This is a genomic window from Vulcanisaeta sp. JCM 16161, assembly GCF_001316285.1.
The window spans coordinates 167,264-224,156 of sequence record NZ_BBDO01000001.1; the positions used below are offsets into that span (position 1 = coordinate 167,264).

General features: G+C 44.9%; 54 protein-coding genes, 2 tRNA genes and 19 pseudogenes (1 of these 75 only partly in view). 42 read left to right on the top strand and 33 right to left on the bottom strand.

The annotated features are described in order from the left end of the window. Nucleotides 1-190: 190 nt before the first annotated feature. Complete coding sequence (locus tag JCM16161_RS01015; RefSeq protein ID WP_054854869.1) at nt 191-382, top strand: chromatin protein Cren7; 192 nt, start codon at nt 191-193, stop codon at nt 380-382. A 57-nt stretch (nt 383-439) separates the two neighbouring features. Here the strand turns inward: JCM16161_RS01015 and JCM16161_RS01020 are convergent. The 5 genes and pseudogenes from JCM16161_RS01020 to JCM16161_RS13670 all read right to left on the bottom strand — a co-directional run bounded on the left by JCM16161_RS01020 (nt 440) and on the right by JCM16161_RS13670 (nt 2,987). Next, a pseudogene (locus tag JCM16161_RS01020) lies at nt 440-1,659 on the bottom strand (DegT/DnrJ/EryC1/StrS family aminotransferase). Between the two features lie 38 nt (nt 1,660-1,697). Continuing rightward, nucleotides 1,698-1,973 (bottom strand): YkgJ family cysteine cluster protein, encoded by a 276-nt coding sequence (locus JCM16161_RS13655; RefSeq protein WP_243668373.1) that lies wholly within the window; start codon nt 1,971-1,973, stop codon nt 1,698-1,700. Then, complete coding sequence (locus tag JCM16161_RS13660; RefSeq protein ID WP_243668375.1) at nt 1,958-2,104, bottom strand: hypothetical protein; 147 nt, start codon at nt 2,102-2,104, stop codon at nt 1,958-1,960. The genes JCM16161_RS13655 and JCM16161_RS13660 overlap by 16 nt, the downstream gene beginning before the upstream one ends. 29 nt (nt 2,105-2,133) lie before the next feature. Continuing rightward, nucleotides 2,134-2,586 (bottom strand): hypothetical protein, encoded by a 453-nt coding sequence (locus JCM16161_RS13665; protein WP_243668377.1) that lies wholly within the window; start codon nt 2,584-2,586, stop codon nt 2,134-2,136. Beyond that, nucleotides 2,547-2,987 carry a hypothetical protein gene (locus JCM16161_RS13670; protein ID WP_243668379.1) on the bottom strand — a complete coding sequence of 147 codons (441 nt, stop codon included), beginning with the start codon at nt 2,985-2,987 and terminating at the stop codon, nt 2,547-2,549. Before JCM16161_RS13670 ends, JCM16161_RS13665 begins: the two co-directional genes overlap by 40 nt. A gap of 122 nt (nt 2,988-3,109) precedes the next feature. Between JCM16161_RS13670 and JCM16161_RS01035 the strand changes: the two genes are divergently transcribed. The 3 genes and pseudogenes from JCM16161_RS01035 to JCM16161_RS01045 all read left to right on the top strand — a co-directional run bounded on the left by JCM16161_RS01035 (nt 3,110) and on the right by JCM16161_RS01045 (nt 6,180). Next, the gene (locus JCM16161_RS01035) at nt 3,110-3,949 is read left to right on the top strand and encodes an ARMT1-like domain-containing protein (RefSeq protein WP_054854728.1); all 840 of its coding nucleotides are present in this window, start codon (nt 3,110-3,112) and stop codon (nt 3,947-3,949) included. Between the two features lie 213 nt (nt 3,950-4,162). After that, nucleotides 4,163-5,226 (top strand): annotated as a pseudogene (locus tag JCM16161_RS01040) (FAD-dependent oxidoreductase). 46 nt (nt 5,227-5,272) lie between these two features. Next, nucleotides 5,273-6,180, top strand: a pseudogene (locus JCM16161_RS01045) (fumarylacetoacetate hydrolase family protein). Between the two features lie 129 nt (nt 6,181-6,309). Here the strand turns inward: JCM16161_RS01045 and JCM16161_RS01050 are convergent. Next, nucleotides 6,310-6,420: transfer RNA gene (locus tag JCM16161_RS01050), tRNA-Ser, on the bottom strand. Between the two features lie 45 nt (nt 6,421-6,465). Beyond that, nucleotides 6,466-7,353 carry an NAD(P)-dependent oxidoreductase gene (locus JCM16161_RS01055; RefSeq protein WP_054854729.1) on the bottom strand — a complete coding sequence of 296 codons (888 nt, stop codon included), beginning with the start codon at nt 7,351-7,353 and terminating at the stop codon, nt 6,466-6,468. Nucleotides 7,354-7,919: 566 nt separating this feature from the next. On the opposite strand from JCM16161_RS01055, the gene JCM16161_RS01060 reads away from it, so the two are divergent. From JCM16161_RS01060 to JCM16161_RS01090, 8 genes and pseudogenes are all read left to right on the top strand, one after another. After that, nucleotides 7,920-8,171, top strand: a complete 252-nt coding sequence (locus tag JCM16161_RS01060; RefSeq protein ID WP_054854730.1) for a hypothetical protein — start codon at nt 7,920-7,922, stop codon at nt 8,169-8,171. Nucleotides 8,172-8,380: 209 nt separating this feature from the next. Then, nucleotides 8,381-9,466 (top strand): ATP-binding protein, encoded by a 1,086-nt coding sequence (locus JCM16161_RS01065; RefSeq protein WP_054854731.1) that lies wholly within the window; start codon nt 8,381-8,383, stop codon nt 9,464-9,466. Nucleotides 9,467-9,632: 166 nt separating this feature from the next. Next, nucleotides 9,633-10,097: a radical SAM protein gene (locus tag JCM16161_RS01070; RefSeq protein ID WP_243668382.1), complete on the top strand. Its 465-nt coding sequence runs from the start codon at nt 9,633-9,635 to the stop codon at nt 10,095-10,097. A gap of 41 nt (nt 10,098-10,138) precedes the next feature. After that, nucleotides 10,139-10,651, top strand: coding sequence for a hypothetical protein (locus JCM16161_RS01075; RefSeq protein ID WP_054854733.1), 513 nt, complete (start codon nt 10,139-10,141; stop codon nt 10,649-10,651). 272 nt (nt 10,652-10,923) lie between these two features. Further along, a pseudogene (locus tag JCM16161_RS01080) lies at nt 10,924-11,403 on the top strand (PaREP1 family protein). Between the two features lie 93 nt (nt 11,404-11,496). After that, nucleotides 11,497-12,522, top strand: a complete 1,026-nt coding sequence (locus JCM16161_RS01085; RefSeq protein WP_243668384.1) for a nitrite/sulfite reductase — start codon at nt 11,497-11,499, stop codon at nt 12,520-12,522. After that, nucleotides 12,516-12,917, top strand: coding sequence for a hypothetical protein (locus tag JCM16161_RS13675; protein ID WP_243668386.1), 402 nt, complete (start codon nt 12,516-12,518; stop codon nt 12,915-12,917). Before JCM16161_RS01085 ends, JCM16161_RS13675 begins: the two co-directional genes overlap by 7 nt. Before the next feature lie 73 nt (nt 12,918-12,990). Continuing rightward, nucleotides 12,991-13,827 (top strand): DMT family transporter, encoded by an 837-nt coding sequence (locus JCM16161_RS01090; protein ID WP_054854734.1) that lies wholly within the window; start codon nt 12,991-12,993, stop codon nt 13,825-13,827. 430 nt (nt 13,828-14,257) lie between these two features. On the opposite strand, the gene JCM16161_RS01095 is transcribed toward JCM16161_RS01090, so the two are convergent. The 8 genes and pseudogenes from JCM16161_RS01095 to JCM16161_RS01115 form a co-directional block, all read right to left on the bottom strand. Then, a complete protein-coding gene (locus JCM16161_RS01095; RefSeq protein WP_052885797.1) occupies nt 14,258-14,608 on the bottom strand; it encodes a 4Fe-4S binding protein in 351 nt (116 codons plus the stop codon). 149 nt (nt 14,609-14,757) lie between these two features. Further along, nucleotides 14,758-15,051, bottom strand: a complete 294-nt coding sequence (locus JCM16161_RS01100; protein WP_054854735.1) for a hypothetical protein — start codon at nt 15,049-15,051, stop codon at nt 14,758-14,760. A gap of 382 nt (nt 15,052-15,433) precedes the next feature. Next, nucleotides 15,434-16,468 carry a nitrate reductase subunit beta gene (narH, locus tag JCM16161_RS01105; protein WP_243668681.1) on the bottom strand — a complete coding sequence of 345 codons (1,035 nt, stop codon included), beginning with the start codon at nt 16,466-16,468 and terminating at the stop codon, nt 15,434-15,436. Nucleotides 16,469-16,653: 185 nt separating this feature from the next. Continuing rightward, nucleotides 16,654-16,776 (bottom strand): annotated as a pseudogene (locus tag JCM16161_RS13680) (respiratory nitrate reductase subunit beta); the annotation flags it as partial. 25 nt (nt 16,777-16,801) lie between these two features. After that, complete coding sequence (locus tag JCM16161_RS13685; RefSeq protein WP_243668388.1) at nt 16,802-17,185, bottom strand: hypothetical protein; 384 nt, start codon at nt 17,183-17,185, stop codon at nt 16,802-16,804. Between the two features lie 50 nt (nt 17,186-17,235). Then, nucleotides 17,236-18,846, bottom strand: coding sequence for a molybdopterin-dependent oxidoreductase (locus JCM16161_RS13690; RefSeq protein ID WP_243668683.1), 1,611 nt, complete (start codon nt 18,844-18,846; stop codon nt 17,236-17,238). A 26-nt stretch (nt 18,847-18,872) separates the two neighbouring features. Beyond that, the gene (gene narI, locus JCM16161_RS13695) at nt 18,873-21,071 is read right to left on the bottom strand and encodes a respiratory nitrate reductase subunit gamma (RefSeq protein ID WP_243668390.1); all 2,199 of its coding nucleotides are present in this window, start codon (nt 21,069-21,071) and stop codon (nt 18,873-18,875) included. Nucleotides 21,072-21,083: 12 nt separating this feature from the next. Further along, nucleotides 21,084-22,400 carry an MFS transporter gene (locus JCM16161_RS01115; RefSeq protein WP_054854870.1) on the bottom strand — a complete coding sequence of 439 codons (1,317 nt, stop codon included), beginning with the start codon at nt 22,398-22,400 and terminating at the stop codon, nt 21,084-21,086. Nucleotides 22,401-22,636: 236 nt separating this feature from the next. Between JCM16161_RS01115 and JCM16161_RS01120 the strand changes: the two genes are divergently transcribed. After that, a complete protein-coding gene (locus JCM16161_RS01120; RefSeq protein WP_054854736.1) occupies nt 22,637-22,987 on the top strand; it encodes a hemerythrin domain-containing protein in 351 nt (116 codons plus the stop codon). After that, on the top strand, nt 22,948-23,181 hold the full coding sequence (locus tag JCM16161_RS01125) for a hypothetical protein (protein WP_054854737.1): 234 nt from the start codon (nt 22,948-22,950) through the stop codon (nt 23,179-23,181). The genes JCM16161_RS01120 and JCM16161_RS01125 overlap by 40 nt, the downstream gene beginning before the upstream one ends. Nucleotides 23,182-23,904: 723 nt before the next feature. Here the strand turns inward: JCM16161_RS01125 and JCM16161_RS01135 are convergent. Both JCM16161_RS01135 and JCM16161_RS13700 read right to left on the bottom strand, forming a co-directional pair. Continuing rightward, on the bottom strand, nt 23,905-24,369 hold the full coding sequence (locus tag JCM16161_RS01135) for a PaREP1 family protein (RefSeq protein WP_054854739.1): 465 nt from the start codon (nt 24,367-24,369) through the stop codon (nt 23,905-23,907). 188 nt (nt 24,370-24,557) lie between these two features. Next, nucleotides 24,558-24,704, bottom strand: a pseudogene (locus JCM16161_RS13700) (PaREP1 family protein); the annotation flags it as partial. Between the two features lie 351 nt (nt 24,705-25,055). On the opposite strand from JCM16161_RS13700, the gene JCM16161_RS01145 reads away from it, so the two are divergent. Beyond that, the gene (locus JCM16161_RS01145; RefSeq protein ID WP_054854740.1) at nt 25,056-25,385 is read left to right on the top strand and encodes a DUF2250 domain-containing protein; all 330 of its coding nucleotides are present in this window, start codon (nt 25,056-25,058) and stop codon (nt 25,383-25,385) included. Here the strand turns inward: JCM16161_RS01145 and JCM16161_RS01150 are convergent. Further along, nucleotides 25,374-25,874: pseudogene (locus JCM16161_RS01150) on the bottom strand (PaREP1 family protein). The gene JCM16161_RS01145 and the pseudogene JCM16161_RS01150 sit on opposite strands and share 12 nt — an antisense overlap. 238 nt (nt 25,875-26,112) lie before the next feature. Here JCM16161_RS01150 and JCM16161_RS01155 point away from each other — a divergent pair. The 3 genes from JCM16161_RS01155 to JCM16161_RS01165 all read left to right on the top strand — a co-directional run bounded on the left by JCM16161_RS01155 (nt 26,113) and on the right by JCM16161_RS01165 (nt 27,539). Continuing rightward, a complete protein-coding gene (locus JCM16161_RS01155) occupies nt 26,113-26,412 on the top strand; it encodes a TrmO family methyltransferase (RefSeq protein ID WP_243668392.1) in 300 nt (99 codons plus the stop codon). 97 nt (nt 26,413-26,509) lie between these two features. Then, entirely contained in the window at nt 26,510-26,863 is a 354-nt protein-coding gene (locus JCM16161_RS01160; RefSeq protein ID WP_054854741.1) for a retroviral-like aspartic protease family protein, read from the top strand. A 118-nt stretch (nt 26,864-26,981) separates the two neighbouring features. Beyond that, nucleotides 26,982-27,539, top strand: coding sequence for a helix-turn-helix domain-containing protein (locus tag JCM16161_RS01165; RefSeq protein ID WP_243668394.1), 558 nt, complete (start codon nt 26,982-26,984; stop codon nt 27,537-27,539). Here the strand turns inward: JCM16161_RS01165 and JCM16161_RS01170 are convergent. Together JCM16161_RS01170 and JCM16161_RS01175 are read right to left on the bottom strand one after the other, a co-directional pair. After that, a complete protein-coding gene (locus tag JCM16161_RS01170) occupies nt 27,501-27,878 on the bottom strand; it encodes a DUF488 domain-containing protein (protein ID WP_054854743.1) in 378 nt (125 codons plus the stop codon). The genes JCM16161_RS01165 and JCM16161_RS01170 overlap by 39 nt on opposite strands. A 111-nt stretch (nt 27,879-27,989) precedes the next feature. Beyond that, nucleotides 27,990-30,197, bottom strand: a pseudogene (locus JCM16161_RS01175) (nitric-oxide reductase large subunit). A 240-nt stretch (nt 30,198-30,437) separates the two neighbouring features. Between JCM16161_RS01175 and JCM16161_RS01180 the strand changes: the two are divergent. After that, on the top strand, nt 30,438-30,893 hold the full coding sequence (locus JCM16161_RS01180) for a PaREP1 family protein (RefSeq protein WP_243668396.1): 456 nt from the start codon (nt 30,438-30,440) through the stop codon (nt 30,891-30,893). A gap of 32 nt (nt 30,894-30,925) precedes the next feature. Here JCM16161_RS01180 and JCM16161_RS01185 read toward each other — a convergent pair whose 3' ends face one another. After that, nucleotides 30,926-31,219, bottom strand: a complete 294-nt coding sequence (locus JCM16161_RS01185) for a hypothetical protein (RefSeq protein ID WP_054854744.1) — start codon at nt 31,217-31,219, stop codon at nt 30,926-30,928. A gap of 278 nt (nt 31,220-31,497) precedes the next feature. On the opposite strand from JCM16161_RS01185, the pseudogene JCM16161_RS01190 reads away from it, so the two are divergent. The 4 genes and pseudogenes from JCM16161_RS01190 to JCM16161_RS01200 form a co-directional block, all read left to right on the top strand. Continuing rightward, nucleotides 31,498-32,891, top strand: a pseudogene (locus tag JCM16161_RS01190) (2-oxoacid:acceptor oxidoreductase family protein); the annotation flags it as partial. Nucleotides 32,892-32,960: 69 nt separating this feature from the next. Further along, a complete protein-coding gene (locus JCM16161_RS13705) occupies nt 32,961-33,386 on the top strand; it encodes a hypothetical protein (RefSeq protein WP_243668685.1) in 426 nt (141 codons plus the stop codon). Next, nucleotides 33,376-34,326 carry a 2-oxoacid:ferredoxin oxidoreductase subunit beta gene (locus JCM16161_RS01195; RefSeq protein ID WP_054854745.1) on the top strand — a complete coding sequence of 317 codons (951 nt, stop codon included), beginning with the start codon at nt 33,376-33,378 and terminating at the stop codon, nt 34,324-34,326. Before JCM16161_RS13705 ends, JCM16161_RS01195 begins: the two co-directional genes overlap by 11 nt. A gap of 73 nt (nt 34,327-34,399) precedes the next feature. Then, nucleotides 34,400-35,164, top strand: a complete 765-nt coding sequence (locus JCM16161_RS01200; protein ID WP_054854746.1) for a recombinase RecA — start codon at nt 34,400-34,402, stop codon at nt 35,162-35,164. Nucleotides 35,165-35,179: 15 nt separating this feature from the next. On the opposite strand, the pseudogene JCM16161_RS01205 reads toward JCM16161_RS01200, so the two are convergent. From JCM16161_RS01205 to JCM16161_RS01210, 3 genes and pseudogenes are all read right to left on the bottom strand, one after another. After that, nucleotides 35,180-36,243: pseudogene (locus tag JCM16161_RS01205) on the bottom strand (inositol-3-phosphate synthase). 48 nt (nt 36,244-36,291) lie between these two features. After that, nucleotides 36,292-36,459, bottom strand: coding sequence for a hypothetical protein (locus JCM16161_RS13710; protein WP_243668397.1), 168 nt, complete (start codon nt 36,457-36,459; stop codon nt 36,292-36,294). Continuing rightward, complete coding sequence (locus tag JCM16161_RS01210; protein WP_243668399.1) at nt 36,447-36,779, bottom strand: hypothetical protein; 333 nt, start codon at nt 36,777-36,779, stop codon at nt 36,447-36,449. Before JCM16161_RS01210 ends, JCM16161_RS13710 begins: the two co-directional genes overlap by 13 nt. A 63-nt stretch (nt 36,780-36,842) precedes the next feature. On the opposite strand from JCM16161_RS01210, the gene tmk reads away from it, so the two are divergent. Both tmk and JCM16161_RS01220 read left to right on the top strand, forming a co-directional pair. After that, a complete protein-coding gene (tmk, locus tag JCM16161_RS01215) occupies nt 36,843-37,442 on the top strand; it encodes a dTMP kinase (protein WP_054854871.1) in 600 nt (199 codons plus the stop codon). Between the two features lie 39 nt (nt 37,443-37,481). Further along, nucleotides 37,482-38,452 (top strand): annotated as a pseudogene (locus JCM16161_RS01220) (molybdopterin biosynthesis protein MoeC). Here JCM16161_RS01220 and JCM16161_RS01225 read toward each other — a convergent pair. Continuing rightward, nucleotides 38,449-39,137, bottom strand: a pseudogene (locus JCM16161_RS01225) (nucleotidyltransferase family protein). The pseudogenes JCM16161_RS01220 and JCM16161_RS01225 overlap by 4 nt on opposite strands. Nucleotides 39,138-39,234: 97 nt before the next feature. Between JCM16161_RS01225 and JCM16161_RS01230 the strand changes: the two are divergent. The 6 genes and pseudogenes from JCM16161_RS01230 to JCM16161_RS01255 form a co-directional block, all read left to right on the top strand. Beyond that, nucleotides 39,235-39,902: pseudogene (locus tag JCM16161_RS01230) on the top strand (3,4-dihydroxy-2-butanone-4-phosphate synthase). Nucleotides 39,903-40,135: 233 nt separating this feature from the next. Further along, nucleotides 40,136-40,327 carry a chromatin protein Cren7 gene (locus tag JCM16161_RS01235; protein ID WP_054854872.1) on the top strand — a complete coding sequence of 64 codons (192 nt, stop codon included), beginning with the start codon at nt 40,136-40,138 and terminating at the stop codon, nt 40,325-40,327. Between the two features lie 654 nt (nt 40,328-40,981). Next, entirely contained in the window at nt 40,982-41,779 is a 798-nt protein-coding gene (locus tag JCM16161_RS13715; protein ID WP_243668401.1) for an MFS transporter, read from the top strand. 14 nt (nt 41,780-41,793) lie between these two features. Beyond that, a complete protein-coding gene (locus JCM16161_RS13720) occupies nt 41,794-42,180 on the top strand; it encodes a hypothetical protein (protein ID WP_243668404.1) in 387 nt (128 codons plus the stop codon). Between the two features lie 42 nt (nt 42,181-42,222). Then, nucleotides 42,223-42,921 carry a hypothetical protein gene (locus JCM16161_RS01250; protein WP_243668406.1) on the top strand — a complete coding sequence of 233 codons (699 nt, stop codon included), beginning with the start codon at nt 42,223-42,225 and terminating at the stop codon, nt 42,919-42,921. 64 nt (nt 42,922-42,985) lie between these two features. Continuing rightward, a pseudogene (locus JCM16161_RS01255) lies at nt 42,986-44,098 on the top strand (aldehyde ferredoxin oxidoreductase C-terminal domain-containing protein); the annotation flags it as partial. Between the two features lie 215 nt (nt 44,099-44,313). Here the strand turns inward: JCM16161_RS01255 and JCM16161_RS01260 are convergent. The 3 genes and pseudogenes from JCM16161_RS01260 to JCM16161_RS01270 all read right to left on the bottom strand — a co-directional run bounded on the left by JCM16161_RS01260 (nt 44,314) and on the right by JCM16161_RS01270 (nt 46,046). Next, nucleotides 44,314-44,390, bottom strand: a tRNA-Arg gene (locus JCM16161_RS01260). A gap of 65 nt (nt 44,391-44,455) precedes the next feature. Further along, nucleotides 44,456-44,938, bottom strand: a complete 483-nt coding sequence (locus tag JCM16161_RS01265) for a hypothetical protein (RefSeq protein ID WP_243668407.1) — start codon at nt 44,936-44,938, stop codon at nt 44,456-44,458. 45 nt (nt 44,939-44,983) lie between these two features. Next, nucleotides 44,984-46,046, bottom strand: a pseudogene (locus JCM16161_RS01270) (TIGR04084 family radical SAM/SPASM domain-containing protein). A 73-nt stretch (nt 46,047-46,119) separates the two neighbouring features. On the opposite strand from JCM16161_RS01270, the pseudogene JCM16161_RS01275 reads away from it, so the two are divergent. The 5 genes and pseudogenes from JCM16161_RS01275 (at nt 46,120) to JCM16161_RS01290 (ending at nt 49,617) form a co-directional block, all read left to right on the top strand. Then, nucleotides 46,120-47,300: pseudogene (locus JCM16161_RS01275) on the top strand (DUF1512 domain-containing protein). Nucleotides 47,301-47,338: 38 nt separating this feature from the next. After that, the gene (locus JCM16161_RS01280; RefSeq protein WP_054854751.1) at nt 47,339-47,665 is read left to right on the top strand and encodes a hypothetical protein; all 327 of its coding nucleotides are present in this window, start codon (nt 47,339-47,341) and stop codon (nt 47,663-47,665) included. 67 nt (nt 47,666-47,732) lie between these two features. Beyond that, a pseudogene (gene asnS / locus JCM16161_RS01285) lies at nt 47,733-49,020 on the top strand (asparagine--tRNA ligase). A gap of 19 nt (nt 49,021-49,039) precedes the next feature. Then, nucleotides 49,040-49,192, top strand: a complete 153-nt coding sequence (locus JCM16161_RS13725; RefSeq protein ID WP_243668409.1) for an AAA family ATPase — start codon at nt 49,040-49,042, stop codon at nt 49,190-49,192. Next, entirely contained in the window at nt 49,162-49,617 is a 456-nt protein-coding gene (locus JCM16161_RS01290) for a kinase (protein WP_243668411.1), read from the top strand. The genes JCM16161_RS13725 and JCM16161_RS01290 overlap by 31 nt, the downstream gene beginning before the upstream one ends. Here JCM16161_RS01290 and JCM16161_RS01295 read toward each other — a convergent pair. Genes JCM16161_RS01295 through JCM16161_RS13740 form a run of 4 tightly spaced genes read right to left on the bottom strand, consistent with a single transcriptional unit; the run spans nt 49,614 to nt 51,332 of the window. After that, nucleotides 49,614-50,015 (bottom strand): hypothetical protein, encoded by a 402-nt coding sequence (locus tag JCM16161_RS01295; protein WP_243668414.1) that lies wholly within the window; start codon nt 50,013-50,015, stop codon nt 49,614-49,616. The two genes, JCM16161_RS01290 and JCM16161_RS01295, sit on opposite strands and share 4 nt — an antisense overlap. Nucleotides 50,016-50,075: 60 nt before the next feature. Next, nucleotides 50,076-50,216 (bottom strand): hypothetical protein, encoded by a 141-nt coding sequence (locus JCM16161_RS13730; protein WP_243668416.1) that lies wholly within the window; start codon nt 50,214-50,216, stop codon nt 50,076-50,078. A gap of 17 nt (nt 50,217-50,233) precedes the next feature. After that, nucleotides 50,234-51,040: a hypothetical protein gene (locus JCM16161_RS13735; RefSeq protein ID WP_243668418.1), complete on the bottom strand. Its 807-nt coding sequence runs from the start codon at nt 51,038-51,040 to the stop codon at nt 50,234-50,236. Then, the gene (locus tag JCM16161_RS13740; protein WP_243668420.1) at nt 51,003-51,332 is read right to left on the bottom strand and encodes a hypothetical protein; all 330 of its coding nucleotides are present in this window, start codon (nt 51,330-51,332) and stop codon (nt 51,003-51,005) included. The genes JCM16161_RS13735 and JCM16161_RS13740 overlap by 38 nt, the downstream gene beginning before the upstream one ends. 235 nt (nt 51,333-51,567) lie before the next feature. On the opposite strand from JCM16161_RS13740, the gene JCM16161_RS01305 reads away from it, so the two are divergent. The 5 genes from JCM16161_RS01305 (at nt 51,568) to JCM16161_RS01320 (ending at nt 54,652) form a co-directional block, all read left to right on the top strand. Continuing rightward, the gene (locus JCM16161_RS01305; RefSeq protein WP_054854753.1) at nt 51,568-52,329 is read left to right on the top strand and encodes an adenosylcobinamide-GDP ribazoletransferase; all 762 of its coding nucleotides are present in this window, start codon (nt 51,568-51,570) and stop codon (nt 52,327-52,329) included. 44 nt (nt 52,330-52,373) lie between these two features. After that, nucleotides 52,374-53,066, top strand: coding sequence for a hypothetical protein (locus JCM16161_RS13745; RefSeq protein ID WP_243668422.1), 693 nt, complete (start codon nt 52,374-52,376; stop codon nt 53,064-53,066). 2 nt (nt 53,067-53,068) lie between these two features. Beyond that, nucleotides 53,069-53,833: a glycogen/starch/alpha-glucan phosphorylase gene (locus JCM16161_RS13750; protein WP_243668424.1), complete on the top strand. Its 765-nt coding sequence runs from the start codon at nt 53,069-53,071 to the stop codon at nt 53,831-53,833. A gap of 128 nt (nt 53,834-53,961) precedes the next feature. Next, nucleotides 53,962-54,168, top strand: coding sequence for a hypothetical protein (locus JCM16161_RS01315; RefSeq protein ID WP_054854754.1), 207 nt, complete (start codon nt 53,962-53,964; stop codon nt 54,166-54,168). A 37-nt stretch (nt 54,169-54,205) separates the two neighbouring features. After that, nucleotides 54,206-54,652: a hypothetical protein gene (locus JCM16161_RS01320; protein ID WP_054854755.1), complete on the top strand. Its 447-nt coding sequence runs from the start codon at nt 54,206-54,208 to the stop codon at nt 54,650-54,652. 1 nt (nt 54,653) lies between these two features. On the opposite strand, the pseudogene JCM16161_RS01325 reads toward JCM16161_RS01320, so the two are convergent. Further along, nucleotides 54,654-55,744: pseudogene (locus tag JCM16161_RS01325) on the bottom strand (DUF763 domain-containing protein). Between the two features lie 192 nt (nt 55,745-55,936). Here JCM16161_RS01325 and JCM16161_RS01330 point away from each other — a divergent pair. After that, a pseudogene (locus tag JCM16161_RS01330) lies at nt 55,937-56,893 on the top strand (acyl-CoA/acyl-ACP dehydrogenase); it runs 258 nt beyond the window's last position.

A 56,893-nucleotide genomic window follows, 5' to 3' on the forward strand; every position in this document is an offset into this window, starting at 1 on the left:
ACAGAAACCTTAACTCAGTAAAATCACTTAATAATTAATGATAAACGTATACGTTACAAAAATCAGCATTACATCAAACTTAAGTATAAATCCTTGTTTTTGTTTTTCATTTCTTTCTCATTTTATTCTCACGGCTTTTTCTAAAGCGATATATTTATAAATCTGCGTTATAGAAAAAGCAATGACCAATATGGTCTCGCTTGAGGACTTGGCTAAGAGGGAGTATGATGTTGAGGGTAGGAGGTTGAAGCCTACGAAGGTTTGGAAGGTTCAGCCTAAGGGTAGGAAGGGCTTTGTAATGGCGTTGTTCAAGACACCAGACGGAAAAACAGTCAGGAAAGTAATAGCCAAAGTAGACGAACAAGGAAACATAATAACCTAATAAATAGCAATGCGATAAAAATTCAAACTTAAAATTAAAATTCCATATATCTTATTATCATCTTCTATAGTAATTAAGAACTTTCTTAATTGCCTTCGCAGTATCAATAGCATCCTCACTGGTGTATAAGGGTCCAATTAGTATCGTCACTACCCTTTCGGCAGCCCACTCAGCGTTAGGTAGCGGTTTATACGTAATCTTCCTCCCATAGTAGGGGCAGGTCCATGGACAACCCTTACCATGACCTGCCATGTTAGTTATTATCGGCTCCTTATGGAGAGGTATTGGGTATGCCACGGTGGCTGCCTCGATACCCTCGGCCCTCAGCGCGTCGACAATCCTATCCCTAACGACCCTAAGTCTTTCCAGGTTTAGGAGTAGCTGGAATAAATGCCATGCATGCCTGATGTACGGTTTTGGGCGTGGAAATTGAATAAGATCATTCTCAACATCCTGTAACTCCTCCATAAGGACCTTCGCAAATGCCTCCTTACGCTTAATTATCTCCTCAATCCTCCTCAATTGCGAATAACCAAGCGCGGCCTGGAACTCCGTCATCCTATAATTATAGCCCAACAGCTCATAATAATACTTCCCAGTTTCGCCGTGACTCCTCAATAACCTAGCCCTGTTAGCTATCTCGGCATCGCTCGTAACCACCGCACCACCCTCGCCAGTGGTTATTGTTTTCGTGGGGTAAAAGCTCAATGTACCAACATGCCCTATCGAACCCGCCATCCTACCCCTATAAATGGCTCCCAGGGCCTGGGCCGTATCCTCAATTACATATAACCCCCTCTCGTTTGCAATCCTCATTATTTCATCCATCTCAGCGGGATAGCCAGCCAGGTGAACAACGATTATTGCCTTAGTCCTGTCTGTTACGGCATTATCTATGGACGCTGGGTCTATGTTTAGCGTCTCCCTATCAATATCGGCGAATATCGGTATTGCATTTGAGTGGAGTATTGTGGTTGCCGACGCAGCGAATGTGAACGGCGTTGTAATAACCTCATCACCAGGCCCAACACCAATAGCCTTAAGCGCCACGTGAAGTGCAGTCGTGCCATTAGATACTGTTATGGCATACTTAGTACCGAGGTACTTACTCAATTCCTGCTCAAGTAGGGCATTCCATTTACCACCAATGCTGATAATTGACCTGACTTAAGCACGTCAATTACGAGGTTAATATCATCATCGGTTATCCAGGGCTTAAAACGAAGAGGCACGGCTCTAGTTGGTTTCCCACCTTCAATTGCAGGTAACTCACTCATTCGATAATCCATAGACCCAGACCAATTATAAGTATTTACTACCTATGGATCCTAACCTTAACCCTGTATAACCGTGACAACGCCTCCTCAAGCGCCTTAACCTCCTCAGGGAAATTCTCAAGCCCAAGGCTCTCGCCTGAATTCAGGGCATCATTAACCCACCTGCACTCCCTCGATATTAATACCTCGCCAGTATTTGGATTATACAGTAATGGGTACATCTTACAGGCGAGTGGCTTCATTGGGTGTATTGTGCATGCCCTATTCTCCCTATCATAGAATGGACAATAACCCTTAATTAACCACCTATACACCTAACGCCATTTATGCTTAACTCGCGGTACCTAATATCAAGGCCCCTAGTCCTGGCCAAGGCCCTTATCCTAGCAAGCTCATCCTCAAATAATATGGGGCCTTTCCTCATTATCAAAGTAGCAGCATTCATCGCATCGTAGGCACTGGAATAACCTCATCCTACCCACTTGGGTTAAGGACATTATTAATAAGGAGTTCCCTCAAGTTTTCCACGTCTTCAGGCTTTGGTTTCTTAATGATGCCTAGATCCGTTATTAAGTAATCAACTAGATCAAGGGGTACCTCATCAAATAGTGGGACCTGCACGCTCACATCGTCGACATTGAAATCAATCATGTAAACCTCATTTGCGCCACCACTCGATGCCTTATAGGACTCGGCAATAACTATTGTACTCACATCAAATCTATGCGCAACGATGAATAGGGTCTCCGTACCGACCTTATTAATGAAGTAACCATCACTATATAGCCCATCAGCGCCAGAGAGCACGTAATTCGCATCCCTCATGAAATGCGCAATTGATGAGTCAGGTATTGGGATTACATTACCCACGTAGTTTGAGTAATCCTTTATCGCCTGATAAATCTCATTACCTGGTTTTGACTCCATGACGTACAGGACATCGAGCATTTGCCCCATCTCGAAAGGGCTGTCTTAACCGCCGAGCTATAACTAATGGTTATAGCCTTTGACCCACACATTATGGGGAATTTATCCAATTGGGTAACTAATCGCTTAGATGCTAAGTCGTACCAATCCCTTAATCTGCTAATGACATTATTAAGATCTAAGCCAGCACTCAGTGAGCGTTCAATTAAATCAACTAAGTTGGTTATCGACGCCATACCAGGCCTAACACCCCTCAACTCATTAAGCAATGCCCTAATATCGCTGGGATTAAGCCCCTTTTCAACCGCGATCTTAATAACCTCGATGCCTCTCAGGAAGTACCAGGAGGCGCCATGGACCCTATCCTCCCTTAACTCCCTCAGTATTTCATCAATACTCATGTTCCGCCAATAATAGTGAGAATGAGATTAAAAAGGCTATGTCTGTTAGGCATTTACCTAAACGAAGATATAGAATAATTACTAAACAAATTACTTAATAATCCACTAATTACTGAGCCTCAATGCTATATATAGAGACCCCAGAATGCATACTCTGTGCCCTGGAGTCCAGGATGCAGGAAATGAGGAAGTTTGGGGTAAATGACGTTCATGCATACACGCGAATAACAATGCACATATCAAACCTAATACCGAGGGGTAGAACACCACTCTTCATAGAGTCCTTCGAATTGATAACGAAGATTTTAGGTAATGAGGATCCGCACGCCAATGAGAAGAGGGAGCTAGAGGATACGGCCTCCCTAGTCATGAGTAGGATAATCAGTGATGCAGGTGATGACGTAGTTAGGTATATCGAGATTGCCGCCGCCGCAAACTCCGTCGATGTGCCAATGAGGGATTACCAATTCGACATTAATGACTTTGTAAATAGGCTACTTGAGGAGGCTGTTTGGCTTAATACGTCGAGGGAGGAATTAACAAGGTTGTTAAGTAATGTTAGGGATGTTGGTTACATCGTTGATAATTCTGGGGAGTTTCAGGTAGATACGTTGTTAATCAGGAAGTTAATTGACATGGGCCTGGGGGTTACGGTATATGCCAGGGGCTTGCCCTACGAGGTTGATGTAACGGCCGATTACGTGAGTAGGGTGTTGGGTGATAAGGTAAGGGTCGTATCCACAGGCAGTAGGTATCCGGCATTTTACAATAGGGGTTTGTGGCATGACCTGGGTAATCATGATTTAATAATTTCTAAGGGTGTTGGCAATTTTGAGGCGTACCTAGAAAGTGAGTTAAAACTGAGGGTTTTATTTTTATTTAGGGCTAAATGCGGGCCGATGATTAGGTTATTACGTGTTCCTAAGAATAGTCCAGTTGTTTATTTAAGGAATGATAGATAGGTTGTGAGCGATTAATATATAACTATAGATATCTTATTGAATCTTATTTATTTATAGATTATTCTTTTATAAGAATTATCTTTATAAAATTCTTCATTATTCTTAACATTATAATTTTATAATTGTTAATTATTTAAAATTGATATGTCGTAAAATTACGGTTGAATTAAGCATTAGGAAAGGCTTATATAAAGGACTTCCTTCGAACCTTACGTGAAGTTTGCACTTAAGTGTTCTCCGGGCCAGAAGATTGAGAGACGTAGTGAGAGGGTTGCCATTATTGGTGCTGGGCCAGCGGGCTTGGTGCTGCCGGTTACTTAATATGTAAGGGCTTCCAGGTCGATGTTTATGATAAGTTGCCGGAGCCTGGTGGACTAATGATATTTGGAATACCCGAGTACAGGGTTCCCAAGAAGAATGTTAGGGCTGGCGTTAAGGAATTGATTGAGTTGGGCGTCAACTTCATACTGAAGACTAAGGTAATCGCTGACGAGGAGGAGCACGTTGATGGTGACGACTTCATAGAGAATAAGGTTCACCTTGAGAACTTGATTAACAATTATAACGCCGTATTAATAGCCACGGGAACCTGGAAGTCAAGGACGCTTGGAGTACCTGGCGAGAACCTTAGGGGCGTCTATCTAGCCCTCGATTACCTATACAGGATATACACTAGCGAGTTAGGTTACCTACCCAAATCGGTTGTTTATCCAACGGGTGAGAAGGTGGCCGTGATTGGTGCGGGGTTAACGGCTGTTGACGCGGCAATAGAGGCGCAGAGGCAGGGTGCTAAGGAGGTTTACGTACTCTATAGGAGGACCATAAACGAGGCGCCTGCGGGTAAGATGGAGATACAGGGTTTGATAAAGAGGGGCATAAAGTTTGTGGAGCTCGTAGGCATAACGGAGATACTCGGTAAGGACCACGTAGAAGCCGTTAAATTAATCAAGATGAAACTCGGCAAGCCTGACAGGAGCGGTAGACCTGCGCCGGAGCCAATACCAGGTAGTGAGTACACGATGGATATGGACACCGTGATAGCCGCGGTTGGTGAAGTACCAACGCCGCCATTCAGGGATGGCTGTTGCGGAATTAGGTTGACGCCACACGGCACGATAGATATCGACCAGAAGCACAGGACAACGAGGAAGGGCGTATTCGCAGCCGGTGATGTGGCCACGGGACCAAGCCTAATAGGTAAGGCATTAAAGAACGGCATTGATGCAGCAATTGCCATTGAAGAGTACCTACTAAAGGGTGGGTGGAGGGAGCAGTAAACTAGTTAGTAGTGATGTTTAAATTGTCATTGGGTGCTTAATAGCCGTGAGGCTCCTCTCCTTCCTATGGAATAACACGGTTAGGGTTGGCGTATACACGGAAAGGGGTGTCCTGGACCTTCCAAGTGCGTACATGGGCATTTACGACACGACCGAGGCTCCGGGCTTCCTCTACGACATGAAATCCCTCATAGGTAGTGGTGAGCCTGCCCTAGCATTAATTAGGGATTTGGTGAATAGGGCATTGAGGAATGGCGACACGGCATTGTTCAGAGACCCAAATGCAATAACCTGGCTACCACCAATTCCAAACCCCGAGAAGATCCTATGCGTGGCCGTTAACTATAGGCCCATGGCGAGGAGAGCCAGGCCAAACCACTTGATAGGCCGTACTTCTTCCCAAAATTCCCCAATGCACTCATCGGCCATAACCAACCAATACTCAAGCCCAGGGTCTCCAAACAGGTTGATTGGGAGGTGGAGTTAGCCCTAATCATTGGTAGGAGGGGTAAGTACATAGATGTTAATAAGGCGCTTGATTACGTCTTCGGCTACTTAATACTCAATGACGTGTCAATGCGCGACTGGCAATTCCCAAGTAAGGAGCCTACGGAATGGACTGGATATACGGCAAGAGCATGGACTCATCAACACCAGTAGGCCCATACATAGTTACAAAAGACGAAATACCAGACCCACACAACCTTAGGCTTACGCTTAGGGTTAACGGTAATGTGGAGCAGGATGATAGCACTAAGAACCTAATATTCAAGATACCCGAACTAATCCACTGGGCATCCCAGGGAGTGACGCTTAAGCCTGGAGACTACATAAGCACGGGAACGCCGTCGGGCGTGGGCTTCCCAAAGGGTAAGTTCTTAAAGAACGGCGACATTGTCGAGGCGGAGATCGAAAAAAATAGGCACCCTAAGAAACACAGTAATTGAGGAGTAGTACTCTAAATAAGTTCATGAAAATTAAATAACATTGAACATAAAAATACTACGTAATATACTAACATTGCTTAACTTACCTCCCTGACATTATACCAAGCTTCTTCTGACAATAAGGAACATGCCGTGATGGTGCCGGGGCCGGGATTTGAACCCGGGCCCCCTTGCGGGGACAGGATCTCAAGTTTCGCACCGCGGGATCCGCGGACCTGCGCCTTGGACCTGGCTCGGCCACCCCGGCGGGTCAATAGGCCATTAACTGCGATTTAAAGCTTTTCTTCATGGGTTACGGCTTTACTGCGGCTCTTTCAGTCTCCAGTTCCTTCTTGAATATTGATAATGCGTAGTTTATGTCGTTAAGTGGTATTCCTAGCAACTCAATTGCCTTCTTGTTACTTAAGCTACTATCTCTGGGTCTTTTAGCCCTGTAATTTACGTCAATGAGTCTTATTGGCTTTATCAGTTCCTCACTGAACCCGAAGTACCTAGCTATGGCTCTTGCGAATTCGTACCTGCTCAGTCTTGGCCCCACCACGTGTATCACACCGTTGAATTTAATATCAAGCAACCTTGCGAAGGCCTCTCCAATTATCGTATTAAGTGTGGGTGATGACCATTGATCAGTTATTGCCGTGACCACCTCACCCCTCATTAACTTCTCAACCACGGTCTTGCCGAAGTTCGGCCTTCCAGGCCCAGTGCCGTAGATCCAGGCAACCCTAACAATAGAGCCGTTCAATGCCTTTGTAATTTCCTCAGCCAGGAGTTTAGTTAATCCATAATAATTAACGGGTCTCGGTATATCATCCTCAGTGTATAACCCCTTCTCGCCATCAAAAACGTAGTCCGTGGATAGGTAATAAATGGCAGAGCCAATCCTATAAGCGGCCGTGAGCAATTCCCTACTTACCACCACGTTAACCCTATAACAAAGCTCCAATTGTTCCTCGCACTGATCAACATTGCCTATCGCGGCCATGTGTATAACTACGTCAGGTTTATAATCATTAATTACCCTCACAGAATCCCTCGTTAGGTCCGCCTTAACCGTAGTAACACCAGGTATATTAATTGAATGCTCATTGTAAGTACCAACAACCTCATACTTATTGGCTAGGCTAATAGCGGTCTTATAACCTGGCGATGAACTAACGCCAGTAATTAGCACAATCATCAAGAATAGCCCAGGTTAATGAATTTATAAGGAATTCTGATAAAGCGTGTGACATCACATCATGGTTAAATTAGAATACGTGGTTGAGTAAGGTTAATTAATGCATGAATTATTAAAGATGAGAAGGGAGGATTCGAGAGCCGTGGAGCCCACGGCCCGATGAAAAATCGCTCCTCCGGAGCGGCCACATCTTACTGTTGCTCCATTAACCTCAACTTCGTTACTATTTAATTGTAAGCTGAAAGATTTTGGTACTATTGTTAACTAATGAATTGAATTAGGAAAAATCATTAATTCATTAAGGGATGGCGAATACGGACCATACCTAAATTGTGGATAATTGCTTCTCGCCATGGAGGTTAATAAGCGCTAATTTAATGGCCGTGTCAGTCAGGGAATGAGTTGATGATGAGTACGTTGTTAAGTACATTATAAGTACATTAACAGAAGTGGGGCATTGCTGGGAAGAGGGGTGGCGTATTATAGTAGGACCGGCATGCATTGGTTGTTAAGCGTTCTTGGGCTGTGAGGAAGGAATTAAAGCTGTCCGTGATGGTCATTTGCTCGTGGTCGTGAAAACGCTAGATACGTATAGGTTAGGGTTACGTAGGTTGGGCATTAAGCTAAATAGTGATGCGGTAACCGCAATAGTTGGTTTAATAGTGACGATAGGGTTCATGGCATTCATAAGGTTCATTAGGCCAATAAACCTATCACTCCATAGGGACGTGGCTGGTATGGCGCTCTTCCTAATAACCGCCCTATTCTTCCTATGGCTATTAATATCCTCAATCAGAGAACAGAGGGAACATAGGTAGAGGTATTCCTCAGGGCAACAAAGCAATAGGTTCAAGTTAAAAGAAAACCTGCCTAATAAGACGATATAGGGATCCTCCTGCTCGCAATTTATGGCCACTCAATATTATCTTGATACAGCGTCATCATTACTCATTCACTAATTTTATCTCCCCGGAATCTCTGAAAATAAATTTATTAGTAGTACTCTAAATTATTTGGGGTTCCCTAAATGTTGTTTAGCATTGAGCCTAAAAGTAGAAGGGAGGATCTCTATGATTTTAATCATGAATTGGAGATGCTCGTAAAATTCCTGAGAGGTTCAAGATTAACGCTGGTCACGGGCCTTAGGAGGACCGGTAAGACCTCGTTGATGAGAGTTGCACTTAATGAGGTTGGTATTGACTATATATACCTTGATGTTAGGTTTAGTGTGTATACGAGTTATCGTGACGTGCTCGACCTATTCGTGAAGGCCCTTAACGATCTTCTACGTAGGGAGTCCTCAATTACGGATAAAGTAATTAATGCTCTCAAGGGCATTGAGGATTTAAAGATATCCCTTAATCCACCTGAAATAGCCATTAAATTTAGAGGTAGGCCGCGGGTCACTATTACTGACCTGCTTATTAGGTTGAATGACATTGGCGAGCCTGTGATAATCGCGATCGATGAGGCGCAGGAGTTGAGGAAGGTTAATTGGCTTAGGTTTGATAGGCTGTTCGCCTACGTCTTTGATAACCTAACGAACATAAGGCTCGTCCTCTCAGGTTCGCAGGTCGGCCTCCTCTACGGCTTTCTTGGGCTTCACGACCCTAAGGCACCACTCTTTGGTAGGGCGTACATGGAGGTTAAGACGAGGAAGTTAAGCCCGGACGAGTCAATGGACTTCCTCGAACGTGGCTTCAACCAATTAGGCATTAATTGCCCTAAGGATGTCCTAGAGAAGGCTGTGGAAACATTTGATGGGATTATTGGCTGGTTAACGTATTTCGGCTATACATACGCAATGAGGGGTTCTGCGGACTTTGATGAGATAATGAAGGACGCCGTTCAACTGGCGTTAAGTGAGTTACGGAACTTGGTAACCTCACTCAGGAGTAATAGGTATTCGGTAATATTAAGAGCACTGGCTAGGGAGCCGATGCCATGGAGATTGGTCAAGCGTAGGCTTGAGGATTATGAGGGTAAAGAGATAAATGCCGCAACGATCTCCGAATTACTAAGTAACCTAGTGAACCTGGGCATTATTGAGAAGGTGGATGATTACTACAGGATTTCCGACCCAGTGTACAGAATCGCTGCCGAGCACCTGTAAGGATTTAATACAGAGATTATGATTAATATCCGCCGTAAATGGACTTAATTAAGTACCTGGAATTTAAGGAAAAACTGAGGAATGAATTAGAGAATGAATTAAGCCTGAATCAATCGAGAGGGCTAGGAAGGATCCACATGCGAGGAGGTATCCGAGACCGTGCGGTATGACGATACACACGGGAATTGGATGTACATACTCATGCACCTACTGCTACATCTATGACATGGGATTTCCGCATAAAGTACAACCATACCCATTAAGTGGTAAGGAGTTGCTCTATGCATTGACGTTGAACATATGTAGTGCTTGGGCCTGGCGGTACAATGCTTGCCATGGGTTCCGTAACAGAACCTTCCTACCTGAGACTAGGGATAGGGCTCTCGAGTATATTAAGGTTCTTGGTTCACTCGGTAATCCACTGCAAGTTAGTAGCAAGTCCGTACTCGATGACGAGTATATAACCAGGATTAAGGGGTACGCACCAAACATAAGCTTTCTAGAGACTGTGATATGCCTCAGGAATTGTAGGAAAATTGAACCATTAGCCCCAGACCCAATGGATAGGCTTAGGTTTGTTGGAAGATTAGTTAGGGCTGGAATAAACGTTTCCCTATTCATCAGCCAATAATACCTGGCATAACCGATAGGGATGCCCGTGAAATACTATTAATGGCTAGGGAGTTTGGCGTTAAGTCCGTAGTGCTCGGCACACTTAGGGTTACAGCGGGCATTTATGAAAGACTCAGGTCGATCGGTATTGACCTAAGTCTGAGATTACCGAGTGGTAAGTTAGGTAGGGAGCAGGTTCCCATTAGGGCTAGGGATCTAAAGGATAAGATCGCCTCATTAGCTAGGGAAATGGGTTTTAAGGTCTATGAATCAGCGTGTGCTGCGAACATAGAAGCCGCTGGGTTAGGGTGCTACGCCTGTAAGTGGGGTCCTTGTGGCGACTTAAGCAGGCTGCCCAGTGTTGATGCTGGGGATGTTAATGAGTTCATTAAGTACCTGGGTTATTCAGGGCGTGTTGAGCAATTGAGGGATAATAGAATCGTCATTAGGCTTGATAGGGGTGATGCCCGTAGAATCGAGGCGATGCTCAGGGAGTTGCTTAGGCGTGAAGTCGTTATTAGGGGTGTCATGAGGCATCATTGTGCAGATAGCATATGCGGTGATATTAATTAGTTGGGTATTTGCATTGTAAATATCCTTGACGCGATTCGGTAGTGCTTATTATGGGAAGTCGTTAATTGAGTTGATTATGAACATTAGCGTTGGGCTTACCAGGTTATGCCAGGTTTAATAGTTGCTGGTGTTGAGTCTGTTGTAAGGGCATTAATGGAGTCCTCACTTAATACTAGGGTTAAGGGCAATTTTAGTAATAGGTAAGAGGTATATGATTGATGCCGTGATTATTGTTTAGGGTAAAGTAAATTAATTCATATTATAGCATAAACATGCAGGAGTTACCTAAGCCTTGGTTTGACATTGATGGTTATAGGAGGACGAGACTCCTTGAGACTAGGTACGAGACCGAGCTGGCTAGGAGATTTCTTGATGAGGGGTTGACCAGGAACGCGGCTGATAAGGCTTACCAGGCCTGGAAGGCTCTTGTGGCGGCGTTCGCTGCGGAGAATAGGGATAAGCTTAGGGGTTTATTTAAGGGTGTGGTTAGGTTGAGGGGTAATAAGGTTATTGAGAGGGTTGATTGGGTCATTGCCCTAATGCCAAGCAATTCTTTGAAGCGCATGTCGCAGGTAATAGGCGCGACATTAACGTATACACAAACCTGGCAATACTACTTCATCAGTACCAATACAATGGGCCGGATAAACAGGGGAATACTCAGTCAGTACTGGGACGATGAGTCGGCTAGGGCCGACATCACGCAGGTACTAAGTGTTATTGATAGGTTATTACGCGAAAAGGGCATTTAGGCATATTTCTCTTTCTCGAAACCACCACCCGCTTAAGTATTGTCCCCTATCTACATAATAAAGGCTTAAATAATGCATGGATGTTGCTTTACTGTGTCTTCGTTCAGGTATTCCGATGTTTATAAGGTGGTTTATCCGAGGAGGCATGAGGGTATTTATAAGAATCGTGGTGATAATCCCTGGGTCTCAATAAGGATTAGGCAGGGTGTTGGTCGTGACCCGAGTAAGTGGTTCTCGAACCAATTGAGGGTTATTGCCGAGATCAGCAGGACGTATAGTGATGGTAGGGCAATGCTCGGTACTAGGGGTGATATAGAAATCTTCAAGGTTGATTTTAGGCTTTTTGATGAGGTTGTGGTTAAGCTCAGGGAGGTTGGTCTCGATCCAAGGGACTCCTGCGGTAATTCGGTTAGGAACCCAATACCATGCGCATCGCAATTCTGCCCGTACGCACATATTAATGCTGAGGCTCTATCAACATTCATAGGTGATTACTTTAGGTATAGGAGTGAGTATGAGCAGCCATCACTTCCGCACAGGATCAAGATCTCAATATCAGCCTGCGAGAGGGCGTGTGCCGTGCCCGTGGCCCAGGACATCGGTATTGTGGCTAAACCTAATGGTAAATTCGACATATACCTGGGTGGCGGCATTGGTGAGCACGCATTTAGTGCGAGACTTGCCTTCACTGACGTAGATGCTGAGGATTTACTTCCAATCTGCGTGGGCGTTGCTGAGGTCCTTAGGAGGTCTGGCGAGAGGAGGGGGTTTAAGTGGGTTGTTAGGTTGCGTGGCCTTGATAAGGTTAGGGAGGAGGTATTGGCGATAGCCAGGGAGGTAAAGCCCAAATTGCCCAAGCCGCCTGATTTAACGCCCAGGTTCATTAAATCAAGGATTGTAAAGATTCCATACCCAACCGGCTGGGTTACCGCCGATGAATTGGTTAAGCTGGCCAATGTGGCTGATAGGTATGGGTTTGGCTATGTACTGCTGTTCAATAATCAAAGCGTATACATACCAATCCGCGAGGAGGTTGATAGGATTGAGGAATTGAGCAATTATGAGGTCAGGGATCCAGGGCCCATGTACCCTGAGGGACCGATAACGGTTGCATGCTAGGTAATGAATTATGCCCACCGGGCCTAATAGACACCACCGGGCTCGGCCGCAAAATACATGTTCACCTAAGTAAGTTGAATGAGCCAATTAGGGTTGGAATTAGCGGTTGTACCCACGATTGCGGTATGTCGTGGATCGCGGATATAGGCCTCGAACCATTCGGTTCAAAGACGAGGGTATTAATAACGATGGGTGGCTCACCGACCGCGTTGGGCTTTGTCATCGGCACCGTCGATCCAGGTGATGCGGAGCTCGCGGTACAAGTACTTCTTGACATGTATAGGAGGTCTGGTGTTCGTGGGGTTAGGGACTTCGTGGTTAAGGTTGGTGTTGATGCTATAAGGAGTGAGTTAACCAGGCTTGTGCCTCGTTTAGGCCGCCGGATAAGGACATAAACATAGTCTTTGGGCCCGACTGACTTGAGAGGGAATAATCTTTAAAGCGCAATTACCTAGTTACACCGGCATTATGATTATTGAGGACCTGCCCGCACTATCAACAGCCATTATCTGGGCCTGGGCATCGATAATGTATGGAGACTTCATGAAGAGAATGCACCCGTTGATCGTAAACTTCCTCAGGATGTTCTACGCCTCACTAATACTCCTGATCCCAGCAATAATTTTAGGGCTTAATTACGGAGGAGCCGTGTACAGTTCTTTGAGCGGGTTGTTATCCCTGGTCATTGGTGACTCACTATACCTGTTCTCAATCAATTACTCAGGGGTCTCAATCGCAGCTCCCGTGTCCTATACCTACATACCACTGACGGTGTTATTCGCAGTGTTCCTGGGAGAGCCACTGACCATCACGAAATTACTTGCGAGTATACTACTGATACCCGGCGTCTACCTACTATCCCGTAGCGGTAACTCGAGGAGGGAGATTAAGGGTCTATTTCTTGGCCTTGGTGCAGCCCTCGCGTGGGCTGCTGGTCAGTCAATGATTAAGGTGGCCGATATCGCGGGGCTTAACCCAATCTCCATAGCATTTACGAGAGTTGCGGCAGCAGGTATTGTACTGCTTGTAATTAATTATTTCATGGGAAACAACATTGCAGGGGCCATTAGAGGGACGGTACGTAGTTACCTGCCCATTATTGCCGTACTCGACCTGGGCCTTGGTGTTGCCCTATTCGCCTTCTCAATGGATTTAATAGGTCTTGGGCTTACCGTGATACTGACGGGCACAATGCCATTAATAGCCCAGCTTATGTCGAGTGCGATGGGTAGGGAGAAATTCAGCGTTGTTAAGTTCCTTGGTGCATTGATAATAGTGGTGGCAATAATAATGGCATTCCTTTAACCACGTAATACCCAAGACCGGCATTTATGATTGAATGGTCCGTCACCTAGAGTCACGGTCCTCCCGTATACTCCTGACAACGAAATCCTCACCATAAATCTCACGAATCTTCCTTAATTCTTTAGATGCCTTCTCCAATAATCGTATTACATCCTCATCTTTTTTTCCTTATTGACTTCATTATCATGAGTATGGACTATGGTATATTTAATGTTTTAAGTATTAATCATCCCATATAAAAACCACAGCCAATAATACGGTTTAATACTGTTAAGTCTTGGTAAATTCCTGAAGAGATACCGAATGAGTAGGAAAAATTGTCTTCTGAAAGGCTAAATATAATGCTAAGTTAGCCTAAGTTCCTCGGTGCAAAGCTATGAAAGTGAAGGAAAACAAGATCGATTTTTAACGGGAATCACTCTCCAACTTATCATGATGTTTTGGCTGGTTTGCCCGTTATTCCGTACTTCTGAGCCCACTCCTCAAACACCTTCTGCTCCTCAGGCGTTAGTTCATGGCTGAACCTATACCATCCATCCTTCTTCCTAGCGGTCTCAGGTGACTCAGGGGTCTTCCATATGCAGTTCACTGGGCATACTGGTATGCAACTGAAATCATCATAACACAGGTCCCATATTAGCCTAGCCTTACCATTCTCGTCTAACTCCCATGCCTGATACGGGCAAACTGAGACACATGCACCACAACCAATACATATATCTTGATCGTCAATAACTCTTATGTACTTTCTAAGTTCCTCCGCAGGTTTTCTCTGAGCCATTGCTGGTCAATTATTGGTTAGTATGAAGTTATGTATATACTTAACTATTGATACTACATGATCGTTGTGATGTTCGTGTAGTATCAATAAATTATACTGAGTATTTATGAAATTGGGCTATGTATTCATGGTTATGATTATCGTGACTCTCAGAGGTCATAATTATTATTTTGTATTTGAGATAGAACATCACTTAACAAATCGAAGAGGTAGGTGTAGGGATTATCTTTGGATAATTTATTTTTCAGTTTCCTAATTACCTTTAATGTCATGCCCATTAGCTTATTAATATCGGGAGAATGCTCGTTATACCTAAGTGCTAAGAATCTTAGTACTGTTGGTATATAGTCGGGTAATTCACGATTATCGTACTTAAAACCGTACTTCCTATAAATATCGATTAATTGAGCTAAAAAAATGCCCTCTATCTCTTCTATCGCCATAGATGTGGTACGATAAGTACATGTTTGTCTCTGCGGATAGATCGAAGGTCATTACGTAGATTTCCTGAATATTATATATGTCAGTATTTAGGAGTATATCCATAAATCTGTTTAGTTTATCGTAATGGTCGTAATTTCCGGATTTTATTATTAAAAATAACTTTTCACGTAATTCCTCACTTGGATACTCCAGTGCCTGGGCTATTATATTAAGAAGCTCCTGTGGCTCATTGGAAATCAGCCTTACTTATCCTTATCCTAATCTTACCATTATTAACTATGGCACTCCTTAGCTCAGGTACGGCCTCTTTAAATTGTTCGTAACCACACATACCCTGCTCTGAATAGGCATTAAGCATGGACTCCTTATGTGACTTAGGAATTACGAACTATCCTCATACTTAGCAATAGCCAATAGTCTATACATCTCAAGCGCATCCTGTTCGGTTAACTCAACCTCCTTAAGCGCATCCTTATTTGGACTACCAAGTTCAAGGCTCCTCATGTAAATCCTCATGGCTAACAGTCTCTTGAGGGCGTTGCGGATTAGTTCCTCATTACCTGCTGTAAACATACTTGCCAGGTACTTAATGGGTATTCTCAGCTTATCGATCTTTGGAAACACATCCTCAGGCGCGACCTCGCCCAATTCCTCACCGTTAAATAGCCTAAGTACTGGGCTTAATGGTGGTACATAAAACACCATAGGCAGCGTCCTATACTCTGGGTGTAGCGGAAAGGCTATACGCCATCTCTTGACCAATTTATAGGTTGGTGATCTTTGAGCCGCATCTACCCAGTCATCCCAAATACCGTTATCCTTAGCGAGCTTTACAACCTCTGGGTCACTTGGATCAAGTATTATCGATAATTGGGCGTCAATAAGCTTCTTAGGATCTGGTTCAGAGGCTGCCTTTAATACGGAATCAGCATCATATAATAATATACCGATATACCTGATCCTGCCGACACAAGTCTCTGAGCATACGGTGGGCAATCCATTCTCAATCCTTGGGTAGCAGAATGTGCACTTCTCGGCCTTATGAGTCTGCCAATTGAAGTACACCTTCTTATACGGGCATGCCGATATGCAGAACCTCCAGCCGCGGCATCTACCCTGATCGACAAGTACGATGCCATCCTCCTCCCTCTTATAAATGGCGCCACTTGGGCATGCCGCTACGCAGGGTGGGTTAAGACAGTGATTGCATATCCTAGGCAGGTAAAACATGAATGTCCTCTCAAACTCAAGCCTAATTTCCTCCTCGAGACTGGCTAAGTTCGGGTCTTGGGACGCTATTTCTGGCGAACCAGCTAAATCATCATCCCAATTAGGTCCCCACCTAATCTCAATATTATCGCCGGTAATTAATGACCTGGGTCTCGCAACGGGTTGTTCACCCTGCCCTGTCTCTATGAGTTTTTCATAATCATAGGTCCAAGGCTCATAATAATCATCTATGGTGGTAGGTATGGATTGTAGAAGATCCTCAGTAGTCTCGATATCTTACCGCCAATTCTTAGTTTAAGCTTTCCATTACTCAATACCCAACCACCCCTATACCTCTCCTGATCCTCCCAACGCCTTGGGTATCCAACGCCGGGCCTGGTCTCTACGTTGTTCCACCACATGTACTCAGCACCTGGCCTATTTGTCCAGGTATTCTTGCACGTTATACTGCACGTATGGCAGCCGATGCATTTATCGAGGTTCATTACCATGGAAACGTGGGCAAGCACCCTCATGCTCTCACCCTAACCTCCTAACTATCACAACCTCGTCTCTCTGGGTACCAACGGGACCATAATAATTGATTGCCCAACTAAGTTGGGCATAGCCGCCAATCATGTGCGTTGGCTTAACCCTAACCCTAGTGGCGCTGTTATGGGTACCACCGGGTTTATTTGTTAGCCTTGACTTACCGACGTTCACCGTTCTCTCCTGCGCGTGGTACATGATCACGGTGCCCCTTGGAATCCTTATTGATGTGACTGCCCTGGCTACTATAACGCCGTTCCTATTAATTACCTCAACCCAATCATTATCCTTAATACCAACCTCCTTAGCATCATCACTATTAATCCAGATAACAGGTCCTCCTCTAAATAACGTCAGCATTATTTGATTATCCATGTAGGTTGAGTGTATTTGCCACTTACCATGTGGCGTTAAGTAGCGTGCAACTAAGTATTTACCGTCGATGCTCGGTCCTTCACCGTTATTGAAGGGTGTTTGAACGACAGGAGCTTATACGTCGGTAGCTGCTCACCGAACTCTATAATCCACTCATGATCTAAATACACGTGTTGCCTACCAGTTAAAGTTCTCCAGGGTACTAAGTCCTCCACATTCAATGCATATGGCGTGTAAGGTCTTTCCTCAGACTCTTTACCGCTCCAAATAGGCGTCCTCAGTACCCTTCTTGGTTGATAAGACAAATCGTTAAAGTGTATCACCACTTCCCTTTGATCCTCTGCGATATGCGTTAAATCAATACCAACTCTCTCACTAAGTGCCTTGTATGCCTTATACGATGCCTCACCGTTAGTTGTACTAGACAGGTGTAATATCGCCTCAGCAACTTGATGATCCTTAATTAATAATGGGTGTCCATGTTCATCAGTTCCATTAAGTTTACCAACCTCCTCATACTCCTCCTTGGCGCTCCACGTAATACCCTTAGCCCCTATTGAGTCCTTAACTAAAGGACCCAGCGTAATCATCCTGTGATATACATCACAATAATCGCGCTCGACAATAACGATGTTCGGGCCAGACCTATTGCCGAGTTCGCCGGGTGTATCGTGTAGTAATGGTACGATAATTATATCCTTAACCCTACCTAGGTATTTACATGCCATTTCACTGAACCTCCTGGCTAATGCCACGAATATGTCCCAATCAGCCTTAGCCTCCCAGGGTGGCGGTATTGCCTGGTTAAATGGGTGTATAAATGGGTGCAGATCTGTGGTGCTTAGGTCATTCTTCTCATACCAAGTAGCCGCAGGCAACACTATGTCTGAGTATAGCGCTGATGTACTCATCCTAAAGTCGAGCGTAACCACTAGGTCGAGCTTGCCCATGGGCGCTGGTTCACGCCAATTAATGAGTTTAGGCCGTATCAACCCCTCCTTAGCCATTACCGAATTGTCCGTACCCAGTAAATGCTTGAGCACATACTCATGGCCTTTACCGCTTGAGGCAAGGAAATTAGCTCTCCACATGAATAATACCCTCGGGAAATTCTCGGGTGCGTCAGGGTCTTCAACGGCTAACCTAATATTACCCTTTGCGAGTTGTTCCCTAACGTACTTAATGACCTCCTCATCACTCTTGGCCCCAGCCTTAACCGCATCCTCATAAAGCCTTAATGGATTGACATTAAACTGCGGGTAGAATGGCAACCACCCATTCTTAACGGCGACTACATTGTAGTCCACTGGATGCTCATACTCAGGGTTAACCGCAACCTTAACCATGCTTAAGTCCTCATACCTATATTGGTCACTGTGTATGTAAGACCATGATGTTGTATTCTGAAGCCTAGGTGGTCTGATCCAATCCTGGGCAAAGGCTATGTGGGACCAGGAATCAAGTGGTCTTATCTTTTCCTGACCGACATAATGAGCCCAGCCACCTCCATTAACGCCTATTGTCCCGAGTAGCATGAGCATCGTTATTATAGCCCTATAGATAAGGTCTGAATGATACCAATGATTAACACCAGAGCCTATAATCACCATAGACCTACCCCTGGTTAACTCCGCATTCTTGGCGAACTCCCTAGCAACTATAATGGCAATTTTACGATCAACGCCCGTTATTGATTCCTGCCAGGCCGGTGTGAAGGCTTAGGATCATCATAGCTTGATGGGTAATCGCCAGGTAGTCCCCTATTAACGCCCACATGTGCGAGTAGTAGGTCGTAAACTGTCGTAACGATAAAGTCCTTATTCCCAACATTCAACTTCTTAACAGGGACACCCCTAACGATTGGTATTGGCCCCCTCTCATCAAATACGTATGTCCTAACCAAGACCACATCATCATGAAGCCCCAACAGCGTTAATGCCGGGTCTATGGGCTTACCCGTGATTGAGTCCTCAAGCTTAAGGTTCCACTTACCCTCATTACTCCACCTAAAGCCTATACTGCCATTGGGGATAACCAACCGCTTTGTATCTAGGTCAAGGACTACGGTCTTCCACTCCGCATTCGGAACATTTAAGCCCAGGTCCGAGGCCCTGAGGAATCTACTCGGTATGTACACGTCCCCACTCTTTTCAAGTATTACGAGGAAGGGTAGGTCCGTATATTTCTTAACGTAGTTTATGAAGTACTCTACCTGCCTATCCACGTAAAACTCCCTCAATATTACGTGAACCATGGACATCGCCAAGGCTGCATCAGTGCCCGGCTTGGGCGCTATCCATAGATCCGCGAATTTCGTAACGTCAGTATAATCCGTTGTGACTACGACTACCTTCGTACCCCTATACCTAGCCTCGGCTAGGAAGTGGGCGTCTGGGGTCCTCGTCATGGCTATGTTAGTGCCCCAGACGATTATGTACATTGAGTTGAACCAATCTGCGCTTTCATGAACATCCGTCTGCTCGCCCCACACCTGTGGTGAGGCTATTGGTAGGTCCGCATACCAGTCATAGAAGCTCAGCATTACTCCGCCGATTAACTCAAGGAACCTTGAGCCTGATGAGAAGCTTACCATGGACATCGCTGGTATTGGGGTGAAGCCAAATATCCTATCCGGCCCATAGGTCTTTATCGTGTATATGAGCGCGGCTGATATTAACTCAAGCACCTCATCCCAGGAGGCCCTAACAAAGCCACCCTTACCCCTGGCAGACTTGTACCTATTAGCCAATTCCGGGTTTGTAACTATGTATTCCCAAGCTCTAACAGGGTCGCCTGTTTTAGATAGGGCTTCCCTCCATAGCCTCATGAGCTCGCCCCTGACATATGGATGCTTAATACGCAATGGACTATATATGTACCATGAGAATGAGGCGCCTCTTGGGCAGCCCCTTGGTTCATACTCCGGCATGTTAGGTCCATTGGTTGGATAGTCAACTGCCTGGTGCTCCCAAACAACTATTCCATCCTTAACGTAGATCCTCCAGCTACAGGAACCTGTGCAATTAACGCCATGGGTTGATCTAACGACCTTATCGTATTGCCAGCGGTTCCTATAAAGGTCCTCCCAAGCCCTATCCGCATTATCTATCTCGCTCCAATTATTATTGAATTTCTCCCTGGGCAATAGGTGCCTGAATATTTCCTTAATGAAGTTAGCCCTGAGCATGAACAACCACCTCCGGCCTCCTTGCCTCCTGTATATTATCCAAGCCCTTCTAAGGTAAAATATTGGATAGCTCCAGACATGGACAAGCCTGGTAAATGGCCATATAAGGAATAGTATGTATGCGAAGATTATATGTAGCTGAAATGTTATTGGAACATTAACCATATAGTTAGGGTTAGGTTGCAGCACTAGGACAGACCTTAACCAGGCACCAATTGTTGACCTATAGGGAAATGGGTGCACAAAGATGTCATATATCAACGTGTTGTAAAGACCGAGGGTCATGGTTATTAATATTAATACTAGTACTAGGAAGTCTGTGGCGTCACTCGTCTTCCTAACTCTGGGTATGAGGAGTCTTCTTAAGAAGAGTATCCAGGCGCCAAGGTATGCAACAAGTCCTGAGGCACCACCTAGTACTATGGCCATTTTATGGTATTCCTCGGTGGTTACGCCCATGGCCTGTGTAACGCCTGGCGGTACTAACAGACCTATTATGTGCCCAAGTATCACGATGAGTATGCCCCAATGAAAGAGCTGAGAGCCCATATTCAACCATCGCTTCTCAAGTAACTCACTGGACTTCGATGTCCATGCATACTGATCAACCGCATATCGATATACATGGCCTCCAATAAATACAACGATGACTATATAAGGCAGGGAAACCCAAAGAACCTCATCCAATGGCGCCACCATAATACTCACCGTTTAATGTCTATGCCTATATTCATACAGATACAGTATTGTTCCGAAAATTACTGAAAGAATGCCAAACGCCGTATATATTATGAAGCCTAATGCGTAACCTGCATGGCCGTAGATTGCGACGAACAAGGCCATAGCAGGTGGTATCAATAACCCACCAGCCGAGCCTAAACCGCCAACCCAACCAGTGGCTCCACCCACTGCCTCAGGGACGTACTTAGGTACCAGCTTAAACACCGCGGCATTGGCGATGCCCATGCCGATAGCCATTATTATTGTTCCAAGAGCACTAATGGTGAAGGTGTGGCTTAGCAGCATTATAATGCTACCAATGACTAGGATTATATAGGAGACTATGGCGATTTTCTCACCACCCCACCTATCGCTAAACCACCCACCAGGTACTCTCATCAATGCCGTAATTAGCGAGTACACCACGCCAGTCATTAAGCCCGCCATTGCAACACTTAATGATAAGTAGTTAGTCCAGTAGGTCGGCAGCCACTCGGTTAATGCCTCGAATCCGCCAAAGGATATGAAATACATAATGACTAGCAGCCATGTACGCCAAATCTTGGCAGACATCTTTAGGCTTTTAGATGCAGAGCCACTGGGTATTAATTCTTCGCCTAGCTCCTTAGCAATACCCTCAGCCTCGCTACGACTAACTCGCTTCATTAGCTGGAAGTAATATGCGTCATGGCCTATTACGGCGAATATCGCAGTCATCACAACCAAAAACAAAGCCCATGCTATGTACGCACCGATTAATCCAAGGCTTGCTAGGGCGTATGGCAGTATCGCCGTGAATATGCCGGGCGCCGCATTCCCAAACCCTGCATAGGTCCCTAACGCATAGCCCTGACGTTTTTGCGGGAACCAGTATGATACGTAGGCTATGCCTGAGGCAAACGTGGAGATTCCCGTACCTGCAATAGCGCCAAACAGCATGAGCAATGTATAGCCTAGGGTGTTAGACGTTATGGAATGCGTTAATATGGCGTGTAGGGTTAGGATTAACCCGATCATGCCCACTATGGCGATGATTAATTGCGTCAGTAATATCTTTCTACCACCGACGTTATCAACAAGTGCACCAAAGGGAATCCTAAGCAGTGCGCCGGTAACCAGTGGTATGGCCACTAACCAGCCAATCTCAATAATGTTCAGATGCAGTAATGGTGCTACTGTATGAACCGTTATCCCAAACAACGCAACCGCAGCAAAACCTGCAAAGAACGCTATAGTACCTGCTACAAGGCCTAACGTTGGGTTCCCACGAATACTATACTTCTTAATTAACTCCTCACGCTTGGGCATGCCCATATGTGTATCAAGGCCTTTTTTATTTTTTTTCCATAAATAGGGAAAACCGAAATTTTTTTTGGTGAAAACTGTGTATATTAATATGAACTTAATTACATATAAATTAATTCATAAATATGCATTACGAATTTTGGTTATCTCGTGACCTATTTCGTAGATGCATGCGTGCGGGGTTTCAAAATTAAACATTATTTAACTACTTTTTTTATAATTTGAATTAATGGTTGGATATGATTGTTAAGGTTAATACTGCATATGTGGTTGATAATTTAATTAAGGATCATGATGTTATTCTTGGGTCACTTAAGGTGCTTTATAGGGTGATAAATAGTGATAATCCCGATGCCAGGGATCTCGAGCTACTAATACAATTCTTTGATTCATTCATTGATAAGTGCCATCATGCTAAGGAGGAATACATATTATTTCCAACCCTAAACTTAAGATTATTTCCGTTTGAGGGTAGCCCTGTTTACGTAATGGTTACCGAGCATGGCATAGCCAGGTACCTAATTAGGATGAGTGAGGAACTTCTTAGGATGTGGTTGATAATAAGGACGAGGGTGCAAGACAGGCATTAATTGATCACCTAAGGCTTCTCGCTGATCATCTCACGCAGCATATTAAGAAGGAGAATGATGTATTATTCCCAGGCTCATTGGCGCTGGATACTCTAGATAGTTCGAGAACTGTCGAGGATATTGAGCGCGAGACCAATCATGAGGAGTGGATTACAAAGATTAATGAATTGAGGAAGAAGTACAGGGTTGAATAACCCAAAGTACATTATTAATACTAAAAATACATCAAGTTACAGGTTGTTCATATCCATCCTTTTGTTATTTAGTCACAATTATTCTAATGCGGTGTTAATCATAAATAATAATATTGACTTCATCGACCTCATAGTTAATACCCCAGTTTTATCTAACATAATTAAATATAAATTATTAAACATTCACAAAAATTTAAATGGCGACCGTGATTAACGTAATCAATACCTTACCTCGCCTTAAGGTATATGCCCTTGGTAATCACATCATTATTAGGCATTATTCATGGTGTTGACTCTAATCACTTGATCTCAATATTCACTTAGTGAAAGTGAGAGGGCTGACCTTTACTTTGGCGTGACCATGCCGTGGGTTTCCTAGCTCTGGCTATTCCCATGGTGTTAATCCTACACCGATTATTCTACGTTGGGGGATATTGAATACGCGCCTTTAGCCCTATCCATAGCCACATCCCTAGTCCTAATGCTTTTAGCGATAAAGGGGTATCGATACGGGACTTAACATACCTAAGGTAGATGCTGGGTTTTGCCCAGGCGCCCTGGCCTTGGCACCAAGTAAGATGCTGGTCATTATTCTAGTACTGATGCAGTCAACATATGGTGGCGTTATCTACTAAGCCTATTCATGGCATCATTAATAATGCCCGTATATCTTATTACGAACTACTTAATGTATAGTATTTATGGGATATTGAGCCTTAATTATTAGGTCTTAGCCCTTTCCCTGAGGTATTTTATCAATTTCTCAATATCCACCCGCGCCATTTCATCATTAACGTACCTACTTAACATACCCAATGAGTCAGGCCCATTATATTGATACTCATGCAGGTCTATCGCCAGCTCCGTGTAATAGGGTATATTCTCCCCATGCCGTATAGCCAATGATTGGGCAACAGCCTTCATGAGGACCATGGGCATTACGGCTATGACCAGGTCGACATAATCCACCACCTTACCGCTCCTCAACCTCTTCCTACCCTTAAACACATTAATTAACAAGTCCCTACTACCTGACGCCAGGTATGATAAGTACGCCTTCCAAGCCTGAAACGCCTTACCCGCGGCATTCCTGTAGAGACCCCTCTTTAGGAATTCCTCAGCCAATTCCACCTCAACGACGACCTCCTTAGCCCTGGCCTTCGAGATCTCATTTAAGTCAAGTGACATAGTTAATGATTTATGACCAAGTTTAAAAACTAGATATGTGGGATGTTATGAGCGCCGTTTTCAATGAGTGGTTAGGGCTCAAACGTAGGTCATTGATTAACCTGGCCCAACACCTTGGCGGTTTCTTCAACCATTCTATGAACCCTCTCGATTAATGGCTCCACATCCTCAATAGTCAACTTGGCCTCATGAAAACCCCATACGTGTAATGAATAGCCCGCGTTCCAACCATCCAATACCCAATCGCCGAGGGTCTTGGATAACCTCGAGCAAGCCTTAAGCAGTAGGTGCGTGTACCAACTACCTTCCTTAATGGCCTGCTGGTTTTCCGGCACATTAAACCTTTCGGCAAGTGCTTGACAGCCTCCTCAGCGGCCTTGTAAGCCTTCCCCGAGGCCTGAACAGCATCACCCTTATTAAGGTACTCACTGGCCTCGGCTAGGTACTTCCTGGCTAATTCAAGCCTTAACCTAATGCTTTCTGATGGGTCTTTTAGGTATAATTGATTTAGAATTATATCCGTAATATCAATACCCAATCTCTCTGCAGCATCGAGGATTTCCTTGGGTATACCCACGGGTATTAATATGTAAGCGCTTTAAATACCAACTGCTTCATACGTGCCTTTCCAATTTTTGACTGAGGTAATTTAATAACCATGTCCATAAGCAATGCTATTGCGCCCTATGGATGAGCTTACGGGCAAGGACATTGCCGTACTTATGCATCTGAAGAGGGCCAATGTGGATTATGGAAAGTCAATAGCCATTAATACCGGGATACCACTTGAGGAGGTGCTGCAGATACTGGATAAGCTTGAGGCAATGGGCCTAATCGAGAGGGTCAGGGGAGGTAAGACCCTGAAGAGGAGTGTTGCCCGTTTTAAGCTTAGTAATGAGGTTCGTAAGCATCACGTCTATTACAGGCTCTCAAGACGCGGGGAGCTGCTTATTAGGAGTATTAGGAGGGGTGATGGCGCGGGTAAGGTCAATTTCAATGATGCTTCAGGGCGTTGAGCGCCCAATTACCGAGGATATTACCTTCCTACCTCCCTCAATTATCGCGGTAATGTCCTGCCTAACCATGTCTAGATCCAAATAACGGCTGAGAACGCCTCCCTATCCAATCCATTGTACTGAAACTCATGAATATCAAGCGCCAACTCTGTCAGCAGTACCACGTCATTGCCATACTTAGACCTTAACAATGCGGCAACCTTCTTCATACGTGTCATAGGCATTACGGCTATGATAAAATCAACAGCCTCAACCCTAATCCTCTCCCGGAGCTTAACAACACCCTTAAACTCGCTTGCCAACTCATTACGGGAATTCGCGGCCAAGACTGCCAGGGTTGCCTTCCAACCCTGAAAGCCTTACCGGCCGCATTTCTATAAAGACCGTTTTCCAGGAACTTCTCGCTAGTTCGAATTCGTAAAGCGCCTCCTTAATTCTAGCCTCTATGTACTTATTTAGGTCCTTCCAGGGATGTGCTATAGATTCCACGCCATATTAAGTGTTTAGGGAAATATATGCCTTAATAATTAACCGAGGTCATTCTTCACAAAGGTTTATCTCCGTTTACGCTTAGTTAATTCAATGGTTGAGTTCGTATTTAAACCCATTGGTTATGTGGAGGTGGGTTTTCCAAGGCTGATGAGCCGGATAGAGGTAGGTATGAGATAGGTATGACTTTATTGGTGTTGTTCGTGTTTATGATGAGTACGTCGATGGGCTTCGCGGTTTGGATGAGTATTCGCACGTAATACTGATCTACGTATTCCATGAGCAGAGGGAGGTAAGGCTAAGGGTTAAATTGAAAGGTACGGATAAGGAGGTCGGTATTTTCGCCACGAGGTATCCAATTCGACCCAACCCGATAGGTATATCGGTGCTTGAGCTCGTAAAAATAGAACCACCGCGCCTATGGCTCAAGGGCCTTGATGCGTGGACTGGGACCCCAGTAATCGATATTAAGCCATATGACTATTACGATATTGTTAAGAGGCCGAAGATTCCGAAGGAGTTTGAGATGAGTGGATGAAGAACTATGCGAGAAGGGGTATGGTAATAAGGTTCCGTGGTTGGGCCCCTGCTATTAATACCTTAAGGTTATTAATGGGGGCACAGAATTTCTACTGATGGGTCATGTGTGGATTAACGTGAGGATCGGTAATGTTGATCTCAGTAGGGTGGTTGAGGTTAAGGCTTTGGTCAATACTGGGGCTACTTTAACGGTAATACCTAGGTTATTGGCTAATGAACTTGGCTTAAGCATTACAGGGAAGTCGAGGGTTGAGACTGGGGCTGGTGTTATTGAGGTTGATAGGTCCAGGGCCTGGGTGGAAATTGAGGGTAGGGGTGAGGTTGTTCCCGTGCTTGTGTCTGATATAATCGATAAAGTTTTGATAGGTGTAACAACACTTGATGTTCTCGAGCTTGAGGTTGATCCAATAACTGGCAAATTAAGGGAACGGACACTACTGCTTTATTAATCCTGGAGCATCGGAGTATTGTGGTTTTGAGGGTATTCCTTGAGGCTCATAGAAGTGATTGCAAGGTTCAGAACGCACTCAAGCGCTTAGCCTGGACTTTAGCATAGTTAGGGTTAACGTGGGTGATGAGGTATCAACACACCTGGTTAAGTTAAGTAAGCCCGTGGATCGAAACTTACTTAATTATTTAAGAAGGAATGGGCTTAAGGTTAACATAATTGATGAAGAGACATTGTGGATCTCGGCACCAAGTTGCAGCGCCTGTAAGGCATTGAGCAAGGCTGGACTTCTCGTGGAGAGTGGTAAGCCGGGTAATGAAGATTCTATTATTTATGCGGTGCTTTCTCCAGGCATTAAACGGTTAAGGGTGAGCATTAGGCAGTTGAGATCCAGTGGTGTTAAGGTTAGGGTTCTTGATATGGAGCAGTTACCCATGCCGAGCCCCACGGAAAGGCAGTTAGAGGTCCTACTTCTTGCGTATAAGATGGGGTATTTCGATAGGGAGGTTAACCTTAAGGAATTGGCTAGGCAGCTTGGCTTGTCAATATCGACAGTCAGCGAATTGCTTAGGAAAACTCTTAAGAAGGTTGTGACGCATTACTTTGAGGAGATTGGCATTACCATTGATGAGGGTAAGCTAAATAATTTCGTAATCAAATCCATACCTAGCCCTTAAGTACTCAGCGAGGGCCACGGCATTATTGTGCAACCTATCCCTAGCGGCATAAAGTATGGTTACGTTACCGTTACCGCGTATAATACTTAATAACGCGTTTAAGCCACTGATGTTTTTATCAAGCTCGCTCCAATACCTAAGCCTGAATTCATTCCATTTAGCAGGGTCATGATTAAACCAACGCCTTAACTCATCGCTTGGCGCCAAGTCCCTTAGCCATACATCTATCTTAGCCTTTTCACGACTTAAGCCCCTGGGCCAAAGCCTATCAACCAGCACCCTAATGCCATCACCAGGATCTGGTTGGTCATAGACGCGTTTAACCCTAACTTTAATCATCAATTATTGCATTGTTCATAGAGGAATTATTATTTATTTAATCGAAATACTTTTACAATAATCGTGGCAAAATTACCATTAATTTTAAATTCATTACTAAGGCCTATACCTTTAAACGTTGGCTATACCCAAGGCCTTAAGTACTGGTTTACCAAGGGCTCTCCTAAATCTAAAGAGCATTCCAAATATGACTATGGCAAAGCCAAATGCCGCTACTAGGTCGCCAATCATCCTAAGCCAGACGAACTCATCAACCAGTGGTAATTCCCAGAAGCCGGGGTGACCGCTTGGCGTTATTATAGTCTTTATAAACCAATAGCCATATTTAAGTTCATAAATGAGTTGAAGCACGCCAAGGGGTACTAATGATAATAATGCCTGGAGATAGAAGCCAATGCCTATGATAATGGCTGCCCACCTCATGTACCTAAGATCCTTATCATCAAAGCCACCAGATAGTGTGAAGGCAACCACCCACATCAATATGCTAGGCAGGCCATAAGCCAATGGAAAGGCCAGGTGAGCATGCGCCATAGTAGTTTGGGCATCATGTAAATAGTAATTAAGTAATGGTAGGTTTATGAGGCCAGCACCGAAGGCAACAACCCCGATCCCACCGCCTATCCCCGCCACGAGGGCGTACGTTAATAGGGTCTTCTGAAACTCAGTCCTAACCTCTCCTCTACGCCAAAGCAATATTACATATATTATGACAAAGCCCAGGGGTATTGCTTCAAGTGTACTCATTACGGCACCAACATACATCCAAAATGTGGGCAATCCATTAAAGTAATAATGATGGGCAGTCCCAATCATGCCGGTTATTATCTCTAGAGTTGCATCCATACCGCTAACCACAACACCCAATTTAGGTGGTATCAAACCTGCCACCACCAGGAGCACCACAATAACGGTAACCACGATAGGAGGCCAAAAGCCTCAACAAAGGCATGTATTGTCATCCACCTAAAGTATTCATCAACCTGAAAGTCGGGCCATGGTTGAATTATCGGTAAGGCACCTATGAAGGCACCTGCCGCAGTGCCTGCAATGGCTATTGATAATATCTTGGCAAATGGTTTCAATACGTCGGGCGCGGTTTTAGAAGCCTTATTCCATAGATATGATACGTAACCCAGCATTGCCGTTATTAATATAAGCCATAATGTACCTTGTGTCGTTACGTCCCTACTGAGCGCCTATTATGAACCACCACGGTGATGGTATCAACTGAAGATAGCTAGTCCATATGCCAAGTAAGGTGCCGACGGAGACTAATACGCCGATAACTAATACCGTAAGTACCTGCCTTCTAGTTATGTTTAGTCCGAAGTAAGGAAATACAAAGAACGAGAAGGCTATCCATGTCACAGCTATCCAAAGTACAGCTAATGTATAGTGAAGAGCCCTACTAACATTGAAGGGTAGTATTGGTACTAGGTTTATGCCATATAATGATGTATCTACGTATAAATGCATTGTATAGGCACCAAGAAGTCCCTGAATACCAAGGGCTATTCCGGCAAGTAAGAAAGCAAGTAAAGTAAGTCTTTGCGCGTCGTTGGGCGGTGGTAATTGTATGTTTAGCCTTGGTTCATTCCAGTAATCCATGAGCTTAAGTACTACGTAGCCTGCCATGGGCATTACAATGAGCATTATTGTGAATAACGTGATCCAGGAGGCATAGGTCACGTTAGCTGTAGGTTCAATTAAGCCTGGTATATATGGGAAGCCATTGGTATAGCCCTGCAATGCAATCATAAAGCTCCACGTGAAGTAGGCAACCAAGTCCTTAATCACGGTCTCGTTAGTTATTAGGTCGGGCTTTAACCTAAATTGCTCAGATGCCGGTCCAAGCATCCAAGAATAAAACTTCACAGCATTGTAGAATCCCTGGGCGAAGTCGTTGCTAACCACAACGACATCCCCCTTGGGAGTTGGATCCACCTTGACTGGCATTAGCTCCTGCTTTATTATTGCCATAGCACTCGCATTATCCTGGGGCACAGCATCAAAGCCCAGGTAATGCGCCGCTGTATCCTCATAGATCCTCAGCGTGTATGACGTGAAGTCAATACCGAAATAACTACCCATACCAAGTATTGAGCCGTAATCCATGAGTCCGTACTTCTGGAAGTAATACTTTCCCATGACCACGTCGCTGTACGTAAATAATACAGTACCATTTTCAGTAACCACGGCTGCAGGTATTGGTGGTAAGTGCGTAAATGTGTACCATGCCATAACGCCGTAGGCCACGTAAACGAGTATCGTAACCACAAGCACAACCCGAGGCCATACCGAATTGTGCTTAGCCATATCGATCAATAACTGTTTACGACTTAGTTAATTAATATCGTAATAACCTAAATAGTTTGATGGTATTTAATGCTCATCAATGTTTAGATTTATATTTAATTCTATTTAAATACATACATTCAATAAGCACCTCGTTGAAAGTACGGGTCATTTAACGATTAGAATTAATGATAAGGCTTTTATTGAGGGATGGCATTACCCTAGATGTAGGTTCATGTTGCCCGAACAACTTAGTAAGCCTTGGAAGGATTTACGGGCGTATATCGAGGCCAGGAGGCTGAGGCTTTAGCCGAGGCCAGGTTGGCATTGAGGTTGTTGGTTGAGGGTTATACTAGGAACGCCGCTGGTAAGGCGTTTCAGGCGTTTAAATCGTTGCTCGCAGCATTAGCTGGTGAGAGGAGGGAGGAGCTTCGCGGTAGTGTTAAGAATATTGATAAGGTAATAGCCTACATGCCCACCTCCATGATTCGCGACATGGGTAAACTACTCGGTCTCGAGAGGGAGTCCCTGATAGCGTTGGCGCTTCATCAATACCAATATAATGGCGCCGATCCTGAAGGTGTCATGAGTATATACCCATCAAGGGATGCCGCAGCAAAGGACATATGTAGCCTATTGAATAATGTGGCTAAGGTTCTTGGCGATGAATCACTAAAGCAGGAACTAGATAATGTATGCAGGTCTTTTCAGGGATAATTTTTATTTTCAATGAAATGCGTGAGCCATCCTTAGCTGACCATCGGCACTTCCTCGGGCGCGACCTCGTCAGGCATGAACCTGTTAGTCAATACGTGACCTTTCCTTAAGTGCTCAAGAGCCTCCTCAAGGTCAAAGATTGGGTGCTTACAGTCTATGCAGTAAACCCAACCATACGTTGATAATGCCTCCCTTAACCGATTCTCGGCATCCTTCGAGAAATGACTATACCTGGCACCCTCCTCCTTCGGGACTATGCGGTCCTTATAATAACCAAACCACATGTGGATGGCATGGGGTACGAACTCCTCCTCACTCTCGCTCATTAATTACTTACAAAGTGAGGAAGTGTTTAAACTTTTATTAAGAAATTTTTCAATATTTTATGGAATTTTCATTAATTATTTGATATTAATTCCTGATTTAGGGAATAGTATCTATTGAATGATGGATATTCTTGCTAATAATTTTTTAAATTATCTATGTCAATTTAAAATAATTAATAATTAACAACTGTATTCTAACTGGTAACTAAAGGACTCTTTTTATATCGGATCTTGCTGTGCTCCTTGATAAATATGGTGAGTGCAGTGGGTGATGTGAGATGAATGAGTTGAGGTACATAATCGGTGGTCCTCAGGGTGGTGGTTTGGAGACTACGTCCGAGATACTCTCATGGGCTTTTGCGAGGTCTGGTTATGGCATTATCTCCGATAGGGAGTATTTCTCGAATATCAAGGGTAGGCATAGTTATGTCCATGCCACGGTATCGGCTACGGAACTACCTAAGCACCTTACATACCCTGTCGATATTGTGGCGGCCATGGATGCCGAGACGGTCTTCACGCACTTCAATGATCTTAGGATGGTGGATACCTCATCTATAACAGCGATGATGATCCCGTTAATTACGCAAGTATACCGAGTATGGAGAGGGAGTTGAGGGATAGGTTAAGTGAGCAGTTTAAGGGGCTTGGTCTTGATGGTACGGTGAAGTCCGTGGTTAAGTACCTACAGGGTAATAGGAAGGTGCGTGTCGTTGCCCTTAGCTTTAAGGAGTTGCTCATGGAGATTCAAAAGCGTGAGGGTATAGTTCCCTCACAAGCCTCTAGGTACATAAGTACGATACTCGTTGGTGCCGTTGCGGCGATAACCGATATTAGCCAGGAAAGCCTTGATTACAGCCTTAGGAGGAGGTTCACGAGGGAGGATGTCTATAGGCATAATAGGGCCATGGCGAATATCGTGATTGACCTCGTCAAGGGCCAGTTTGGTTCAGAACTCAAGCTTGACCCTCCGAAAATAGGCGTTAGGAGCATCCTCGTGGCTAGTGGTAATGATGCAATAGCGATGGCGAAGGTCGTGGCTGGGGTTAGGTTCCAGGCATATTACCCAATTACACCCGCTGCTGATGAGAGCTTCACACTCGAGGAATACGAGACATTGGGTGGTGAGGGTTCAATAATTATTTTCCAGACTGAGGATGAGCTAGCCGCAATTAATGCGGCAATAGGCGCCGCATTAACGGGCGTGAGGAGTTCAGTGGCAACCAGCGGCCCAGGTTTCGACCTAATGGTTGAGGGGCTCGGTTGGGCCGGCCATAATGAAGTACCAGTGGTAGTTACGTATTACCAGAGGGGTGGACCGAGTACCGGGCAACCAACCAGGGGCGGTCAGAGTGACCTATTATCGTCAGTATTCGCATCACATGGTGAGTACCCGAGGATAGTGCTTGCCAGTGGTGATCATGAGGAGGCATTCTACGATGCAATAGATGCATTTAACTACGCAGAGACTTACCAAGTACCTGTCATACACCTTGTTGATAAGTTCCTGGCAAACACGATAGCCACAATACCGATGCCAAACCTGGACAACGTGAGGATAACCAGGGGTGTACTAGCGCCGAGGGGTCTCAAGGAGTATAAGAGGTTTGACTTGTCAAGTCCCATATCGCCGAGGGCATTCCTAGGCGATTACGTGATGTGGTACACGGGCGATGAGCATGATGAGTATGGACATATCAATGAGGACCCAATCAATAGGGTTAGGATGATGAATAAGAGGATGAGTAAGCTCGACATAATAGATAGGGAGATACCCGAGGAGAGGAGGTACTCATACTTCGGCCCCGAGAGACCAGACATATTGCTGGTCGGTTGGGGGTTTGTGAAGGGTGTTGCTGTTAAGGCTGTTGAGGAGTTGACTGAGGAGGGGATAAGGGCTGGCTACTACCACATTAGGATGTTCATACCATTCCCAAGAAACTCACTCACGAAGTTTGCCAACGAGGTTGGGGCTAACAACCTCATTGCCGTAGAGCATAATTACATGGCCCAGGCATCAAAGCTTGTGGCTATGAATACCGGCGTCATGATCAATAAGTCGATAGTTAAGTATACGGGGAGGCCCATGTACGTTCATGAGCTCGTGAATGCCGTGAAAAACGTATTGAGGGGTAGTACGAGGGAGGTGGTGAGCTATGGAGCGTAAGATAAAGTTAACGATAAATGACTATAAGACAAATGTCTGGGTTGATTGGTGCCCTGGATGTGGTAATTACGGAATACTCTCGGCCATGTACCAGGCCTTTGCTGATTTACAGCTTGAGCCTGAGAAGACCGTCGTCGTCTCCGGGATAGGTTGTTCGGGTAAAACGCCGCACTTCATAAATGTGACGGGGGTGCATACGCTGCATGGTAGGGCATTACCATATGCTGAGGGCATTAAGTTAGCCAACCCAGACCTAACGGTGGTGGTTAATGTTGGTGATGGTGACCTGCTGGGTATTGGGGCCGCACACTTCGTGGCGCTGGGTAGGAGGAATGTGGACCTGGTCGTCATAATGCATGATAACACGGTCTACGGCTTAACAAAGGGTCAGGCAAGCCCAACACTCGCTAGGAATTTACAGCCCAAGGCGCTTCCCAAGCCCAACATCCAGGACGCGGTCAACCCAATAGGGCTTGCAATAGCCGCTGGGTATACATTCATAGCCAGGGGTTACGCAGCCCGGGTTCAGCATCTAAAGGAGTTAATTAAGAAGGCAATACTGCATAAGGGTGCTGCATTTATTGATGTTCTACAGCCCTGTGTGACCTACGACAACATACACACGTATGATTATTACAATAAGAGGGTTTACGACCTTCAGGAGGAGGGTTGGGACCCAGTGGTTAAGAGCCCCGAGGAGCTTCCGCAGAAGGCCTCCCAGGCACTGGCTAAGTCCTACGAGAGTGATGGTAGGATACCAATTGGCATATTCCTGGTGAATCCAAACGTACCTACGTTCGAGGAGAGATACGCCCAGAGGTTGCCGAATTACCTAAAGGTGCCGCCGGCTAGGGAACCCATCGAGGTTAATGGAAGGCCTGTTATAACCACGGAGAAGTTCAAGGAAATCTTCAGGAAGTACGTTATTGAGCTTAAGTGAGGCAGCCCTTACTTCGTCCTCTTTAAAATGGTGTCCGCAATCTTTATATTTAACCAACTATGTTATTGGCGCAATGTCGTTATACTACGATTTAGTACCGACAGGAATTCCTGGGCTTGACGAGGCATTAGGCGGTGGGTTAATTAGGGGTAGGACATACCTAATTAGTGGCGAGACTGGCACGGGCAAGACCTTACTGTCGCTATCGTTCTTAATAAACGGTATTTATAAATACGGTGAGCCGGGCATTTACGTATCCGTTGATGAGACCTACGACCAACTAATGAATGGTGTTAGGAGGTTTGGTTGGGATCTCGAGGCGCTTAGGGAGCAGGGTTACCTAGAGGTCCTTATACCCGAGATGGACATTATCGAGAAGATTAGGGAGAAGGACCCAATAACAATAGCCAGGTCCCTGGTCTACACAATAGCCGATTACGCAAAGTCCCTGGAAGCCCAGAGACTGGTCATAGACCCAATAGCGCCCCTGGTCACACTGGAGAAGGACGTACAGGTACTTAGGGAGTACATTAGGGCCCTGGTCATGGGTATTGAGAGGGAGGTTGGCGTGACGACGATAATAACCACGGAAATACCAACAGGGGCCAGAGTAATATCTAGGTACGGAGTTGAGGAGTTCCTGGCAGCCGGCGTATTCGTAATGGGGCTAGCCCAAACAACCGAGGGAGACTTCAAGAGGTACCTATTCATCAGGAAGATGAGGTGGCAAGCCGTACAACCAACAATACTCGAGGTCGAAATACAACCAAAGGTTGGCGTAGTCGTTAAGGGACCACTTAAGGATGTCCACATACCGTTCTACGCATTAATGATTTAAGAATTGAATTAAGAATTACCTATTACGTTTACCTTCAATGAATTCCACAAGCCATTGGTAAGCAACGTCAGGCGGTGCATGGACTGGTGGGTTCTTGAAGGCCCATGCAGATAGGCTAATGAGTGGTCCGCCAACCTCCCTATCCATTGCCAGTTTCACTACCCTGACTATGTCGATCATAACGCCGGCGTTGTTGAATGGGTCGTAAACCTCCAGGTCAACCCTTATCCTGATTGGTATGTTTGCGAATCCGCGGGCCTCAATGAGCATATGCGCGATCTTCCTACTACCGAGGAACTTTATGTAGGCTACGGGCGATATGTATGCGTCGAAGTCCTCACCCTCCGCCATCCTCTTCACGGCCTCCGTCTTAGTCCTCTCCTTCTGACCCTTCCTATACATTAGGTTTAGGAAGTCCGGTGTACCGCCAACGTTTAGTTGGTATGTGCCCTCAATCTTAACACCCCTTAACGCCAATAGCCTAATTATGGTCTTGTGGAGGACTGTGGCGCCCAATTGGTTCTGTACGTCATCACCAGCGAGGGGTAACTTCGCCTTCTCAAACTTTTCCTGCCACCCTCTAGATGTGGCTATTACCGATGGCATGGCATTCACAAAGGCAGTCCCACTCCTTAAGGCGGCCTCAGCATACGCCTCACTCGCCCTCTGGGCCCCTGTCGGTAGGTAGTTAATGAGTATGTGCGCGTTCGTGCTTTCCAACTCCCTTATAACATCCTCGAGAGAGCCTCCGTAATCGGTATGAAGGAATTCCTCAATTGATCAGCAACACCATCGAGTAATGGACCCGCCCTAACAATAACGCCCAACTTACCAACATCAATTATTTTAGGCGCATTGTTTGGTTCCGTGAATATTGCCTCGCCGAGGTCCTTACCGACCTTGCGTGAGTCAACGTCGAAGGCAGCAACGATCCTAATGTCCCTTGGCTCATACGGTCCAATGCGTTGAAACGCGAGTCCGACAGGCTCAGGCTCGACCTCGCAGTACTTGAGCCCCTGGATGAAGGCTGAGGCTGTATTACCAACGCCGGCTATCGCCACGTTGATGCTTGACTTCATCATTCACGTAATATTAACAGCTATTAATAAAGGTTTCTCCCGATCAATTTACTTACCCCTCAACACCGCACCCAGTATCAGGAGTACTACACCGGCTATCACGAGGCCCATGCTTACGATAGAGGATAGTACGAAGGGCATGAGCGTATTAACGCTAATTGTGCCGTAGGTATAATAAACCATCACATTCTCACTATAATTATTTACAATAGACAACGTGCCCTGCTTGTTTCGGGTACATACACAACCACGTACTGGCCCTCAACACCCTCAGTCTCTAACTGGCCCGGCCCTGATGCAATCACTTGTAATGGCTTTCCTAGTGTGTCATTGTAGATAATCATTATTGTAGCACCGTTTTCTGGAACGGCTATTGTTATTGACGAGTTGGGTGGGACCAGGGTCTCATTACGTGCCCCGGTAACTAGGGTTTCAACGCCGCTTGTTATTCCTGAGCTTAGGTAAATACCTATGAGGAATATGACAATCCCAAGCACTATTAATGCACCGCCCGTTATTAATAATCCCTTCCTCATTATTTCGCTATCAGAATGAATTATTTAATAAGTAATTCTCACTCTGATGAATTAGGATTAGGCATGTTCGTGGCGATTGAGGGTATAGACGGTGTTGGTAAGTCAACGGTAATATCCATGCTGAGGAAGAAACTGGAGGAGGATGGTTATAGGGTATACACCACGGCCGAGCCCAGTCAATCACCCATTGGCAGGTTAATAAGGGATTGGCTCCTTAAGCCGGGCTCGAACGTGGCCCACCCATCAATATTCGCCCTACTCTTCACGGCTGATAGGGTTCAGCATTACTATGGTGAGGTTAAGCCCATGCTCGATGAAGGTTACCTAGTCATTACTGAGCGTTATATGGAGTCGACATTGGCATATCAAGGCGCAATGGGGCTGCAGCAGGAGTGGTTGATGGAGCTTCATAGGTTTGTGCCTAAGCCAGACCTAACAATAATTCTTGATGCGCCCATCGATACCGTGATTAATAGACTACGTAGCAGGCGTGAGCTCGAGGTTTTCGAAATCAATAGGGAATTCCTCATTAAGGTTAGGGATATCCTGCTGAGGCGGGCATTGATGAATAACTACCCAGTGGTCAATGCCAATAGGGACCTGGGTGTTGTTGTTGATGATGTTTACGGCTTAATAATTAATGCATTGAGGAGGGTAGCTTAAATAGGCGTAATGCGGTAATACCTTGATATGTCTGTTAGGATGATAGACATCACCAGTAAGGAACCTGTCTATAGGGAGGCCATTGCCACGGGCTTCCTGAGGGTTGATGAGGACACAATGAGCGAGTTAATGAAGACTGGCGTTAGCGGCCTTGGTAATGCGGCAGCCGTAGCTAAGGTAACGGCGATAAACGCGACAAAGACGGCTTGGAAATACATACCGCTTCTTCACCCGGTGCCGATTACGTATATCGAGGCCAGGACGCGCTATGAAAAGGATGGAATTAGAATGGCGGTGTTGGCTAGGACGAAGGCTCAGACCGGCGTTGAGATGGACGCACTGTTCGGCCTATTCACGGGCCTACTGGCTGCGTGGAATACGATTAAGGGGTGCAGTAGGACGTGCACGCCTGAGTGGGTCACAAACTTCATGGGTAAGCAGGTACAGACCTGCGGCTCAAGCCGTGTTGATGGGATGTTTGATATTAGGGTCGTTAGTAAGGTTAAGTCCGAGGATGGGGTAAGCCTATCGCTGGGTGACTTCGAGGAGAATGCCGGCGGTGCTCCCGTGGTTACGATGTTTGACGTTACCACAGAACCCACGTACTACGGTGAGGCATCGGCCAAGGGTTTCATAAGGCTTAGGGAGAACACCATTGAGTTGATTAGGCAGGGTAAGGTGGAGAAGGGCGATGTGGTCACAGTGGCCAAGGCGGCATCTATAATGGCAACTAAGAAGACCTGGGAGGTGTTACCGCTGGTCCACCTTAATTACATTACCTACGTTAATGCCGATGTCAAGGTCGTTGAGGACGGTGTTGAGGTTTCTGTGGACACGCGTAATGTATCAAATACGGGCTCTGCGATGGAGCCGTATTCGCCGTTGGTGTTGGCCTATTGACTGTTTGGGATATGGTAAAGAAGTATGAGAAGGATGAGAGGGGTCAATACCCATACACCGTTATTAAGGAGGTCAGGGTATTGAAGGCGCTTAAAACGCCCGCCGTTTAGGCGTAGACCTCGGTTATTACCTTCTCAACCTCCTCAACATCCTTAACAGTGTCAACGGACTTCCAATAAACATCCCTATAAATAACGCCCCTAATCCTCCTCTCACCAGCCAGTTTTGGGAATGCCGTGACCTCAATGTCGCCCTTATCAGGCAGGTACTTGAAAATGTCCTTGGTGAAGGCATAAACACCTGCATTAATTAGGTAGTCGAGTAGTGGCTTCTCCCTGAACTCCGTTATGAAGCCTCATGGTCGACATGGACGATTCCGTAGGGGCTTCTCATGGGGACTAGCGCTATTGTTGAGATGACGTTGCCATGCAATTCCTCTATTAATGGCTTGATTGATAGGTTCGTTATTATATCACCATTGAGCACTATGAATACCTCATCCTCAAGGAACTTCATGGCATTCTTAATGGCGCCACCGGTGCCCAGGGGTTCCTCCTCAACACTATAGAATAACCTAACACCGAACTTGGACCCATCACCCATGACCTCGAAGACCTTAGTCCTTAGGTAACCAACGGCTAGGACTATATCCTTAACACCCTGCTTACTAAGCCACTCAATCTGCCACTGGAGTATTGGCTTACCACCAATCTCGATAAGTGGCTTTGGCCTATCCAATGTTAGTGGTTGAAGCCTCTTTCCAAAGCCTCCAGCCAGGATCAACGCCCTAACCATTAATTGAGAATTAAATTAACCCTATTAATGCATTAAGGTTCATAAACCCAGATTTAAAGTTAAATTTATTAACTTAAACTCTAGGTTTATGGAACATATGATCGAGAAAGCACTGGAACTGCTTAGGCGGGGTAAAATAATCTTCATACACGACTCAGACGAAAGGGAGAACGAGGTTGATGCGGTGATTAGGCTGATTACGTAACGCCATCAGTGATTACCTGGATGAGGAAGAATGCGGGCGGCTTAATATGCTTCGTGACCGAGGACTCAATAGGTAGGCAACTGGGCCTTGATTTTATGAGCGATGTATTGCGTAAGGTCGGCTTTAATGGGCTGGTGAAGAGGCCTGGTTATGGTGATGACCCGGCATTCTCGATATACGTTAATCACGTGAAGACAGCAACGGGTATTAGGGATAGGGATAGGGCGTTGACGATCACGAGACTCGCCGATGTGGTTAAGATGATTGGTGAGGGCAGGGTGATGGAAGCGCGTAAGGTCTTCTACGAGGAGTTCTATGCACCAGGTCATGTACCAATACTCCTGGGTAGGATTGGGCGTAGATTCGGGCATACTGAGCTATCCCTAATGCTTTCAAGGATGGCTGGGGTACCGCCAGCTCTTGTCATTGTTGAGATGCTCAGTGATGACGGTGGGGCATTAAGTAAAGATATAGTTGGTAAAATAGCTAATGAATTAGGCACAGCACTTATAAGCGGTAGCGAAATAATTAGTGAGGCTAAGAGGCAGGGAATTATTTAAATAAATATATTTAAATAATAATCTATATAAGTGAATAACCGTATTAACCCACGTATTATTAAAATACTCACTGCCTTGATATTGTTTAATCCCAAATTGTCATAATTATCATAAAATTTGATATTAGTAAAGAAATTATGTGAGATTTAGCGTATTGAGACCGATATATTCGTCCGTTGCATTTCCAAGCGATGTTTTTAAATACTCCCGAATCAATGAACTTATTGACCGGTATGGTCACACTAGAGGATCTGGCTAAGAGGGAGTATGATGTTGAGGGTAGGAGGTTGAAGCCTACGAAGGTTTGGAAGGTTCAGCCTAAGGGTAGGAAGGGCTTTGTGATGGCCCTGTTCAAGACACCAGACGGAAAAACAGTCAGGAAGGTAATAGCCAAAGTAGACGAACAAGGAAACATAATAACCTAAGCGTTCAACAGGTATCAAAAATAACTCTCTAAAAATCAAATTTTTGTTTCCCTCTTATTTCCTCTAAAAATCTAATGAATTGCTGGTTAATCCTTGTCAGGGATTGTTCGAGACCATGCAACTGCTCAAGCGAGCACCCACTAGTATTAAGTTCAAATCCAGGTATCGTAGAGAATGATAATGTAATAATTATTGATGAGGAGACAAGAATACCATGTTGTATAGCTGCGGTTAATAAGATTAAGGTATCTCAGATTAATGATACACTAAGGGTACATATTTATCTAAAGGATTGCGGTGTTCTTAATGAGTATACTATGAACAGGATTATGAGTATTATAAGGTCTATGAATCCCATAATCACTGCAATAAACATAGACCAAAGTTTATGTGTGATATATTAATTAAAATTGAATATGAAAATGATGATAAAAGTTAAAAATAAAGAAATTAAAGACGTATTCTTATGACAGAATCTAAGGAACAGAAGCAAGCGATTAAGAGAAGCAATGTTAGATGGCTCCTCGTGGCTTTGATGTTTATTGCAATAACGTTTAATTATGCCGATAGAGAGATAGGGTTTTAACCGAGCCCGCCTTCTCGGTATCCTTCGGTTGGTCAAAGTCGGGCGCTCCGTTATCTCATTATGCATTGATGAATATAAGCCTGGTACTATTTATATGGTCCTTGGCATACGCAATCTTCAATTTCCCTGGTGGTTGGATTACAGATAAGTTAGGCATAAGGAAGGCCATGGCGACTTTCTTCGGCCTATGGTCAGCATTTACCGCCCTCACAGCATCAACCTTCAACTTCATTTCAATGGCGGTGGTAAGAGGCTTAATGGGTGCGTCGGAGGGGCCTGTATGGCCAATAAATTCCAAGGTTAGTAAAAACTGGGCCAGTATAAGAGACCCATCAAAGGCCTTTACATGGGCTGGGTCAGGGCAGGCATTAGGGCCTATAATCGGCTTAGCGGGTGGTACAGCGTTATATGCATTATGGGGTTGGAGAGGCGTGTTTATATTCTTCGGTATACTAAGTATATTATTAGCAATTGCTTGGTATGCACTTTCTAGGGATAAGCCTGAGGAGCATCCTTGGGTCAATAAGGCGGAGCTTGATTACATTAGGGAGGGTAAGGCCATGGCTACGGAACCAACGCTTAAATCCGGCGATACATGGAAAATAGCACTCCGTATAGTATTTACGACGCAGGCAGGTATTGGCGTCCTATTAACATTTATATCGTTTGGATATATACTCTATACATTTCTGTATTGGTTACCTCCATTGATGTATGGTGAATTTACCCATTCAGTGACTACATCAGGTTATTACTCGGCAGCAATAGATACGGCACTCTTTATTGGCTTTATAGCGTCTAGTCCATTTAATGACTGGTTGGTTTCTCGTTATGGTAAAGTAATGGGTAGGAGCTCGTCTCGATAGTACTCATGTCATTGATGATAGTAGCAGTTGCCTTATCATACTTTACGGGAACCGCCCATGAATTATTGCCAACAGCATTATTACTTGCGACGGCAGCGGGATTAATGAACCTAACCGTAGGTTCCTATGCCGTCAATGGCTTTGATATAGCACCACCTGGGACCACTGCTACCGTGTATGGGATTTACAATGGTATTCTTAATTTGATGGGTGCTTTCAACTCTATAATAATTGGTTACCTCTTTATTAAGTATGGACCCTTCGTCGGTTTCACAAGTGCTGTGTTTTTCATGGCGCTATTTTTAGCTGGTTACCTAGTGTTTATTAGGGAGGGTACCTGGAAAAGGGCCATTGAGTATGGTTATTCACTCGTTCAGGAGGCGTTAAGTAGGTACCACTGAGCGCTTTAATTAGTTATTATTAGTTAAAATATGTATTACGTAATGTTTATATCCACGGTGTATTACTGTAAACCCACTATGTTTGGTTATGCAGGTAAGATTGCCAGGATTAATTTATCCAGTGGTAAAGTATTGATTGAGGAAACACCTAATTGGTTGGTGGAGTTGTTTTATGGAGGTAAGGGCTTTGTCTATGGAATACTGTCAAGGGAGTTAAGGCCAGGTATAGACCTATTATCAGGTAGTAATAAGATAGTCATTGCGGCCGGCGCCTTAGCTGGTTTGGCACCTGCATCATCTAAGACAATTATTGGCGCCATTAGTCCAATCTCCGGCTTAATACATGATACCAGTGTTGGTGAGTGGTTTTCATACATGCTCAGGGGTGCGGGTTTTGACGCACTCGTGATTGAAGGCGCCCTAAGCGAACCTGGGTATCTATGGGTTAGTAAGGGTAGGGTCGAGATTAGAGATGCTGGGAGGATTTGGGGATTAACAACTAGGGATTCCGTTAAGTTGATCAGGGAAGAGACGAGCAAGGCGGCTTCTGTAATGGTCATTGGACCTGCTGGCGAGAATCTTGTGAAAATAGCGAATATTATGGTTGATGGCGAGAGGGCTGGTGGTAGAGGCGGATTAGGCGCAGTCTTTGGTAGTAAGAGACTTAAGGCGGTCGCGGCATACGGGATCCCCAATATACCCATTGCCGATAAGAATGGTTTCATGAAAAAAAGCCCTTGAGTTATATAGGAAGTTTCGATCATCAGTTGATACAGCCGAGCATAGGGATTTTGGCACGACGAATGGGCTTCTATATAGCGGCTCAATAGGTACATCACCGGCATTTAATTACGGCAGGCCAAAACTCGAGGATGAGCTTGCCTATAAACTGTCTGGGTCGCGGTTCAGGGAGTTAGGTCTTGAGAAGGGATTTCCTGATAAGCCCATTAAGATAATTGGTGCCTTATGCCCAATTAAGTGCTCAAGGTGGATAAGAATACCTGGTGAGGAGGATTACGTTAAGCCAGAATATGAGTCTCTAGCTCTATTGGGCGCCGCGACTGGGGTCTTTGATGAGAAGTACGTGCTTGAGGCTAATAGATTGGTTAACGACCTTGGTTTAGACGCCATAAGTACGGGTAATGTTATTGCCTGGGCCATGGAGCTTTATGAAAGAGGTCTCATTACAAGGGAGGAGATTGGAAATATTGATTTGAGGTTTGGTAATGGTGAGGCATTAATTAAGTTAATTAATGATATTGCTTATCAAAGGGGTTTTGGTAAGGTACTCGCGCAGGGTGTTGCTGATGCATCCAAAATACTAGGTAAGGGAGGTGAGTATGCGGTTCATTTTAAGGGCCTTGGATTACCTGCTTGGTATCCAAACACGGTATTGAGGGGGTTAGTTATTTCGTACTTAACGGCTGACGTTGGAGGTAGCCACCTCAGGGGTTGGCCAAGGCTTCATGACGCGGAGACGCCGCTTAAGGATACGGTTGCGTCAATGGTTGAGGATAGGGATCATAAGGCCGTGATGGATTCAATGGGGCTTTGCGTTTTTAATCCATACACCCTGGATGACATTGAGGCGCTGTATAGGCTTGCTACTGGGAGGAGTGTTACCAAGAATGACCTGGTTAAGGTTAGTATTAGGATTGATACCATAGCCAGGATCTGGCATGTTCTGAATGGTTATATTGATCCATGGGCTGAAGTACCAAGGAAGATGATAGATGACGTAAATGGCCCAAGATTTAGACGTGAAGAAATAATTGAGGGTGTTAGGGAATTCTATAGGATTAGGGTTGGGACGTTGAAACTGGCTTCCAAGCGTGAATACCTAAGGGAATTGAAAATTGAATGGATGATAGACTTAAGAGACAAAGCTGAAAAAGTACTAAGAGAACATAAATCTTAATCTCCAGTGTTAAGCATTGGCAATACCGATTAAATGCTGACGTACCTCCTTACTAAAACTAATTACCGTACTGTAAGAGGCTATAGCTTAGACGTGATACGCATTATTGTAATACCCCCGTGAGTTAACTGCTTATTACAGCTGCTTTAGGGTCTTTTTAATGTCCTTAACTTAATTGTAACCCCTGAATGAACCAAATCAGGTAATGCACAATTTGGCGGCCCCGGTGGGATTTGAACCCACGACCTACGGCTCCGAAGGCCGCCGCTCTTCCTGACTGAGCTACGGGGCCAGGATTATGTCTTGTTCGTAATTTTAAGCTTTTGTGGTATTTTTCAGGTTTAAATGATTATGGAATTAGCTTTCAATGATTTTACTTTTTAATGCATTATACATTATGATTATGTCTTTGCTCAGCGGCTTTATTATTCTCATTAATGTCTCTACTTCGGTTAATATTTTCTTTACTTCTGGATACTCGCCCCTTCGTAGGAGTAGGTTTGCCAGGATTAATTTTAGGCGTAATAACTCCTCGTTTTCTTGGCCACTATTTTCCAATTCACTGATCCTATCCTTAAGCCTATTTATAGCCGTAACTTCGTCGCCACCTACTATATATGTTTCAAAGTAATGACTGCGGTGGGCAATACCCATGTGAAATGACCTATATATTGCATATGTGATTATCAGTATTGCCGCCGTGGGTATTACTGCGTAGTATATGTAGTTTAGGAGGTTCATTTGAAAGAATGCTATTATGTCATAGATGCCCAGGGCTATTAATGCCGCCTTTAGTATTGATTCTAATTTTGACCTATTTATGGATGCAATACTCGCCATGGCAGGCATTGTCTTATGAGTATTCCTTATAAACCCTCTTTCATTTTATGGAATAACCTCTGTTGAGTCTAATATTGGGTCATAAGTAATGTCTTCAGTTTTAATAACGCCATTATTAATTAGTTCCTTAATTCTTGGCGCTATGGAGAGTATGGTCTTTATGGTTCCCCTTGTTACGTAGTCCACAGCCAGAACTCCATCCTTACCCCAGTATTTCTCGCCCTCCATCATTGCGTATAGGCACCTACCGCCACAGTAGGGCCTATACTCACATTTCATGCACATTTCTGGTAATTGAATATTCATTAGTTTAAAGCCAGTATCAACATGGCCGAGCACCGACCAATCCTCCCTAACTGCTATTGGGCATGCAAGTATCCTGCCGTCCGTTGATACGGCGACCGCCCTATACCCTGCGCCGCATGGCGGGCCCTCATATGGCTTGAATAGGTAGGCGTTCAGCACGCCGAGTATTGGCACTATACCTAATACCCTGCCCTCCTCCGCGTTCCTAAGGAATAAATTCACTAATCTCTTAATACCTGGCAGGTAATTACTATCAGCCCATGCCCTTACATCCCATTTGCTGGTCCATATAACATTCAACTGCCAATGAACATAGTCGAAGCCCAGGTTCAGTAAGTGCGTGACATCATCATAAATATCCGTTAGCTCGGTAACGGTCATCCTAGCGATGATCCTCCTAACGCCTATGCTCCTTAGGTAGTTGAATGCATTAACAACAGCCCTATAAACACCCACACCCCTATTGGCATCGGTAACGCTTTCCCTACCATCAATGGATAGTAAAACTACGTCCATCCTCTTCCAATAATCCCTGGGCAGTAAATTAACGAGAGTACCATTAGTCTGGATTCCGAACCTCCTCGCCCTGATGTTATCCATGACCCACATTATGAAGCGTGGATTAAGTAGTGGTTCACCGCCGTAAAAAAATCACGGTAGCGTCAGCATCCCCCTCAATTAATCGTTTCAACTTATCAGCATTATAAGTCACTCTCCAGGGCACAACGCGTGGTTCAAAGGATCCTCCGCAGTATGAGCACTTCAAGTTACACGCGCCTGTTGTAAATAAGAGCCACAGCATCCTTAACACCCTTATCAATCTTGGTCGCTCATACTCAGAATGCTTTTAAAACTAGTACCTATTTTGTTAATTGATGGACATATTCACGATTTCGCTTCAGGTACTACTGCAGGCTGGATTAAGTAATCAGAGTAGCTTCTGGAGCTTTATATCTACAATAATTTGGCTCGTAATATTCGTACTACTCTTCACACCATACTTCCAAAATTACATGGCAATAATGTGGTACTCATACAGCGTGGGGAACTTCCTCAATAGCCTAGGTAGGTTAATAACGAATAACGTTAACCTAGTTATTAATCATATCAACCAACTACTAAAGTCAAATGGTTCATCCCAATCAACTGGTAAGAACCTAATTGAAAAGACTATACAGGACCTCATGGAATTCGTGGTCATAGAGCCGTTAGCGCTGAACCTACTGGTTAATGAGAACACTTAAACTTCTTGTAACATCATATAATGAGAAGCTTGAGGATTCAATAAAGACCTTATTGCCAAATGTCGATAGGCCCCTTGTCCAGAATGTGTTGATGCTGTTGATGGTTTAAGGGAATTGAATTACATATACAAGGTAATTATGCATTACTATAGGTTGAGTAATAAGTATAAGAATCCATATTTAATGATGCAGGTATACATGTTATTACCGATTATTAGGGAGTACGTCAACGCATTGAACGGTGCAATATCAACTTTCCTAAAGGGTCAGCCTGTTGGTGATGCAGCAGGTCCATTAACGGCGTACAGGTTCATGAGGAGTTGTTCGGGATTAACTGAACTTACGCATAATGTTAAGGACACGTACATAGGACTTTGCGACTTTGAGGGTAGGAGGGTCTATGTTGTTAAGGCTAGGGGTCCTGGGGGCACTGTTGGTAATCTCGATGATGGCATAATATATTTGATAGAGAGGGTTGGTGTTAAGCCAAGGATGATAATCACCGTGGATGCCGCGCTAAAATTTGAGGGGGAGAAGACGGGTTCAATAGCCGAGGGCATTGGCGTTGCCATGGGCGGTATTGGCGTTGAGAGGTTCAATATAGAGAGGACCGCCAGTAAATATGGAATACCGCTCTACGCCATACTAATCAAGATGGGCTTACCCGAGCCTTATCGGCCATGACTAAGGATGTTGAGAGTGCGGTTAATGAGGCTGTGGAGAGGGTTAAGAGGGTTATTAGGGAGAACGTTAGGGAGAATGAGGAGGTTATACTTATTGGTGTTGGTAATACGGGCGGTGTTGCTCAGTAGTTAGTAATTTATTTAAATGCTCAGTTCTTATATACGCGGTGAGTTTCGAGTACTACTACATAACGGTGGTGAGTCTCGTAATTTTTGTAGTGGCATTGCTAATTGGAATAATGATGAATAATAGGTATTATAGGGTTATTAAGGAGTCGCTTACACAGGTTAGGGAGGCCGAGTTAAAGGGTCCATCGGCAATCGGTGGTGATGTTGAGGTTTTGACATGCCCTCGTTGTGGCTATTCTAAGACGATACCGTATAGGCTTGGGGATTATGTTGGTAAGGTGGTTGATGAGACATGCCCCAATGATGGCGAGAGGCTCGTAGTCCACGCAATATACTCCTCAAGACCTGCTGAGCAGTCATTATGAAGATAAGCTTTATAACTGGTTGGTTTGTTTACAAGATTCGTGACCCATTTTAATATGGAATAAGGCGATGAGCATAAAAGATGTTTTTAGCCTAAACGAGGGTGCCGAGGTTACAATAAGGGGTTGGGTATATAGGAAGAGGGAGTTGAAGGATAAGATATTCCTGGTTATTAGGGACGGTAGTGGCATAATCCAGACTGTTGTTAGTAAGTCCGACCCCAATGTGGCGGGCATAGCGTCTAAACTGAACATAGAATCATCACTCGTGTTGACGGGTACCATCAAGAAGGAGCCAAGGGCGCCAGGTGGTGCTGAGATCCATGTCAAAAGCATTGATTGGTATTACGTTGGTGATTCATTCCCAATAAATGAGGATGCTGCCAAGGCAGACAGTGAGTATTTACTTGATGTTAGGCATCTATGGGTTAGGAGCAGGAGGATGTGGGCTGTGCTTAGGGTTAGGCATACGGTGTTTGGCGCAATTCATGAATTCTTCAGGTCCAGGGGTTATTACGAGGTTCAGGGGCCTATGTTTGTATCGGCAGCCGTCGAGGGTGGTGCCACGTTATTCCCTGTTAAGTACTTTGATAGGGAGGACGTATACCTAACGCAGTCATCCCAGTTCTATCTCGAGGTTTTGATATACGCCCTTGAGAAGGTTTACACGGTGGCGCCCAGCTTCAGGCTGAGCCTTCAAGGACTAGGAGGCATTTGACGGAGTTTGGCATGCCGAGGCTGAGGAGGCTTGGCTTCAATTCGACGGACTGCTCAACCTGCTTGAGGATTTAATCACGTACATCGTTAATAAGGTCCTTGAGGAGAGGCAGGATGAGTTGAAGCTATTGAATAGGGATACGAAGATTCTGGAGAATGTAAAGCCGCCGTTTTACAAGGTCAGTTATGATGAGGCGATTGAGATCCTTCAGTCCAAGGGGTTGAAGATTAAGTGGGGTGACGATATTGGGGCTGATGAGGAGAGGGTGCTAACGATGCAGTTCGATAAGCCAATCCTCCTACACCACTTCCCTGAGCAGGTTAAGGCATTCTATCACAGGAATGACCCAAGCAGGCCCGAGACAACCCTTAGTGTTGATGTACTTGCGCCGGAGGGTTATGGGGAGATTGTTGGCGGTGGTGAGCGTATTTACGACTATGAGGAGCTACTCGGTAAGATTAAGAAGTTTGGTCTTAAGCCCGAGGACTATGACTGGTACCTAGACCTCAGGAGGTATGGCTCAGTACCCCATGCAGGTTTTGGCCTCGGTATAGATAGGCTGGTGATGTGGGTTTGTGGGCTTGATCACATTAGGGACGCAATACCATTCCCAAGGGATATAAGGCGCGTTAAACCATAGCCTGAAGTGATGGTTCAAAATGGTTCGATTACTAATAACTGGTTCTCCCGGTGTTGGGAAAACCACGGTAGCAATGGAGCTTTCGAAAGCACTTAATGCAGTATTAATAGACATAAATGACATCATAAGGCCCCTCCTCAGGTGGATCCAGGGTTACTCACGAATTACGTAACGGATGAGGAGAAGGCACGTGAATTAATTAAGAGGAAATTAAGTGGTTTGGGTTCCTACATTATTGATACCGTGGCCATAAACCTAATTGATGGGTCACTAATTGATTGGTGTATCGTACTTAGGCTTAACCCCATGGAGCTAATGCGTAGGCTGTTAATGAGAAACTGGCCTAGGTGTAAGGTTGTTGAGAATGTACTTGCCGAGGTCGTTGGTTCCTCATTGAGTATGGCCATTGACCTGTTCGGTAAGGATAAAATAATCGAGGTTGATACGACGGGTAAGGGCATCAAGGATATTATTAAGTACATAATTAACCACGTATTAAGTGGTAATAATGTTGTTGGTGTGGTTGATTGGCTCGATGTGCTCGATACGGACTTCCTAGTAGGCCTTAGTAGGGAAATGGACGAGTGCCTGACTTAATGATCTGTGTACTTAATGCTCCTCATTAACCTCTTGATCTCGAACATGAATAACCTATTCCAACCAATATTCTCAAGTCTCTTAACAATGCTCTTGAGCGTACCAGCCCTAAGACTCACAAGCAGTACCTTACCGACGCGCTTACCCTGCATGAAGAACCTAATGAGTACGAGCCTCTCATTCTCATACTCAAAGACGTAGTCCTTAATCGTCCTATACTTACCAAGTGTATCGCCAAATTCCTCCTCAGCCATGTCAAGGTAGGTGGCGAGGTCTGGGTCAATCTCCATGTACTCAAGCCTATGTAGACCGGCATTCTCAAGGTCGAGGATGGCCACGTCGAGGTCCTTATTAACCTCAAATATGGCAATGCCATAAATGCGCATTTCAATCCCCATGCCAATGGCAGTACAATGCTTTAAAAACATTTTGTTCGCTAATTATTGAAAAAAACAGAGTCAGAGTGATATGCGAATGTAGCTTAACCATACATAGTAAATCACGGTATTAATAACGGTAACTGGGACTCCATACTTCATAAACTCCAAAAAGCCAAATCCCTCGCCACCCCTCTTCTCGCTGGCCTCACTAATTATCACATTACTTGCTGCGCCAATTAACGTGAGGTTCCCGCTATCGTACTCGACGCCGCAAGTCCAACCCAAATGATGAAATTACTTGGCGAAATGCCTAACTCTCTCATTAGCGGTATGTATAGGGCTACCATCGGCACATTACTAATGACTTGGCTAAGGAGTAGGCCTGATATGAAGACGCCAAGTAATGTTGTTGGCTGTGGTAGGTAATGCGCCAATGCACTAAGCACACCTGACTCGAGAGCCCCCTCACTAACTATGAATAGCCCTATGAAGAATAGTATTGTCGTCCAGTCAACATTATGCGCAACATTCCTCCTATCGCTACCACTGAGTAGGTAGATTATCGAGGCACCCATAAACGTTAGTGTCACTGGGGTTAGGTATGGGCTTACGTTAAATATGTCGGTTATGAAGTAAAGTGGTATTAATATTAATAGTATCGTTATTGCCGTGTAGGCTAACCTCCTATTAATGAGTAGTTCCTCAGGTCTTCTAGCCTCCTCAATCACTACATCATCACTGTTATTGTGGAATAATAGCAATAGTAATGGGTATGTCACAAGCACGTTAATTATTGTTGGCGGTAATAGGTAAAGTGCAAATACTATGAATGGCTTTGGCATGCCTGACTCAAGTGCGATGAGTAGATTCTGTGGGTTACCAACTGGAAGTGCCACACTGCCTATGGTTACGCCAAAGGCTAGGGCGTAAAGTAATGGTTTAATGTTGATCCTGGCCTGCCTCCTCATGGACACTATTACTGGCGTGAATGAGCCAGCAATACCATCATTTGAGAGCGCGAGTGATAATAGCTGATAATCCAAATATCCTGAGGATTAGCTTACCCATGCTGCGACTACTAACTAATAATCTGTATGCCAAGTAGCTGAAGAATCCACTAACCTCGAGTGCCGATGAGATTGTGAATAATGAAATTAGGAATAGAATAACATTGAGATTTATCGAGGATAACGCCTGACTAGGTGTGAGTATGCCAAGCACTATCGTGAGCGCTGCGCCAAATAGCATTGCAACCCAGGGCTGTACATTGACCCTACCAACGCCTCTCAGGGCTATTAAACCATACGTAACTGCTAATATTATGCTATCTTCCACGAATTTTATGGGGATCATAGTTTATTTAGTCGTCCTTCTACAGTGGTATATAAATAAAAATCTTTGTTCTTGGTGTTAATTAAAGTAAAGGAAATTGAACAAATAAACTTAATTAGGAGGATAAATAATGATTCATTGATGATGAGGCTCGAGAGGTTTGATTTAATGATAATAACGCAGGCCTTACTGAACATACCTAAGGAGATTAATTTCACGATATATCGGTGACTTTAAAATGCGGGTTAGGGACTTCATCGATGATTTAAGGTCTGTGATAACGTTCTTCACGGTAATACCCATTGGCGGTCCTCACGATGTTTCAAGGGCATTGAAAAACGCCTGGCTTGCAATAATAATAGTGCCAGTAATAACTGGGTTATTACCCGGCCTTTTTGGTTATTACCTAAGTCTCTTCGTACATAACGACTTATTGACTTCCTCAATCACGTACCTACTCCTACTTATTTTAACGGGGCTTAATCACATTGATGGCTTTGCAGACGTTATTGATGCATTAATGGTTAGAGGGTCGATTGAGGATAGGGTTAGGGTGCTTAAGGATCCGCATAGAGGCTCGGCATCGATAGCCATGGTTACGCTATTGGTGATTCTGGCAGTTTCATCATTACCTAACTTAATGAGGGTGCTATGGCAGTCATTATTAATGGCTGAGATTGTGTCCAAGTCCTCGTGCTGTCTTTGCGGCGTGGTTGGTAAGGAACCTGGCCATAGAGGATTAGGTTGGCAATTAACAATGTATAGCAAGGAGAAGGTGCGCTTAATCCTTGCCGCATTAATTATTGGTCTGGTAATTACCTACTTATTGCTGGGATTGATCGGTGTATTCATCGCTTTAACATCCATGGCACTCAGCATGTTATTATTCATGGCATTACAGAGAAGCCTTGGGGGTGCAGTCGGTGATCTTTATGGTTTCATACTTGAGGTTTCGAGGGTTATAACCCTGGTATTACTATCATTATCTATTTCTATTTAGCACTTAGTATTGCTTTAATACACCACCTTAATCGCATCATTTGTATGAGCAGTGACTTAGACGTTATAATAAGTATAACGCCGGATCTGGCATTAGACATGGGGTACACGTACGCTGGTGGGCTTGGGGTTCTTGAGGGTGATAAGTTCTATGGTGCGGCGGCGCTCGGGCTTAACTACTACGTAATAACCCTACTATATAGGAATGGCTATGTTGATTACGACTTTGATGAGGACGACAACCCAATACCAAAGCCACAGCCGCAGCCTAAGTCCTTCCTTGAATCACTTAGGCTCGCAGACACCTTCATGATTAAATTAAGGAATGAGAATGTGGAGGTTAATGCATGGGAGTATCGCCTAGGTTTAGCGCATGCAATATTCCTAGAGCCCAGGAGCCCCGAGTGGGCTCTGAAGCTGACGGATAGAATATACATAGAGGGTAGTGTTGAGGAGAAGTTCCTGAAGTACATTTTCCTTGCGAGGGGTGCCGTAGAATTCATTAGGAGGAATGTGGGGCTTGAGAATGTTAGGTATATAGACCTTCAGGAGGCTTACGCGGCCATGGTACCAATAACACTCAGGATACCTGGCAGGTATAGGCTTATCATACACACGCCGGGTCCCTGGGGCCACCCATCATTCCCGAATAAACTGTTTGAGGAGGAGACTGGCTATAGGTTTATTGAGGATCCCGTGGTCCTAACGAGCATTGGGGCTGCAATGGCTGGGAGGTGATAATGGTTTCATCAAAGCACTACGACATAATGAGGAGGGTAATACCACAATTCATTAGTAAGGCTAGGTTCATAACAAATGGCGTCGACCTAAATAGATGGATGGACCCGGAAATAAGGATGCTCTACGAGAAGGGTTCACTAACGAGGGAGAGCCTCACCCTTATCAAGTCTCGATTAAAGAAGGAATTGCAGGGCCTGATTAGGTCGTATAAACCTGTCGAGTTAAACGATGGGTCCTTCGTCGCAGCTTGGGTCAGGAGAATGACACTATACAAGAGGCCTCATTTTGTGGCCAGGTTGATAGAGGAGGGTGAATTTAACGATGTGATTTTCATACTAGGTGGTAAGTCGCACCCCATGGATAAGGATGGCTTGATATACATGAAGAAATTCAGGGAGTTGCACAGGAAGTATAGGAATGTTGTTTACGTACATGACTACGACGTTAATAAGGCAAAGACAATACTCAAGGGAATTGACGTCTTATTATTTACACCATTCCCTGGCTGGGAAGCCAGCGGTACCAGCTTCATGAAGGCAGCAATAAATGGTGTACCAAGCATAGCGTCGAGGGATGGCGCTGCCGTCGAGTTAATAACTGATGGCGTGAACGGTTGGTTGTTTGGCAGTGATATTAGGGAGTTAATAGACTTTGTAAATGATCCAAGGGGTAAGGAAATAGACGAGAGGGAATATACGGAGTTTAAGGCGAAGTTCTCCCAGGTATATGACTATATAACTCAGATAAGGAGCGCTTTTACCTGATAAGCCTAAGCGCAATATTCAGTTTTGCACCTAGGGTCGACATTAAGAGGGTTCTCCGTGAGTATTACCCAGACCTCGTTAGGGGATGAGGTTAAAGCTTTTTAATTCCCCGGTAACCTTGATCGTCAATGCCAACATGTAAACTCTGTGGTAGGTCCTTCGACACATTAACCGAGCTGTACATGCACTTGAGTAGTGAATGTAATAGGATTCCGAGGTCAAGGAGGTGCCCAGTGTGCGGTAATAAGTATAGGTCTATTAGGTTCATGAAGCATCACCTAATCAACGAGGCGTTAATCGAGACTAGGCATATGAATTATTTAATTAGCATTTAGGGAATAACATTATTTCTACTGGCCGCATAGCTGCACCGTGGAGGTTACCAGGGTTGTTAGGGTTCAATCTAACTGTCGGGAATGCCTTGATTTAGTGATAAAGGCATTGTCGGTGCTCAGTGGGATACTTCTCATGAAGTTCTTCGATGATGAGCTCGTGATAACCTACGACACTAATAATGTCAATTTCAGTGACATAGCACAGTCAATCCTCTCACTTGGTGTTGGCCTAATACTTAGGAAGGTTATCATGAATGTAAGCATTAGGGGCAGGATAAATCCTGAGGAACTTGAGTCGGTTATGGGTAGGTCTATTGACGGCGTTGTTAATGTACTATATGATCAAGCACTGTCGAGACTATCAATTATTATGCATCCAGATACGGACGTGAATGCAGTCATAAATAGTCTCATTAATATGGGTATTACAGTTAATGAGGTGACTACGGATGAATTAACCCAAGTGTTGATGGCCCGTTCTTGATTCATGGCGGCGTCGGCCTCACCAGGTCCGTGGGTAAGTTCAATTGCCTAACCACCTTAGCTAGATGCCTTAGGTACACGGTCAATCCCCTATCCCTCTTTGCAGCATCTACTATTGCCTGCACTATGTCAATAACGGTGTCGTAAACCTCCCTATTGACTGGGTATGGTGACCCATCCTTACCGCCAAGCGCAAAGGCATACCTCCTCGGGTCAATGTTTGCCGGGTCCTCCCAATCAACCGGGCTCCTGTAGATTAGCTCGGCTATTAATGCGAGGGCTAGCATCGTACTAGGCCCAAAGCCCCTAACCAGTAGTAGGTCCCTGAAATCATTGGCATCCCTCGCCCTCTTAATCGCGTCCTCATTTATTGATGCTGTGTATGGTCTGAAGGCACCGCTTATGTATGGATTGTAGTACTTAGGTGCTTCCTTACCCAGGTACGTAAGTATTGTGGAATCACCCTCATCATAGCCTTAACCAATGCCCAATCCCTAATCACCTTATTAGCGTCTTGATGTACAAGGTCTAGTATTGTATTCCTAGCATCACCACTTAACCTACTAACCATGTTGAGTGCGTAATCACCCTTAACACCCACAATGCCTGTGTGGGGCTCATTCAGTAGGTCATTCTCCATCCAAATGTGGTACCTCCTCGCATACCTAATCCTCTCATTCATGCCCTGTTGAATTATCGCCCAGGTGCCATCAGAACCAACCATCATTGCATGGTGATAAAGCCTATAACCATCCTGCAGAGCCGTATTATCAATCTTCGCCGAAAGCCTTGACATAAGCTTAAGCTTCTCAACATCGATATCCCAAACCCTACCCAACTCCTCGATTTCCACGGGTGTATTAATTGCATAAACACCCTTACCACCAACAACCTTAATACCAACGTCCTTCTTTGATAAGGCCTCCTTAAGCGCTGCCGTGGTTATCGTGGTGCTCCCTGAGGAGTCCCAATCCATGCCAATTATGTTATTGAACGCTTGGAAAAACAATGGATTTGAGAATAACCTAATGGTGCCCTTAATACCATGCTCATCAACTAGTAACTCAATAATAAGACCGCTAAGCTTAACCATCCTACTGTAGAGCCATGGCGGTACATGGCCCGTGTGAAGCGGTAAATCCGCAAATCCTGAAACACTCACGTCATAATATCCTTAATGACTAATATATAGTTCTTTCGTTCTCAGTGCATCCTCATTATAGACCTTCATTAATATAATGACCATAAGGTTATACTTTTATGCGCCTCATATTCTAATTAATCGATGGATTTCGACCTTAGTAGGGAGGAGGCCCTGTTTAGGGATTCAGTTAGGGAGTTTGGTGAGCGTTACATAAAACCCCACTGGGTAGACCTTGATGAGGGTAAGTACTCACTCCTTGACTTAATACCTCGGCTTGCTGAGCACGGCTTAATCGGCTTAACCTTAAGTTCTAAGTACGGGGGTTCGGAGGGCACGTTCCTAATGGCGGCAATAGCCGCCGAGGAATTGGCATACGCAGACCCAAGCCTCGCCGTACCCGTTTACTTCCTACTGGAGACTGCCTGGCCTTCATAGTTCAGCGTTATGCGAAGGATAGTGTTAAGGAGGAGGTTCTGCCTAGGTTAACCAAGGGTGAGGCCTGGATTGGCATAGCGTCGACGGAGCCCCAGGGCGGTAGTGATGTGGCGGGCGAGAGGACTGAGGCGAAGCTTGTCAATGGTAAGTGGCTACTAACGGGTGAGAAGAACATGGTGACCGGCGTCTCGATAGCCCTCAGGTTACCCTACGGTGGTGGTTTCGTAACAATAACGAGGACGGGCTCAATTGAGGCTAAGCATAGGGCTATAACGACGATGCTCCTCATGGTTAAGAGGAATGGGGTAATCAACACCGGCTTTGAGACTAGGGATTACGAGGAATGGGGTAGGAGAGGAATACCAACTGGTTACCTAAGGCTTAATGGCGCCCCCGTGGATCCGGACTTCGTGCTTGGTGAGGTAAATAATGGGTTTAAGATAGCATGGAGGGGTTCGACGTTGCGAGAACCCTCATTGGTGCAGCGGCTCTAGGGACTACCCGTTGGATGCTTGAGCAGGGCAGGGAGTGGATAAGGAGTAGGGTTGTCTTTGGCAAGCCAATATCCTCCTACCAATCAATAAGCTTCAAGTACGCCGAATTAAGCACGAGACTTGAGGCTGCCAGGCTCATGGTATACAGGGCTGCCTGGCTGGCGGACAA

What these genes read in the sequence shown, in the direction of transcription:
- JCM16161_RS01015 (WP_054854869.1), top strand. Translation starts at nt 191, where the DNA reads ATGGTCTCGCTTGAGGACTTGGCTAAGAGGGAGTATGATGTTGAGGGT.
- JCM16161_RS13660 (WP_243668375.1), bottom strand. Translation starts at nt 2,104, where the DNA reads ATGAATGCTGCTACTTTGATAATGAGGAAAGGCCCCATATTATTTGAG.
- JCM16161_RS13665 (WP_243668377.1), bottom strand. Translation starts at nt 2,586, where the DNA reads ATGGAGTCAAAACCAGGTAATGAGATTTATCAGGCGATAAAGGATTAC.
- JCM16161_RS13670 (WP_243668379.1), bottom strand. Translation starts at nt 2,987, where the DNA reads ATGAGTATTGATGAAATACTGAGGGAGTTAAGGGAGGATAGGGTCCAT.
- JCM16161_RS01035 (WP_054854728.1), top strand. Translation starts at nt 3,110, where the DNA reads ATGCTATATATAGAGACCCCAGAATGCATACTCTGTGCCCTGGAGTCC.
- JCM16161_RS01055 (WP_054854729.1), bottom strand. Translation starts at nt 7,353, where the DNA reads ATGATTGTGCTAATTACTGGCGTTAGTTCATCGCCAGGTTATAAGACC.
- JCM16161_RS01065 (WP_054854731.1), top strand. Translation starts at nt 8,381, where the DNA reads ATGTTGTTTAGCATTGAGCCTAAAAGTAGAAGGGAGGATCTCTATGAT.
- JCM16161_RS01070 (WP_243668382.1), top strand. Translation starts at nt 9,633, where the DNA reads ATGACGATACACACGGGAATTGGATGTACATACTCATGCACCTACTGC.
- JCM16161_RS01075 (WP_054854733.1), top strand. Translation starts at nt 10,139, where the DNA reads ATGGCTAGGGAGTTTGGCGTTAAGTCCGTAGTGCTCGGCACACTTAGG.
- JCM16161_RS13675 (WP_243668386.1), top strand. Translation starts at nt 12,516, where the DNA reads ATGCTAGGTAATGAATTATGCCCACCGGGCCTAATAGACACCACCGGG.
- JCM16161_RS01090 (WP_054854734.1), top strand. Translation starts at nt 12,991, where the DNA reads ATGATTATTGAGGACCTGCCCGCACTATCAACAGCCATTATCTGGGCC.
- JCM16161_RS01095 (WP_052885797.1), bottom strand. Translation starts at nt 14,608, where the DNA reads ATGGCTCAGAGAAAACCTGCGGAGGAACTTAGAAAGTACATAAGAGTT.
- JCM16161_RS01100 (WP_054854735.1), bottom strand. Translation starts at nt 15,051, where the DNA reads ATGGCGATAGAAGAGATAGAGGGCATTTTTTTAGCTCAATTAATCGAT.
- JCM16161_RS13685 (WP_243668388.1), bottom strand. Translation starts at nt 17,185, where the DNA reads ATGGATAATCAAATAATGCTGACGTTATTTAGAGGAGGACCTGTTATC.
- narI (WP_243668390.1), bottom strand. Translation starts at nt 21,071, where the DNA reads ATGGTGGCGCCATTGGATGAGGTTCTTTGGGTTTCCCTGCCTTATATA.
- JCM16161_RS01115 (WP_054854870.1), bottom strand. Translation starts at nt 22,400, where the DNA reads ATGCCCAAGCGTGAGGAGTTAATTAAGAAGTATAGTATTCGTGGGAAC.
- JCM16161_RS01120 (WP_054854736.1), top strand. Translation starts at nt 22,637, where the DNA reads ATGATTGTTAAGGTTAATACTGCATATGTGGTTGATAATTTAATTAAG.
- JCM16161_RS01135 (WP_054854739.1), bottom strand. Translation starts at nt 24,369, where the DNA reads ATGTCACTTGACTTAAATGAGATCTCGAAGGCCAGGGCTAAGGAGGTC.
- JCM16161_RS01145 (WP_054854740.1), top strand. Translation starts at nt 25,056, where the DNA reads ATGGATGAGCTTACGGGCAAGGACATTGCCGTACTTATGCATCTGAAG.
- JCM16161_RS01160 (WP_054854741.1), top strand. Translation starts at nt 26,510, where the DNA reads ATGGGTCATGTGTGGATTAACGTGAGGATCGGTAATGTTGATCTCAGT.
- JCM16161_RS01170 (WP_054854743.1), bottom strand. Translation starts at nt 27,878, where the DNA reads ATGATTAAAGTTAGGGTTAAACGCGTCTATGACCAACCAGATCCTGGT.
- JCM16161_RS01185 (WP_054854744.1), bottom strand. Translation starts at nt 31,219, where the DNA reads ATGAGCGAGAGTGAGGAGGAGTTCGTACCCCATGCCATCCACATGTGG.
- JCM16161_RS13705 (WP_243668685.1), top strand. Translation starts at nt 32,961, where the DNA reads ATGAGTAAGCTCGACATAATAGATAGGGAGATACCCGAGGAGAGGAGG.
- JCM16161_RS01195 (WP_054854745.1), top strand. Translation starts at nt 33,376, where the DNA reads ATGGAGCGTAAGATAAAGTTAACGATAAATGACTATAAGACAAATGTC.
- JCM16161_RS01200 (WP_054854746.1), top strand. Translation starts at nt 34,400, where the DNA reads ATGTCGTTATACTACGATTTAGTACCGACAGGAATTCCTGGGCTTGAC.
- JCM16161_RS01210 (WP_243668399.1), bottom strand. Translation starts at nt 36,779, where the DNA reads ATGAGGAAGGGATTATTAATAACGGGCGGTGCATTAATAGTGCTTGGG.
- tmk (WP_054854871.1), top strand. Translation starts at nt 36,843, where the DNA reads ATGTTCGTGGCGATTGAGGGTATAGACGGTGTTGGTAAGTCAACGGTA.
- JCM16161_RS01235 (WP_054854872.1), top strand. Translation starts at nt 40,136, where the DNA reads ATGGTCACACTAGAGGATCTGGCTAAGAGGGAGTATGATGTTGAGGGT.
- JCM16161_RS13715 (WP_243668401.1), top strand. Translation starts at nt 40,982, where the DNA reads ATGAATATAAGCCTGGTACTATTTATATGGTCCTTGGCATACGCAATC.
- JCM16161_RS13720 (WP_243668404.1), top strand. Translation starts at nt 41,794, where the DNA reads ATGATAGTAGCAGTTGCCTTATCATACTTTACGGGAACCGCCCATGAA.
- JCM16161_RS01250 (WP_243668406.1), top strand. Translation starts at nt 42,223, where the DNA reads ATGTTTATATCCACGGTGTATTACTGTAAACCCACTATGTTTGGTTAT.
- JCM16161_RS01265 (WP_243668407.1), bottom strand. Translation starts at nt 44,938, where the DNA reads ATGGCGAGTATTGCATCCATAAATAGGTCAAAATTAGAATCAATACTA.
- JCM16161_RS13725 (WP_243668409.1), top strand. Translation starts at nt 49,040, where the DNA reads ATGGTTCGATTACTAATAACTGGTTCTCCCGGTGTTGGGAAAACCACG.
- JCM16161_RS01295 (WP_243668414.1), bottom strand. Translation starts at nt 50,015, where the DNA reads ATGGGGATTGAAATGCGCATTTATGGCATTGCCATATTTGAGGTTAAT.
- JCM16161_RS01305 (WP_054854753.1), top strand. Translation starts at nt 51,568, where the DNA reads ATGCGGGTTAGGGACTTCATCGATGATTTAAGGTCTGTGATAACGTTC.
- JCM16161_RS13745 (WP_243668422.1), top strand. Translation starts at nt 52,374, where the DNA reads ATGAGCAGTGACTTAGACGTTATAATAAGTATAACGCCGGATCTGGCA.
- JCM16161_RS13750 (WP_243668424.1), top strand. Translation starts at nt 53,069, where the DNA reads ATGGTTTCATCAAAGCACTACGACATAATGAGGAGGGTAATACCACAA.
- JCM16161_RS01315 (WP_054854754.1), top strand. Translation starts at nt 53,962, where the DNA reads ATGCCAACATGTAAACTCTGTGGTAGGTCCTTCGACACATTAACCGAG.